Source organism: Desulforadius tongensis, assembly GCF_016907915.1.
Classification (GTDB): Bacteria; Bacillota; Desulfotomaculia; order Desulfotomaculales; family Desulfohalotomaculaceae; genus Desulforadius; species Desulforadius tongensis.
Genome location: NZ_JAFBCW010000025.1, coordinates 1 through 42,525 on the forward strand (window position 1 = coordinate 1; position 42,525 = coordinate 42,525).

The 42,525-nt window shown below is 45.3% G+C and carries 45 protein-coding genes and 3 tRNA genes; 22 read left to right on the forward strand and 26 right to left on the reverse strand.

Features of this window, described 5'->3' with window-relative positions; genetic code table 11:
- Positions 1-123: 123 nt before the first annotated feature.
- The 3 genes from JOC37_RS09835 to selD form a co-directional block, all read right to left on the reverse strand.
- Positions 124-201, reverse strand: a tRNA-Pro gene (locus JOC37_RS09835).
- A gap of 265 nt (positions 202-466) precedes the next feature.
- Entirely contained in the window at positions 467-1,069 is a 603-nt protein-coding gene (yedF, locus tag JOC37_RS09840; protein WP_204618476.1) for a sulfurtransferase-like selenium metabolism protein YedF, read from the reverse strand.
- A gap of 14 nt (positions 1,070-1,083) precedes the next feature.
- On the reverse strand, positions 1,084-2,094 hold the full coding sequence (selD, locus tag JOC37_RS09845) for a selenide, water dikinase SelD (protein ID WP_204618554.1): 1,011 nt from the start codon (positions 2,092-2,094) through the stop codon (positions 1,084-1,086).
- A 239-nt stretch (positions 2,095-2,333) separates the two neighbouring features.
- Here selD and JOC37_RS09850 point away from each other — a divergent pair, with 239 nt between their 5' ends.
- A complete protein-coding gene (locus JOC37_RS09850) occupies positions 2,334-2,624 on the forward strand; it encodes a hypothetical protein (RefSeq protein WP_204618478.1) in 291 nt (96 codons plus the stop codon).
- Between the two features lie 71 nt (positions 2,625-2,695).
- Here the strand turns inward: JOC37_RS09850 and JOC37_RS09855 are convergent, their stop codons facing one another.
- The 5 genes from JOC37_RS09855 to JOC37_RS09875 all read right to left on the reverse strand — a co-directional run bounded on the left by JOC37_RS09855 (position 2,696) and on the right by JOC37_RS09875 (position 8,506).
- A complete protein-coding gene (locus tag JOC37_RS09855; protein WP_204618480.1) occupies positions 2,696-4,741 on the reverse strand; it encodes a PBP1A family penicillin-binding protein in 2,046 nt (681 codons plus the stop codon).
- 128 nt (positions 4,742-4,869) lie between these two features.
- Positions 4,870-5,574: a cell wall hydrolase gene (locus JOC37_RS09860; RefSeq protein ID WP_204618482.1), complete on the reverse strand. Its 705-nt coding sequence runs from the start codon at positions 5,572-5,574 to the stop codon at positions 4,870-4,872.
- Between the two features lie 393 nt (positions 5,575-5,967).
- A complete protein-coding gene (locus JOC37_RS09865) occupies positions 5,968-6,693 on the reverse strand; it encodes an ATP-binding protein (RefSeq protein ID WP_204618484.1) in 726 nt (241 codons plus the stop codon).
- Positions 6,694-6,706: 13 nt separating this feature from the next.
- Complete coding sequence (locus JOC37_RS09870) at positions 6,707-7,573, reverse strand: DnaD domain-containing protein (RefSeq protein ID WP_204618486.1); 867 nt, start codon at positions 7,571-7,573, stop codon at positions 6,707-6,709.
- Between the two features lie 90 nt (positions 7,574-7,663).
- Positions 7,664-8,506: a histidinol-phosphatase gene (locus JOC37_RS09875; RefSeq protein WP_338017372.1), complete on the reverse strand. Its 843-nt coding sequence runs from the start codon at positions 8,504-8,506 to the stop codon at positions 7,664-7,666.
- 152 nt (positions 8,507-8,658) lie between these two features.
- Between JOC37_RS09875 and JOC37_RS09880 the strand changes: the two genes are divergently transcribed.
- Both JOC37_RS09880 and JOC37_RS09885 read left to right on the forward strand, forming a co-directional pair.
- Positions 8,659-9,546 (forward strand): Mrp/NBP35 family ATP-binding protein, encoded by an 888-nt coding sequence (locus JOC37_RS09880; protein WP_204618488.1) that lies wholly within the window; start codon positions 8,659-8,661, stop codon positions 9,544-9,546.
- A gap of 273 nt (positions 9,547-9,819) precedes the next feature.
- Positions 9,820-10,035, forward strand: coding sequence for a hypothetical protein (locus tag JOC37_RS09885; protein WP_204618490.1), 216 nt, complete (start codon positions 9,820-9,822; stop codon positions 10,033-10,035).
- Between the two features lie 71 nt (positions 10,036-10,106).
- Here JOC37_RS09885 and JOC37_RS09890 read toward each other — a convergent pair whose 3' ends face one another.
- From JOC37_RS09890 to JOC37_RS09915, 6 genes are all read right to left on the reverse strand, one after another.
- Positions 10,107-11,939: an NADH-dependent [FeFe] hydrogenase, group A6 gene (locus JOC37_RS09890; protein ID WP_204618492.1), complete on the reverse strand. Its 1,833-nt coding sequence runs from the start codon at positions 11,937-11,939 to the stop codon at positions 10,107-10,109.
- A 14-nt stretch (positions 11,940-11,953) separates the two neighbouring features.
- Positions 11,954-13,852, reverse strand: coding sequence for an NADH-ubiquinone oxidoreductase-F iron-sulfur binding region domain-containing protein (locus JOC37_RS09895; protein WP_238480863.1), 1,899 nt, complete (start codon positions 13,850-13,852; stop codon positions 11,954-11,956).
- A gap of 12 nt (positions 13,853-13,864) precedes the next feature.
- Entirely contained in the window at positions 13,865-14,377 is a 513-nt protein-coding gene (gene nuoE / locus JOC37_RS09900; RefSeq protein ID WP_204618497.1) for an NADH-quinone oxidoreductase subunit NuoE, read from the reverse strand.
- A gap of 433 nt (positions 14,378-14,810) precedes the next feature.
- Positions 14,811-15,662, reverse strand: coding sequence for a phosphate ABC transporter permease PstA (pstA, locus tag JOC37_RS09905; protein WP_204618499.1), 852 nt, complete (start codon positions 15,660-15,662; stop codon positions 14,811-14,813).
- The gene (gene pstC, locus JOC37_RS09910; protein WP_204618501.1) at positions 15,659-16,534 is read right to left on the reverse strand and encodes a phosphate ABC transporter permease subunit PstC; all 876 of its coding nucleotides are present in this window, start codon (positions 16,532-16,534) and stop codon (positions 15,659-15,661) included. The genes pstA and pstC overlap by 4 nt, the downstream gene beginning before the upstream one ends.
- An 80-nt stretch (positions 16,535-16,614) precedes the next feature.
- Positions 16,615-17,496, reverse strand: a complete 882-nt coding sequence (locus tag JOC37_RS09915; protein ID WP_204618503.1) for a phosphate ABC transporter substrate-binding protein — start codon at positions 17,494-17,496, stop codon at positions 16,615-16,617.
- Positions 17,497-17,813: 317 nt separating this feature from the next.
- Here JOC37_RS09915 and JOC37_RS09920 point away from each other — a divergent pair, with 317 nt between their 5' ends.
- From JOC37_RS09920 to JOC37_RS13620, 13 genes are all read left to right on the forward strand, one after another.
- Complete coding sequence (locus tag JOC37_RS09920; RefSeq protein ID WP_204618505.1) at positions 17,814-18,953, forward strand: sensor histidine kinase; 1,140 nt, start codon at positions 17,814-17,816, stop codon at positions 18,951-18,953.
- Positions 18,954-18,983: 30 nt separating this feature from the next.
- The gene (locus JOC37_RS09925) at positions 18,984-19,655 is read left to right on the forward strand and encodes a response regulator (RefSeq protein ID WP_204618507.1); all 672 of its coding nucleotides are present in this window, start codon (positions 18,984-18,986) and stop codon (positions 19,653-19,655) included.
- A 443-nt stretch (positions 19,656-20,098) separates the two neighbouring features.
- Positions 20,099-20,299 carry a Flp family type IVb pilin gene (locus JOC37_RS09935; protein WP_204618509.1) on the forward strand — a complete coding sequence of 67 codons (201 nt, stop codon included), beginning with the start codon at positions 20,099-20,101 and terminating at the stop codon, positions 20,297-20,299.
- An 87-nt stretch (positions 20,300-20,386) separates the two neighbouring features.
- Positions 20,387-20,896: an A24 family peptidase gene (locus JOC37_RS09940; protein WP_204618560.1), complete on the forward strand. Its 510-nt coding sequence runs from the start codon at positions 20,387-20,389 to the stop codon at positions 20,894-20,896.
- Between the two features lie 7 nt (positions 20,897-20,903).
- A complete protein-coding gene (locus JOC37_RS09945; protein ID WP_204618510.1) occupies positions 20,904-21,311 on the forward strand; it encodes a TadE family protein in 408 nt (135 codons plus the stop codon).
- A 5-nt stretch (positions 21,312-21,316) separates the two neighbouring features.
- Positions 21,317-22,264, forward strand: a complete 948-nt coding sequence (locus JOC37_RS09950; protein WP_204618512.1) for a pilus assembly protein TadG-related protein — start codon at positions 21,317-21,319, stop codon at positions 22,262-22,264.
- A 28-nt stretch (positions 22,265-22,292) separates the two neighbouring features.
- The gene (gene cpaB, locus JOC37_RS09955; RefSeq protein WP_204618514.1) at positions 22,293-22,994 is read left to right on the forward strand and encodes a Flp pilus assembly protein CpaB; all 702 of its coding nucleotides are present in this window, start codon (positions 22,293-22,295) and stop codon (positions 22,992-22,994) included.
- Between the two features lie 16 nt (positions 22,995-23,010).
- A complete protein-coding gene (locus tag JOC37_RS09960) occupies positions 23,011-24,234 on the forward strand; it encodes a CpaE/TadZ family protein (RefSeq protein ID WP_204618516.1) in 1,224 nt (407 codons plus the stop codon).
- A 27-nt stretch (positions 24,235-24,261) separates the two neighbouring features.
- Positions 24,262-25,626 carry a TadA family conjugal transfer-associated ATPase gene (locus JOC37_RS09965; protein ID WP_204618518.1) on the forward strand — a complete coding sequence of 455 codons (1,365 nt, stop codon included), beginning with the start codon at positions 24,262-24,264 and terminating at the stop codon, positions 25,624-25,626.
- 13 nt (positions 25,627-25,639) lie between these two features.
- Entirely contained in the window at positions 25,640-26,608 is a 969-nt protein-coding gene (locus JOC37_RS09970) for a type II secretion system F family protein (RefSeq protein WP_204618519.1), read from the forward strand.
- An 18-nt stretch (positions 26,609-26,626) separates the two neighbouring features.
- On the forward strand, positions 26,627-27,550 hold the full coding sequence (locus JOC37_RS09975; protein ID WP_420797294.1) for a type II secretion system F family protein: 924 nt from the start codon (positions 26,627-26,629) through the stop codon (positions 27,548-27,550).
- An 11-nt stretch (positions 27,551-27,561) separates the two neighbouring features.
- Positions 27,562-27,915, forward strand: a complete 354-nt coding sequence (locus JOC37_RS09980) for a DUF192 domain-containing protein (RefSeq protein ID WP_204618521.1) — start codon at positions 27,562-27,564, stop codon at positions 27,913-27,915.
- Between the two features lie 88 nt (positions 27,916-28,003).
- Positions 28,004-28,972, forward strand: coding sequence for a HAMP domain-containing protein (locus tag JOC37_RS13620; protein WP_204618523.1), 969 nt, complete (start codon positions 28,004-28,006; stop codon positions 28,970-28,972).
- Positions 28,973-29,018: 46 nt separating this feature from the next.
- Here the strand turns inward: JOC37_RS13620 and JOC37_RS09990 are convergent, their stop codons facing one another.
- A complete protein-coding gene (locus JOC37_RS09990; protein ID WP_204618525.1) occupies positions 29,019-29,381 on the reverse strand; it encodes a hypothetical protein in 363 nt (120 codons plus the stop codon).
- A 150-nt stretch (positions 29,382-29,531) separates the two neighbouring features.
- Here JOC37_RS09990 and JOC37_RS09995 point away from each other — a divergent pair, with 150 nt between their 5' ends.
- From JOC37_RS09995 to JOC37_RS10010, 4 genes are all read left to right on the forward strand, one after another.
- On the forward strand, positions 29,532-30,251 hold the full coding sequence (locus JOC37_RS09995) for a nitrite/sulfite reductase domain-containing protein (protein ID WP_204618527.1): 720 nt from the start codon (positions 29,532-29,534) through the stop codon (positions 30,249-30,251).
- 12 nt (positions 30,252-30,263) lie between these two features.
- Positions 30,264-30,722: a hypothetical protein gene (locus JOC37_RS10000; RefSeq protein ID WP_420797293.1), complete on the forward strand. Its 459-nt coding sequence runs from the start codon at positions 30,264-30,266 to the stop codon at positions 30,720-30,722.
- 37 nt (positions 30,723-30,759) lie between these two features.
- Complete coding sequence (locus JOC37_RS10005; RefSeq protein WP_204618529.1) at positions 30,760-31,206, forward strand: hypothetical protein; 447 nt, start codon at positions 30,760-30,762, stop codon at positions 31,204-31,206.
- A gap of 135 nt (positions 31,207-31,341) precedes the next feature.
- Positions 31,342-31,485: a hypothetical protein gene (locus tag JOC37_RS10010; protein ID WP_204618531.1), complete on the forward strand. Its 144-nt coding sequence runs from the start codon at positions 31,342-31,344 to the stop codon at positions 31,483-31,485.
- 55 nt (positions 31,486-31,540) lie between these two features.
- Here the strand turns inward: JOC37_RS10010 and JOC37_RS10015 are convergent, their stop codons facing one another.
- The 7 genes from JOC37_RS10015 to JOC37_RS10045 form a co-directional block, all read right to left on the reverse strand.
- Positions 31,541-32,470, reverse strand: a complete 930-nt coding sequence (locus tag JOC37_RS10015; protein WP_204618533.1) for a methylenetetrahydrofolate reductase — start codon at positions 32,468-32,470, stop codon at positions 31,541-31,543.
- On the reverse strand, positions 32,467-33,129 hold the full coding sequence (locus tag JOC37_RS10020; protein ID WP_338017374.1) for a methylenetetrahydrofolate reductase C-terminal domain-containing protein: 663 nt from the start codon (positions 33,127-33,129) through the stop codon (positions 32,467-32,469). The genes JOC37_RS10015 and JOC37_RS10020 overlap by 4 nt, the downstream gene beginning before the upstream one ends.
- 2 nt (positions 33,130-33,131) lie before the next feature.
- Entirely contained in the window at positions 33,132-33,554 is a 423-nt protein-coding gene (locus JOC37_RS10025; RefSeq protein ID WP_204618536.1) for a hydrogenase iron-sulfur subunit, read from the reverse strand.
- Complete coding sequence (locus tag JOC37_RS10030) at positions 33,547-36,588, reverse strand: FAD-dependent oxidoreductase (protein ID WP_204618539.1); 3,042 nt, start codon at positions 36,586-36,588, stop codon at positions 33,547-33,549. Before JOC37_RS10030 ends, JOC37_RS10025 begins: the two co-directional genes overlap by 8 nt.
- Positions 36,589-36,622: 34 nt before the next feature.
- Positions 36,623-37,486: a heterodisulfide reductase-related iron-sulfur binding cluster gene (locus JOC37_RS10035; RefSeq protein ID WP_204618541.1), complete on the reverse strand. Its 864-nt coding sequence runs from the start codon at positions 37,484-37,486 to the stop codon at positions 36,623-36,625.
- 4 nt (positions 37,487-37,490) lie between these two features.
- Positions 37,491-38,042, reverse strand: a complete 552-nt coding sequence (locus JOC37_RS10040; RefSeq protein ID WP_204618542.1) for a 4Fe-4S dicluster domain-containing protein — start codon at positions 38,040-38,042, stop codon at positions 37,491-37,493.
- A 66-nt stretch (positions 38,043-38,108) separates the two neighbouring features.
- On the reverse strand, positions 38,109-39,281 hold the full coding sequence (locus tag JOC37_RS10045; RefSeq protein ID WP_204618544.1) for an alkaline phosphatase family protein: 1,173 nt from the start codon (positions 39,279-39,281) through the stop codon (positions 38,109-38,111).
- A 193-nt stretch (positions 39,282-39,474) separates the two neighbouring features.
- On the opposite strand from JOC37_RS10045, the gene JOC37_RS10050 reads away from it, so the two are divergent.
- Positions 39,475-39,954: a hypothetical protein gene (locus tag JOC37_RS10050; protein WP_204618546.1), complete on the forward strand. Its 480-nt coding sequence runs from the start codon at positions 39,475-39,477 to the stop codon at positions 39,952-39,954.
- Here the strand turns inward: JOC37_RS10050 and JOC37_RS10055 are convergent.
- From JOC37_RS10055 to JOC37_RS10070, 4 genes are all read right to left on the reverse strand, one after another.
- On the reverse strand, positions 39,941-41,542 hold the full coding sequence (locus JOC37_RS10055) for a PAS domain-containing sensor histidine kinase (RefSeq protein WP_204618548.1): 1,602 nt from the start codon (positions 41,540-41,542) through the stop codon (positions 39,941-39,943). The genes JOC37_RS10050 and JOC37_RS10055 overlap by 14 nt on opposite strands.
- 141 nt (positions 41,543-41,683) lie before the next feature.
- Positions 41,684-41,771 (reverse strand) — tRNA-Leu (locus JOC37_RS10060).
- 22 nt (positions 41,772-41,793) lie between these two features.
- Positions 41,794-41,881: transfer RNA gene (locus JOC37_RS10065), tRNA-Leu, on the reverse strand.
- 95 nt (positions 41,882-41,976) lie between these two features.
- Positions 41,977-42,132 (reverse strand): hypothetical protein, encoded by a 156-nt coding sequence (locus JOC37_RS10070; RefSeq protein ID WP_204618550.1) that lies wholly within the window; start codon positions 42,130-42,132, stop codon positions 41,977-41,979.
- A 149-nt stretch (positions 42,133-42,281) separates the two neighbouring features.
- Between JOC37_RS10070 and JOC37_RS10075 the strand changes: the two genes are divergently transcribed.
- A complete protein-coding gene (locus tag JOC37_RS10075; RefSeq protein WP_204618552.1) occupies positions 42,282-42,422 on the forward strand; it encodes a hypothetical protein in 141 nt (46 codons plus the stop codon).
- Positions 42,423-42,525: the final 103 nt, after the last annotated feature.

Consider the following 42,525-nt stretch of genomic DNA (forward strand, 5'->3'; position numbering starts at 1 on the left):
GCGGACACCCTTGCCTTAAGCTAACGTTTACTGCTACCTTCAACGTTCGGGACTTTCACCCTATAGACATTGCCCATGCCGGGCACACATAAAAATCCTCACTGGGTTTCCAGTGAGGATTACTGGTCGGGATGACAGGACTTGAACCTGCGACCTCACGCTCCCGAAGCGTGCGCTCTAGCCAAACTGAGCTACATCCCGTCAAACTACAATTATTATTATGCTACAAAATTAGCCTAATGTCAATATATACTACCATTGGTAAAAAAGTGCCTTTTAGGTTAATATGCTCTGCCAAACTGAGCTACATCCCGTTGACGCATATAATATTATGCACCAATAATATCTAAAAGTCAACATTAAATTAATATATTTTTTATTAAGGGTACCTCTGCGGTACCCTTGCATTAATAACCCACCGTTTTTTCCACCATATCCTGATCCTCTGCTGTCTTTACACCTGCCGCTAGGCTATGGTTATTACTTTTCCCGTTCCCATTTTTTCTACTATCTCAAACATGTTGCTGACTTTTCCCACTGCCAGCTGTTCCTTAATTTTATAGTAATCCAAACACGTACCGCAGGCCAGTATTTCGGTGCCCTTTTGCTGCAGCGCCAGTAAATCTTCCACCATTTTGCAGCCTGAACAAGCCAGCTTCACCCCAGAGTTCATAAATATCAGCGCCGCCGGGGCTGGTTTAGTTTCTTTAATCGATGCGAAAAAACTTTTCATTAAAGTGTACCCCAGTTCCGGTGAGCCCTGGCCCAAGGAGTCGGTGGTGATTAAGTATATTGTACCGCCGGCAGGCACACAGGAAATCACCTCATCTGATTCTGCTTCCGTTTGAACACCTTCCCCCTTGGTAATGGTAATGATAAATTTATTGTCCTTTTCGGCAACGGAAACATCATACCCGGCATTTTGGGCAAACCTAGTTACATTTTCTTTGGCCACCTGGTTATCTACAATAGAAACCACCACGCCGGATTCTATTTCATCCAGTGCCCTTTTGGTATTAATCACCGGCTGCGGGCAGGCCAAACCGCAGTTGTTTACTTCTTTGTTCACAATTTAACCTCCCTCTATTTAACTTTAATCAACTGTCCCCCGCCGGAAGTAACCCGGCCTACGGTAACTGCATCAACCTGACTTTCCTTTAACAAGTTTAAAAGCCGGTCTGCTTTATGCTCCGGCACGCTAATTAACAATCCCCCGGATGTCTGCGGGTCAAACATTATGTCCTGCATTTCCCGGGGTACAGAATCAGCAAAGGTTACGCCATCTCCCAAATGCTGACGGTTGTTATATGCCCCAGCAGGTATCATGCCCATCTGGGCCAATTCAATTACACCGGGAATCACCGGGCATTCCGAGGACCAGAATTCCATTGCTGCATTACTGGCCCTGGCCATTTCCGCCGCATGCCCCAGCAGGCCAAAACCGGTTATATCCGTACAGGCATTTACTCCCACTTTATTCATCACTTGACCGGCTTTATTATTTAACATAGCCATATACTTGACAGCCAGTGATGAAGTTTCTTGTGATGCCAAGTTACCCTTCACAGCAGTGTTAACAATTCCCGTGCCCAGGGGTTTAGTCAGCACCAGTACATCGCCGGGCAAAGCCCCACCGTTAGACAGCATCCTATCCGGATGCACCAGGCCAGTAACAGCCAGGCCATATTTGGGTTCGTCATCTTCTACCGAATGCCCACCTGCTATTACCGCCCCGGCTTCGCTCACTTTATCTGCTCCGCCCCGCAGAATTTCCTCTAGTACAGCTGTATCCAAGCAGTTGGGAAAGCAGACTATATTTAACGCCATCACCGGGCGCCCGCCCATGGCATAAACATCGCTTAAAGCATTGGCAGCAGCAATTTGCCCAAAAATATACGGATCATCCACCATGGGAGGAAAAAAGTCCAAGGTTTGTATAATGGCTGTATCATCAGTTATGCGATATACCGCTGCATCATCGGAATTTTCAAGCCCCACCATCAGGTTGGGGTCGTCTATCTTCGGCAATTGTCGCAGCACCTGCGACAGGGTCTCCGGCCCTATTTTTGCCGCTCACCCAGAGGCTTTGGTCATCTGGGTTAATTTAGCTTCTTTTGCCGACACAGGCCACACCCCCTATCTTCTAAAAGTATTTTTATTTCTAGTTGAAATTATCCTTTATTTCTTATATTCTATTTGGTAATACTTTTTTACATTGTGCTTTTGTTAACTGTTGGTTATGAAGGTGTGTCATCTGCATATGGAAACGAGTTATTGGTTAAACTACTTTGAGAATGCCGGAGTATTATACAACTATAAGGTGGGTTGCAAACATGAAAAACGTTTCACCTAATTGGTTTAAGCACTTGACGGCAGAAGAGGCCATTGCCTATGTTGAAGATTCACCCTTTGGTAAGGATTGGGAAGGTAATTTTTTAGAGTTACAGGCATTGAGTTGGGACGCAAACAGCGGTATGCTGGAATTTTTTGACGGTCGTTATCGAAATATTGTACGTTTTCAAGCTAATGGAACTATTCGCCACATTGGTGATAACAACCCGTTAAACATGGTGGAGGCAGCATTGGCCGAGCAAAGGAGAAAAAAGAACCGTTCACCGGCTTAACCGCTTAAAAGGACTTGTTTCCAGTGGAAACAAGTCCTTTTAAGTTAATTTCCCTGCAAAATGCTGCGGTTCTAAAACCGGTGGTCTCTGTAACGCTTGTTTGTAAAATTCCTGTTTCTAAGTATGGGATTGGACCAGGGAATTTCCGCGGGAAAATCAATTTGATTTGACTGTTCATCAAAGAGCCGCGGATATTTCTGCCAGTTTACATCACCGGTACAGTACACCACCGGTTCTGTACCTTCTTCAAAGGCTGCCTTTATTACACCGGTGCTGGCCGGTGACGCCAGCAGGCCATCTCTGGTACACACTTCTTTAAACACAATACCCTTGGGCACTGTAAATTCTTTTTGGGGCTTATCACTTAATGCTTTGCTCATGAAAAGTTCCCAAATAGGCCCCGCTTTTTGCCCCCCGGTGCCAACGATCCTGACCTGTCCTTTTTCATCCTTATCATATCCCACATAAACTGCTGCCACCAGTTCCGGAGTATAACCCACAAACCAGGCATCGTGATAGTTATCAGTGGTGCCTGTTTTTCCCGCTGCCGGGCGGTTAATATTTAAGTTTGAAGCTGTTCCTCCCGGCTCAAATACACTTTTCAGCATGTCAGTAATGATATAGGCATGTTTTTCATCCATCACCCTGGACAGCTTACTGCGGCGGCTTACCAGCACCTGCCCCCTGCTGTCCTTTACCCGGGTAAAATATATCGGTTCGGCCAGTATCCCACCGCCGGCAAATACCGCATAGGCGTTGGCCAGCTCCATAGGGGTTACTTCCGATGTTCCCAAGGCCAGGGATGGGTAAGCCTTTAACTGGCTCTTTATACCCAGGCGCCTGGCTAAGTCCGCCACAACCCTGGGGCCAATTTGAACATTCAGCTGTACCGCCACCACATTATCCGATATTTTTAAGGCTTCTTTCAGCGTAAAGTACCGGTTATGGTAGCCGCCCCCGTAATCAGTGGGTTTGTAAGGTTTGTTATCAAACTGCGGGTATTCAACCGGCCCGCAAAAAAAAGTGCTGGCCGCCGTAAACCCGTGTTCCAGGGCTGCAGCATAAACAAAGGGTTTAAAGGCGGAACCGGGCTGCCGGGCGGCTAAGGCCCGGTTGTACTGGCTTTGGCTGTAATCTTTTCCCCCCACCATGGCCACCACATACCCGTTGGCAGGATTAATGGCCACCAGGGCAGCCTGCAGCTCATCATCTTCATTTTTTAACCGCATATCTACCGCTTCCTCTGCCGCCTTCTGCATATCCAAATCCAAAGTAGTTTCTATTTCCAATCCCCCGGTATACAAAATATCCTTCCCGCCGGGCAGTACTTCATCCAGCTGTTTCAGCAGTTGGGCGATAAAATACCCCGCTTCGCCGGCGTGAGGCGGTACCGGCACTATATTTACGGGTTCATTTTGGGCCTTCTTTAACGTCTTCTCATCTATGAAATTAAGCTCGTACATTCTTTTTAATACAGTTTTCTGCCTTTTACGAGCTGCTTCAATGTTACCGGGGTCGGAATAGATACTGGGTGCTTTTACAAAACCGGCCAGCATGGCACTTTCCGCCGCTGTCAAATCTTTAGCCCTTTTATTAAAAAATTTACCGGCTGCCGCTTCAACACCGTAGCACCCCCGGCCAAAATACACCGTATTTAAATATTTATTTAAAATTTCATCTTTTGTATAGTAACGTTCCAGCAGTATGGCATAGTACATTTCTTTAACTTTTCGAGACAAGGTGCGCTGGTGACTGAGGTATAAATTTTTGGCCAGCTGCTGGGTAATGGTACTGCCCCCTTCCACCAGTTTCCCGGCCCTGATATTGTGATACACAGCCCTTAATAAACCAACGGGATCTACACCCGGGTGTTTATAAAACCGGGCATCTTCCACCGCTACAATGGCCTGCCTCATATACGGCGATATCTCTTCCAGCTTGACGGGAATGCGGTTGTATTCACCAATGGTGGTAATTAACCGGCCGGATGAATCCAGCACCCGGGATGCCACCGGCACTTTAGGTTCAGGCAGCCCGGTTTGCAAACTGCAGCCCACCAGTGTTAACAAACAAAAAATTGTTATTAAAAAAACGGGCAATCTTCTGCTCTGTTCCACTGGCTCACCCCTCATCTACAACACCTAAAGGATAAAGGACGCAGTTACTGCGCCCTTTACTGTACAGGGTATCAATACCGCCGGTTCCTTTTTGCAACGCTGGCCGTTAACCGCCAGTGCTTACCTCACTAAGCCTTTATAGAAGCAAATACGTGATTACCTATCCTAGTTATAACAGGCAGAGTTCGAATCCACGTGTCTGAACTGGCATTGGGGTTATAAAAAAACAGCGCACCATTGGTGGGATCATCACCCTTTAATGCCTGTATTGCCGCCAGTTTAGAGCTTTTGTCCGGTTTTAGATTTATTGACCCGTCACCCACCGGGCTAAATTGATATACGCGATGGTTTTTTTGCATAATCACTTCTTTAATGGTATGAGGAAAATAAGGGCTTTTAAGGCGGTTTAATATCACCGCCCCCACTGCCACTTTACCCACAAAACTTTCACCGCGGGCTTCGGCATGAATCAACCGGGCCAATAAATCAACTTCTTCCAGTGAAATGTTAACTTTACTCCTGGATATCACCGCCACTGCCGGTGGATTTTCTAAAGGTAAATATAACTTCTGCCCCACCAAAATGGTAGTGTTATCCAAGCCATTATAACGCATCAGTGATGCAACAGTTAGATTAAACTTCCTGCTAATTCCGTAAAGGGTGTCTCCCTCCTGCACTATATATGACATGTCTGGATTAGATGGTTCTCCTTGGGCCACCTGGGTGGCAATAGTGTCCGAACCCTCACCGGCCATTGCTGCCCCGGTCAGCACCGCTGTGACCGTCATCATCACTGTCAATGAAACGGCGAGCATACGGATTTTTTTGTACATTTTTTCCTCCTTTTCCCGGCTACGAGTTATATTTTGTCAATATAAGCTTATCCATATACATGAAAATTTAACCATAAAAAAACCGCTTCCATTAGCGGATGCGGTTTTGTGTATCAACAGCGCCCCGATGCCTAACCCTATTCCACCATACAACGCTCCTTTTTGCAGGGTTTTAACATTTTTCAGGGGCAATGGCCTTTAAGTCAACGGGAGTGGTAACAAAGGTGGCGATGCTTATACCAGTTTTGTGTTTGTGCTCTCATAATGATTGTAGTATCTCTCTTGATAATCATTTTATTCGCCGGCTGCCGGTCTGCCCTGAAAAAGTCGTCCTGCTGATCCCGGCAGTATCTGCCACCGCTTAAAAAAAAGGAGCGGCTAAACAGCCACCCCTTACCTGCTTTCAATTCTTTTTAAATAGCGTATATTGTTGTCAACCAACAGCCGGTAAAACTTGCACATTTGAAACAGCCTTGACGCCGTGCGCTCGCCCAGGTGTTCCGAAAGTTCCGCCACAGATAAATTGGTGGTAATAACCGTTGGTAATTGATAATTAAGCCGGTAATTAATAATGGAATATAATTTATTGATTGTCCACTGGGTGTAATTGTGCACTCCCAGGTCATCCAGTATCAACAGGGGGATCTCCCTGGCAGCATCAATTATGCTTTGCTCAGTTAATTCTCTGTGCTGGATGTCATAGGTAGCCCGGATTTTATCCAGCAAATCGGGCACCACCACAAATAATACCTGCCCCCCTTTTTCCAGCACGGCATTGGCTATGGCACAGGCTAAAAAAGTTTTACCGCTTCCCACCGGGCCGGTAAACAGCAGTCCTTCGGTATGGCGGTTTTGTAAAAACTTATCCACAAATTCCCGGGCTGCTTTATAGGTTATCTGGGCTGTTTGGGCATAACTAACTCCTTTAACCTTATCAAACTTGTCCGGGGAATAATATTTAAAATCAAAGTTTTCAAAGGTAAAACCCCTCATTAAAGGCGTTAAACCGGATTGGGCATAGGCCGCTTCCTTTATTTTATCCCGCACGCAGGCACATCGCACTGCCTTATCACCCTTCATCACCAACCCGGTACCACCACAGTAACGGCACTCAGCCATTTTACCACCTCGGTTAACTCATCAAAAGCGCGTCATACAGCTTTTTGCGCTCTTTATCACTTTCCGCTGCCATTCTTTTCTCCTGGCTTTTTCTGCTGCCGGAATAACCGCGACCGATCCGGCGCTTTTTGAATTCCTCATCATACCGGTTAATATCATGCAGGGTACGCAAATTATTTTTCCGCCACTCCATTAAAATCGCATCTATATAACGGAAATTGCTTTTACCCAGCAGCACTGCCCGGCGCAGCGCTTCTATAATTAATACACTGTCTATTTCATCCATCCAGTGGCGGATGCGCTCCACCTCCATCGGTGATAACGGCCGGGCAAATTCCCGTTCAAAAAGGGCACATATATTCAAAACCTGTCCCTTCGGTTGGTCTTCCCTCAGCGGTGACTTGCTTTCCTTTACTGGCAGTTGATCAGCGGATCTGTATTGATGCAATCTGTCCAAAATGTTTTTGGTTTCTTCTATTTCCTTCACCTTATCACAAGCCCACAGCTCGGATAATTTCTCATACAGCGGCTCAAAATCAAGCCCATCCACCACCATATCCTTACCAAAATCATAATACTGGGTGATGGAAAGCAGTTCTTTATCCAACAAACTATCTATTAAATACTGCACCTGCTCGGCCCCACCGTTTACATATGGATCAAGTTCTTCCGCTGTGGGAAAAAGATTTTTTTCCTCGGTGCGCAGCCTGAGCAGCTGAATTAATAACATCATTTCACTGTCAGTAATATCCAGTTTAGTATAATATTTAAGCAGGAGGTTAGGCACACTGGTGGAGCCGGTCACCAGCAAATCTGCTCCAAAAGCGGCAGTAATATTACCTGCCCGGTATTTTTTGACAGCCTTATTTTTCAATGTCATAACTCAGTCACCTCCCTAAAAAGCAACATATATATTTTATGGTACAAAAGGTTAATTTGTCCATAGGATATATTTGCTATCAGGTGCCGTCTAGGAAACTGCTCTGGGCTTACGTCCACTATACACAGTTATATCCTGTCCCAGGCCCTTTAACATTGACCAAGCCTCGGAAATTCCCTCCCCCAGCTGGGATAAACCGTGGGCATCGGAACCCAGGGTGAATATTTTTACACCGCATTTTATGGCCAGATTCAACAATTGGGAACCGGGATGAAATTCCCGGTGGCCGCGGCGCCTGCTGGATGTATTTATTTCTAACCCCATGTTGAATTGGGAAATTTTTTTCAATATCGGTTCTACCACATCACGGCGAACCAATTCAATTTCCGGGCCCAGGTACTGCAAACCATAGCGGCGGTATAAATCAATATGCCCAACACAATCAAATAACTTTGTCTTTACCATTTGCTCTATTAAATAGTAATAATCTTGAATCACTTGTTCCACCGTTTTCCCAGCAAAATAACTACCACTCTCCACCCGGTTGGAAATAGCACAATGGTTCAAACAGTGTACAGAACCTAAAATATAATCAAAGGGATAGGAATTTACCAACCGCTCGATGGTGCTTTCCAACCCAAGGTCATAGCCAATTTCCACCCCCGCCTTTACCTTTAAACCAAGGGGAGTATATTTAACCCTGGCCCTTTCTATTTCTTCAAAATAGCAATCAATCCACTGCCAACATTCCATAGGATGTATGACACCATTTAACCTTACAAACCAGTCCTTTTGCCTGCGCACCGGGTCGCATTCAAAATGGGGGGTAAAACATATTTCCGCAAGGTTTAATTCTACCGCCCGGTTGCAAAACATATCAATGGAATGCTGCTGGGCATCAATAGAATAATTGGGATGCACGTGATAATCCACTAAAATTTTATATACCTCCTAATCCGGTAGTATATTTTTAAAAGAATCAAATATTAAATATATAATATATCCCAAATACGTATTGACTTATTTCTAAACCGGTAATATTATGATTATGAAACAATGTCCATATCAGATAGGGGGAACGTATGATGGATGAAAAATGCACAGGTTGCCAAGACAATCAAAACGGTTCTTGCAGCGCCAGCAGTTGCAGCAGCGGAAACAGCTGCAGTACCGGAAACAGTTGTGCAGGTCCCGAAAAACTAGCCGCCAATGACTCCACCATGGTCGAAAATATCATCGCTATCATGAGCGGTAAGGGTGGTGTCGGCAAATCCTCAGTTACATCTTTAATGGCGGTTAGTTTAGCCAAGCAGGGTTACAAGGTGGGCATACTGGACGCCGACATTACCGGTCCCAGCATTCCGAAAATGTTTGGTGTTATGGATAGACCGGGCAAAGGTACCGGCATAGGCTTTGAACCGCCTAAAAGTCCCATTTTAAACATTAAAATTATGTCCTTAAACCTGCTTTTGGAAAATGAAGATGACCCTGTAATTTGGCGCGGTCCCATTTTGTCCGGTGCTGTTAAACAATTTTGGACAGACGTTGAATGGGGTAAACTGGACTATCTGTTGTTAGACCTGCCTCCGGGCACTGGTGACGTTCCACTGACAGTAATGCAGCAAATCCCGCTTAACGCCCTGGTTATCGTTACATCACCGCAGGATCTGGCTTCCATGGTGGTACGTAAAGCAGTTAAAATGGTAAGCCTTATGGAGCCTCCCATTCCCATCTTAGGTATGGTTGAAAATATGAGCTACTATGTTTGCCCGCACTGCGGTAAAGAATCTCAAATCTTTGGCCAAGGTCACGGTGAAACAGCTGCTAAATTAGGCCTGCCCATGCTGGCTACACTGCCTATTGATCCTAAATTCTCCGAGCTGTGCGACAAGGGTAGAATTGAAGAATACGAAATCGATGCCTTTAAAAATATTCCTGAACTGGTAAAAAAATTGGTTAATAATGCTTCTTAAACCATATTCTATATAAATATTATAATTCCTGTTATATTACATTATCACAGCAAATCTGCCATTAAGTTATACATAAAAAGGGTACACCTGTTAGGTGCGCCCTTTTTCATTAAACCCTTCAGCAGGCAATATCAAGTTAATTTCCTGAATAGAAAAAATATAAATTATCAGCTTTTTTAATGTCTAATATTGAAAATCAATTATATCCCATAGTACTATACCACATATATAAAAAACACGTTTTAAATAATGCTATTTGCAGGAGGGCAAAAAATGCACTGCGAGTATTTGAAAGGATGTCCTTTTTACAACAACAAGATGGATATAGAAAGCGCTTTAGGCAAAATGTACAAAGAAAGATACTGTTTAGGAGATAAAAATAAGTGTGCAAGATACATGATAGCATCTAAACTGGGTAAGCAGTTTGTCCCGGCAGACTTATTTCCTAATATGCACGCAAGGGCAGAACAAATAATTAAAGAAAATTAACCCGGTTAGTGTTACCGTTAAATTAAAGAATAATACCGCAGAAGAATTACTGCGGCATTATTCCACCGGTTTTAATTTTCGCTAAACCCTTTATAGAATTGTTCTTTTTTCAAATACGGATGCACTCCGCGGGGAACATAAGTGGTGTGCAAATATTTTTTGGCCACTTCCGATAAAGGCTGGCCTAAAAATTCCTTATAAATCTGCTGTATCCTGGGGTTTTCATGGGAGTACCTTATTTCTTTGTCCCTGTCTATATTGTATAAAGCATCGGCACGATTATGGCGATAACTTAGAGAAATATATTTATAATCTCTGCCGCCTAAAATAGGCTGTCCTCCACCGCCTACGCATCCACCCGGGCAGGCCATAACTTCCATATAGTCAAAATGCTTTTCCCCGCTTTTAAACAGCTCTAAGGCCTTTTTGGCATTCCCGGTGCCGTGGGCAATTGCTACCGTAATAGTTTTATCGCCAAAAGTTATCGTTCCATATTTTAAACCGCTCTGTCCCCTGGCCTCTTCATAATCCGGAACCGGCATATCTTTGCCGGTTATCAACTTGTGGGCACTGCGCACAGCGGCTTCCAAAACTCCTCCTGTGGCTCCAAATATCATGGCTGCCCCGCTGTATTGGTCAAAGGGTTCATCATATTCTTCATCAGGCAGGTTGGGAAAATCCAAGCCCACCTGCCTGATCATCCGGGCCAATTCCCTTGTGGTCAGTACATAATCAACATTTCTGTACCCATCACACTCCAATTCAGGCCGGGCGGCCTCATATTTTTTGGCCGTGCAGGGCATTATGGCCACATTGACAATTTTTTTCGGATCAAAGCCGTATTTTTTTGCATACCACGATTTAGTTAAAGCACCGCACATGGCGTGGGGAGATTTGGTAGATGATAAATGAGGCAGGAACTCCGGGTAGAAATGCTCGGCAAATTTTACCCAGCCAGGGCAGCAGGAAGAAAGCAGAGGTAACTTATCCGGGTGATGCAGCAGCCTTTCCACCAACTCGCTGCCTTCTTCCATAATAGTTAAATCTGCTGTTACGTCGGTGGCAAAAACCTTATCAAAACCGATTCTTCTGAGGGCGGCCACTAATTTACCGGCCACAAAGGAACCTATGGGCATGCCGAAAACTTCACCGATGGTCACCTGAATAGAAGGCGCGGTTTGCGCAATTACATATTTATCCGGGTCTGAGATTGCTTCCCACACTTCGTTAATATGTTCCTTTTCAGTTAAAGAGCCGGTGGGACAGGCCAGTACACACTGCCCGCACATAATGCAGCTCACTTCAGACAAATCTTTTTGAAATGCGGGGGCAATAACGGTATCCAACCCGCGGTTAATGGGAGTATACACATAGCATTCCTGTATTTTATTGCAGATTGCCATACAGCGGCGGCAGTTAATACACTTATTATAATCCCTTTGAATTGCCGGGTTGTTATCGTGAAAACCATAGTCTTTCATTTCGCCGGTAAAGGGTATATTTCTAATGCCCAAGTCATCGGCTAAATTTTGCAGTTCGCAGTTCAGGTTTCTTATGCAAGTTGTACACTCCCGGTGATGATTAGACAGCAGCAGGCTTACGGCCGTTCTCCTGGCCCGGCGAACCCTTTCGGTGTTGGTTTTAACTTTCAACCCTTCCCTTACCGGGTACACGCAGGAAGCCTGCAGATTGCGGGCCCCCTCGATTTCTACCACACAAACTCTACAAGCACCGATTTCATTAATATCTTTCAAATAACACAAACTGGGAATTTCTATATTCACCATCCGGGCAGCTTCTAAAACACTAATTCCCACCGGTACTTTATAATCTATTCCGTCTATGTTTACTGTCACTGTTTTTTCGGCCAGCTTTTGTTCTTCATTTTCTCTGATGTTTTCCATCTTTTTCACCACCTTTAATGTTTATAAATGGCATTGACAGGACAGCGGGCAATACATGCACCGCACTTAATGCAGACATCCTGATGAATGCGGAAGGGGGGTTTTTTATGTTCCCCTGTAATGGCATTAACGGGACAAATCCGGGCACAAATACCGCAGGCAATGCATTTATCGTCTGAAATTACAACTTTCAACAGGCCGTTACAAACCCCGGCCGGGCAGTACTTATCTTTAATGTGGGCAATATATTCATCCCGGAAAAACTTTAACGTGCTTAATACGGGGTTTGGTGCCGTCTGACCCAAACCGCACAGCGAAGAATCTTTAATTTCATAGCACAGGTTTTCCAGTCTTTCCAGGTCTTCCATTTCTCCCTGGCCGCTGCTTATTTTTTCCAGTATTTCTAATAACCTCTTTGTTCCAATGCTGCAGGGAACACACTTCCCGCAGGACTCATCCTGGGCAAACTCCAGGTAAAAGCGGGCTATATCAACCATACAGTCCGTTTCATCCATCACAATCATGCCGCCGGAGCCCATAATCAATCCTATATCGGTTAAAGATTTAAAATCTATTTCTTTATCCAGCATTTCCGCCGGTAAACATCCTCCCGAAGGGCCGCCGCATTGAACTGCTTTAACATTTTTATCGTTGCTGATGCCGCCGCCGATATCGTATATAATTGTTCTTACTGTAGTACCCATGGGCACTTCAATCAGCCCTGTATTTTTAATCTGCCCGGCCAGGGCGAAAACTTTAGTCCCTTTGCTGTCTTTTGTTCCGATACCGGCAAACCAGCGGGCACCTTTTCTAAGAATAACGGGAATATTGGCATAGGTTTCTACATTGTTATTTAAAGTTGGTTTTTCCCACAGCCCCACTTCTGCCGGGTAAGGCGGCCTTGGCCTCGGTTCCCCCCTAAATCCCATCACCGATTGAATAAGGGCCGTTTCTTCCCCACATACAAAGGCTCCGGCACCAATTCTGATGTCTAGATCAAAATCAAAAGACGAACCCAGTATGTTGGAACCCAAAAGACCAATTCTTCTGGCTTGGTCTATGGCAATTTCCAACCGTTCCACCGCAATGGGATATTCCGCCCTGATATAAACATATCCCTGTTTGGCCCCAATACAGTACCCGGCAATAATCATTGCTTCCAAAATGCTGTGAGGGTCACCTTCCAGAATAGAGCGATCCATAAAGGCCCCCGGGTCACCCTCATCTGCATTACACAGTACAAACTTTTCATCCCCTTCATAAGAAGCGGTATATTCCCATTTCAGTCCGGTGGGGAAACCGGCACCACCGCGCCCGCGCAGCCCCGACTGCTTAATTTCTTCAATTATTTCTTGGGCCGGAATCTTTTTAGTTAAAATATCGGCCAGAGCCATATAACCGTCCAAAGCTATGTATTCCCGTATATCTTCCGGGTTAATAACGCCACAATTTCTAAGGGCTATACGCATTTGATGGTTGAAGAAATCTATTTCATCTATCGTTTTCTGCAGTTCACCTGTTTTTACAGATTTATACAGCAGTTTTTCAACTATTTGACCATTTTCAATATGCTGGTCCAGAATCTCATCCACATCTTCCAATTCAACTTTGGTATAAAAAGTTCTATCGGGGTGAATAACAATTATGGGTCCTAATTTGCAAAAACCAAAACAACCGGTTTTTATTACCTTAACCTTATCTTCCAATTTTCTTTTTCTTATTTCATCTTCCAACTTTTGGTGTATTAACTTGCTTTTGGAAGAAGCACATCCCGTACCGGTGCAGACCAGTATGTGATATTTGGCAATTTCCCTTTCCACAGCGCTATCTTTCAAACGCAGCTTTATACCCGTATAAGTTTCTTCTTTGATTTTTCTTAAATCCTCAATGGACCTGACAGGTGTTAAAGACAACATTATCACCTCCTAGTGAGTTACCCGGGCTTTTTTATCGGCGCTTGTATACTTGTATAGAATGGATGGAATATCGGCCGGTGTAAGCCTGCCGTATATATCGTCATTTATGGTAATAACAGGGGCCAAACCGCAGGCTCCGATACATCTGGTGGCTTTTAAAGTAAACAAATTATCCATGGTGGTTTCCCCTACATCTATTTGCAGTTCTTTTTTAATGGCCTCTAAAATTTCCTGTGCCCCTTTAACATAACAGGCGGTTCCCAGACAGACACTTACTGTGTATTTTCCCTGCGGCTCTTGGGAAAACAAAGAGTAAAAACTTACCACACCGTTTACGGTGGAAATGGGAATATCAAGTTTCTCTGCAATATAAGCCTGTACTTTTAAGGGCAGATATCCAAAAACCTCTTGAGATTTTTGTAAAATACGAATAAGCATGCCCCGCTGTTCTTTATATTGAGCAATAATTTTATCTAACTTTCTAAAGTTTTCTGCTTCGTATTTTTCAATATCAACCTCCATCAGCAGTATGCCACCTCACTTTTCGTTAATATTGGGAATTCCACACTAGTATTTTCCTGCTCGGTGAACATTATTCACCGGGAATTATCTACCCTTTTGGTTTTTTGTAAGTTAAATGTGAGGGGAAAGATATTCTAAGTGAGTATTCGAAAAGGGGTACGAAAAACACGAGAAGTTCAAGGCGGCGAAGGATTTGATACGAAAATACGTGAGGAACGCAGAAGCATGAAGGTGGAGAATATAGTGAAGAATATAAGATATTAAAGGCGTTTAATTTTAATTTAAAGAGCGGCAGCAAAATGATGAACAGTCCCAGCGGTTTACCGGTAAGGTTACCGTGAAGGCTGACACCCTTTACCCAGGCCCAAAATATTATCTTACTAAACCCGGCAGTATTTGCATACCGCTCACCAAGTTCTTGCCGCCGGCCGAACTAGCACTCAGCCCCCCGGCGTCTTTTAATCATTAAATTCATCAATTTATTGGCCATAAAATTGATAACAAATATCAACATTATCAGCACTGCGGCAGTGGCATAGGCTTTTTCAAAGGATATACCCTCCGAAGCTAAAACAAACAGGTGTACAGAAAGGGTGCGGGCCGGGTCCCATACGGATGAAGGAATTATAAATCCCGACGTTCCTGCGGTAAGGTAAACCGCCGCCGTTTCCCCCACCACCCTGCCAATACCGAGAATAATTCCGGTAACTATTCCGGGCAGCGCACTGGGCAGTACGATTTTATAAACAGTCTGCCAGCGGGTGGCTCCCAAAGCCAAACTGCCCTCCCGGTAAGACTGGGGAACGGATTTAATTGCTTCCTCGGTGGTTCTTACAATGGTAGGCAGTATCATAAAAGCCACCGTTAACCCACCGGAAATTATACTCCAACCCCATTCCAGGAAAATTACAAAAAACAGGAAGCCAAACAAACCAAACACGATGGAAGGAATTCCGGCCAAAGTTTCCGTGAAAAAACGGATGGTACTCACCAGTTTCCCCTTACGGGTGTACTCAGTGAGATAAATTCCCGCCATCACACCTATGGGAGTGGCCACCGCCAGCGCCACCGCCACCAGATAAACGGTACCTACAATGGCCGGTAAAACCCCCCCCTCTTTACCCATCTTTTTGGGGGCTTGGGTTAAAAACTCCCAGTTGATTCCAAATATTCCCTGGCTGATAATATGAAATAGAATGAGAAACAAAATGCCCAGTGTTAAAATTACTGCCAACCACAGGGAGGCCCGGGCCAACTTTTCTTCGATTAATACTGATTTTCTCACCGGTCATCACCTACCCGTTTAGGAATCAACAGTACCATTGAATTTAATATCATAATTACTACAAAGAGAACCATACCGGCGGCAAATAAAGCCTGGGAATGCTCACCGGCGGCATAGCCCATTTCAATGGCAATATGGGCGGTTAAAGTCCTTACCATGTCTAACATTGAGCCGGGTATCACGGTGGCATTGCCGGCCACCAGTATTACCGCCATGGTTTCACCGACGGCCCTCCCCATCCCCAAAACCACTGCTGTAAGAATACCGGACCGGGCCGCCGGCAGGATTACCTTTTTAATGGTTTGCCAATGGGTAGCCCCCAAAGCAAAGGAACCCTCTTTGTACTCCCGGGGCACCGCCCGGATAGAATCCTCCGATATATTTATTACTGTGGGTAATATCATTATTGCCAGTACAATAGAAGCAGCCAGCACCGACATACCCCGGCCGCCCAGGTGTTGTTGAATCAGAGGGACCAGCACCATCAAGCCCCAAAACCCGTAAACCACTGAGGGAATTCCGGCCAAAAGTTCGATACCCGGTCGTACAATTTTGATTACCCACTTGGGAGCAAACTCAGCCAAAAACACAGCACATCCTACACCCAGCGGTACACCTAAAATAATTGCCCCAAAGGTAACCAAGAAGGAACCCACAATCATTGGCAAAATTCCAAACTGCACCGGGTAGGCCAGCGGCTTCCATTCTAGATTGAACAAAAAATGACCCAGCCCGTATTTTTGAATTACCGGCCACCCCTGGGCAAAGATAAAAACAGAAATAAGCAGGACCACCAAAACGGCAGCTGCTGCACTGGCCAATAAAGCCTTTTCAATTATTTTTTCCCACCAGTTTCTTAACTTATTATTCATGGCTATCCCTTCCCAAGTATAATGCACGGTAGAAAGGCGGCCTGTATGACCACCTTTCCCTTGCGTTGGTTTATTTTATTTTACTTATCCACCCGGACATAATTTTCCGCCACAATGTCCTGGGCCTCGGGGGTGAATACCCAATCAATATATTCTTTAATAATGCCCTTCGGTTCCCCTTTGGTCAGATACAGGAAGGGGCGGGCAATTTTGTATCTGCCCTGCAAAATATTTTCCGCGGTTGGCTCCACCCCATCAATTTTAACCGGGCGAACGCTGTCATCCAAGTAACCCAAAGACAGGTAACCAATGGCATATTCATCATTGGCAACGGTGGTACGCACTGCACCGTTGGAAGACTGAATAGCGGCACCGGCAGTCAGTTCTGCTTCTTTTTCCTGGCCGTTCTCTTTGTACTTCATTACCAAGTGGGTAAATGCACTGCGGGTACCGGATCCCTCTTCACGGGAAACCACGTTAATGCCGGCATCGGGGCCGCCAACTTCGCTCCAGTTGGTAATTTCACCGCACATAATTTTTCGCACCTGTTCTACAGTCAAACTTTCAACAGCGGTATTTTTAGCATTAACCACCACTGCAATACCGTCAACGGCAATCTTATGTTCAACCAAACCTTGATCCTGCTCGGATTCTTTTAGATTACGGGATGCAGCACCAATTTCAGCAGCCCCCGTTATCGCCGCCTTAATGCCGGCAGAAGAACCGCCGCCCTGCACGTGGATGATAACGCCGGGATGTTTCTCCATAAATGCATCCTTCAATTCTTCAGACAGGGGCTGTACTGATGTGGAGCCGGCAATGGTAATCGTGCCGGTTAACTCATTACTGCCGCCCTCTTTTTGGGTATTTCCAACCTTTTCTCCACCGCAGCCCACCAAAACCAATGATACGGCCAACACCAGCACCAGTACCGATACTACACTTAAATTCCTTTTGAACATTAAAAATCCTCCTCTTTATTAAATTTAATTTTAGGTGATTGTTTTATTTAAGTTAATTTATTTTTTCCGCCCATCGCCTTTCATTATTATCACCAACAATGTTACCTCTAACCTGTTAAGAAGCAGTTACCCATTGGTAAACCTATGGTTAAACATTTATAAAATATTTGTTAATAGTAAAATTTTCACTGCACCCCCTTAATTTCAAACTATGGTACGTATAACCAGTGGGTAAGTGGCAGGAGTTTATGGTTAGCAAGAGAATATTTATAAATAGGTATTAGTTAATTATGTAAACTGCAAAAGGATGAATGGCTTTGCTGGACATCAGTGTTTTGGATAAAGTGATCAACAAAACAGTCAATACCTTGGAAAAAAGCAAAGAAGAAATTTACCAGATCAGTGAAAGTGCCAGGACGGAATACGAGCGGGTTAAGCGTGAACTGGCTCGTACCAAAGAAAAAACCGCTGCCATCATTTTAAAGGTGGATAAAACGCAGCGGGAATTTTATAAGGCCCGGCTGCAGTTAATGAAAGTAGACCGGGACTTTAAGCAGTATAATGAAGAAGAGATTAAAGAAGCCTACAACCAGGCCCATAAAAAACAGCTGCAGTTACTGGAATTACAAGAGCAGGAAAAAATGCTGCGCTTACACCGGGATTATCTAGAGCGCCATTTAATAACAATTAAAAAAACAATCCAGCGCTCGGAAGAATTAATTTCTAACATGACCATGGCCATGAGGTTTTTAACCAACGACCTGGAAACTTTAAGCTCACAGATTGGTGAAATACAGCAAATGCACGCCATGGGTTTATCCATTATTAAAGCTCAAGAAGAAGAACGCAAACGGGTGGCCAGGGAAATTCACGACGGGCCGGCTCAAAGCATGGCCAATATTGTAATGAGAACAGAGTTTTGTTTAAAACTGCTGGAAAAAGATCCCACTAAAGTACAGCATGAACTGCACTGCTTAATGGACCTGGTGCGCAAAAGTTTAAAGGATGTACGTAAAATAATATTTGATTTGCGGCCTATGGTGCTGGATGATTTGGGTCTGGTGCCGGCAATTAAACGATATATCGAGCAGTACAGCAAGGATTATGACATTTATGTGGAAACAAAAGTGATCGGTAGGGAACGTCGATTGGACAGCGCGGTGGAGGTGGCGCTGTTTAGAGTAATTCAAGAATCATTGGCCAACATAAAAAAACATGCTCAAGCCAACCAAGTGATGATAAAAATAGAGTTTTTGCCTGAAAAAATAAACATAGCCGTTAGAGATAACGGCCGCGGGTTTGACAAAAACAAAATACTGTCAGAAAAAAACCGGAAAGGATTTGGCTTGCTGGGCATGAGAGAACGTATACAATTATTAAAGGGATCATTTAAAATAAAAACAGCCCCGGGCCGGGGTACAGAAATATTATTAAGTGTAGCGGCAAAAAATGACTAATAAAGGGCCGTGTTATTTGGAGGGAGTATCATGACGGAAAATAAACAACCGAAAAAAATTAAAGTAATTATTGCCGATGACCATGCTCTACTGCGGGAAGGCCTGGTTAAAATACTGTCCATCGAACCAAACATAACAGTGGTGGGTGAAGCGGAAGATGGAAACCAGGCCATAGAACTTACACGGTCTAAGGATGTTGATATTGTATTAATGGATATCAATATGCCCAATTTAAACGGCATCGAGGCCACCAAAATTATAAAATCAGAGAAACCCCATGTTGGAGTAATTGCCCTAACCATTCATGACCAGGAGGATTATTTATTCGAAATGATTCGCAGCGGTGTTTCCGGCTACGTGCTTAAAGACGTAAGTCCCGATGAGTTAATAAAAACCATCCGCGATGTAGCTGCCGGGCAATCATTTATCCCCCCTTCCCTAATTACCAAAGTGTTCCAAGAGTTTAATCGTATGACCGCTCAAAATGAACAACCCCACCGCCGGTACGGATTAACCGGGCGGGAATTAGATGTATTAACGGAAATAGCCCGGGGGTTATCTAACAAGGCCATTGCCAAAAAATTATATATTAGCGAAAAAACAGTAAAGAACCATCTCACCAATATATTTCAAAAACTGGGGGTAAGCGACCGCACCCAGGCAGCACTTCTGGCCATTAAAAAGAATATTGTAGATATATAAATCCTGCGTTAATCCTTAACGCAGGATTTATTTTACCTGGATTTGTATTAATATTTTTAATTATCTGTTAATTATAAGTCTTAAGTCCCATTTATTTGGGCCACCAATTATTAGACACTTAAGACGATAATTTCATTCCAACTCCGGACTGTTGCTTCATGTTAAATATAACAAAAAATGTTAGTATATCACCAAGATAAATACCAGCAGCAAAATGTTTAAGGAGGTGGAACCTGGCTGGGCAAGACAGCAGCTTTTTGGAAAGACGAAAGTGGACAAGCGCTGGCCGAGTATGCACTTATTTTAGGTTTTATACTTCTTGCTTGTATAACGGTATTGACAAGCCTGGGGCACAGCATTAGGGACGTATTTGATCCAAGCAAAAGTGATCTGGGTAAAGTATTGGGAAATTAATTTTAATAACAATTCAGGAGGCGGTTTTAATGTTCAATACGGTAAAAAAACTGTGGACTGAAGAAGAGGGGCAGGGAATGGCTGAGTATGGTTTAATCCTGGCACTGGTGGCTGTGGTGGCAATTGGGGCTCTTATTACCCTTGGTGATTCAATCAGTCAAAAATTCACCGATGTAAATACAGGATTAAGCGGTTCCGACCCGACAGCATCAGGTTCTTCCGGCTCCTAAGGTTTAGTAATTCTAAACAATGGCCCTACTTGACTGTAAGTAGGGCCACTTTAACAAGTAAAGTATTAGAAAGGACCGGTCACTGTGATGCTGGACTATTTTTTAACGGCTGTACTGGTTATCTGCCTTTACACCGACATTCGATACAAAAAAATTTATAATATTGTACTGCTGCCGGCCTTGGTACTGGCACTTGCCGGTAACCTGTATCTAGGTGGTTTTGACGGTGGATTTACCAGTATTAAAGGTTTTTTGCTGGGTATGGGTTTGCTTTTTATTCCCTTTATTTTGGGTGGAATGGGTGCCGGGGATGTGAAATTACTGGGAGTTATCGGTGCCTTCAAAGGCCCAGCATTCGTTTGGTTGACCTTTTTAGCCGCCGCCATAACAGGCGGTATACTAGCATTAATAGTAATGGTTAAAAGCGGTCAATTTAAACCAAGATTACAGTCGGTATGGTACACTATTCTTTCCGTTACGGGCATAATGCCCAGGGTAAATATGCTGGGCACCATTCATAGCGGCGGTACCGGGCAGACTTTCCCCTACGGCATCGCTATAACCGCCGGCACGGCAGCAGCTTATCTACTGGGGTGAAGTACAAATGATGTGGCTGTATAAGTTACAAAAAAATCAAAAGGGTCAGTCAATGGTGGAACTTGCTTTAATTCTGCCCATTATAATTGTCATTCTGTTTGGTATCTTGGAGTTTGGGCGGGTTTTCCACTGCTATATTATCATCACCCATGCCGCCCGGGAGGGTGCCCGAATTGGCGCGGTAGGCAAAACAGACAGTGAAATTATAGCCCGCATCCGGGAATCAGCACCACTGCCCCAGGCCGATACCAAGCTGCAGGTGACCAAGCTGGAGCCAACCCAAAGTGCAAGAACTTCCGGGATACCTTTAACAGTAGAAGTTACCTACGATGTTGATTTAGTTACTCCCCTGTTCTCTGATATACTGCCCAACCCCGTTACTTTAAGGGCAGAGTCTACCATGAGATTGGAATGATGTAAGTGATTAAAAAATTCTTTTCTGTTTTAGTAAACCTAAAAAACAAAGAAGACGGTGCAGTAATAGCATTGGCTTCGGCCGCACTGGTGGTAATTTTAGGCTTAACAGCCCTGGTGGTGGATGTGGGAGCATTGGTACTGGAAAAAACCAGGTTGTCCAATGCCTGTGATGCCGCCGCCCTGGCAGCAGCCAGGGAGCTTCCCTCCTCCACCGCCGCTGAGTTAAAAGCATTACGCTATCTGGAGTATAACGGTGTTTCACCGCAAGAAGCCGCTGTAACCATTAATGAAGATCATAACAGCATAACGGTAGAAGCAACCCGCACTGTAAACTATACCTTTGCCCGAGTACTGGGTCTAAGCTCCGGTACCGTCAGTGCCCGTTCCACCGCAGTCTTTGGTGCTGTCAGCAGTGTAACCGGCATTGTTCCCTTTGGTATACCAGAGCAGCCCCTAGTATTCGGGCAAGAGTATCAACTGAAAGCCGGTTCACACGATGATTACGGTCCCGGCAATTACGGTGCCCTGGCTTTGGAAATGCCCGGAGCAAAAAGTTACCGCAACAATCTTATGTACGGGTACGATGGTGTGATCAGTGTTGGCGACTGGGTTGAAACGGAACCGGGCAACATGTCAGGCCCCACTGAAGAGGGCGTAAAATACCGCATCAGCCAGTGTCCCCACACACCCCGCTGTACCATTGACAATTACCACAGGGACTGTCCCATGGTTATGATTGTACCCATTTATGACCCCACCGTGTTAAACGGTAGAGATAAAGTACATATAGTTGGTTTTGGTGCTTTTTTACTAAAAGGTGTTGAGGGCCAGGGCAAAAAAAGTTGTGTTACCGGCTACTTTTTAGAGATGAATCCCCCGGAGGGATTGAATTATACCATTGACCCCAACCAAACCGATTACGGGTTACACGGCACAAAGTTGATAGAGTAATAGATATTAAAGTAAAGGAGATATTAACATGAGAAACAAGCTCATTTTTTTACTGGCAATTGTATTTGCACTGGTAACAGCCTTTAGTGCTTACAAGTACCTGGAAAACCTGAAAGAAACCTACCGTACATCGGGTAACTTTTCCCAGGTGGCCGTTGCCAAGCAAAGAATTGCGGCTAAAACCCCAATTAACGAGCAAATGCTGGAGTTCAAAGAAATGCCGGTAGAATACATTATGCCCGGTGCCATAGTGGATGCTAAAGATGCGGTGGGTAAACTGGCCCGCAGTGATATTTATCCTGGGGAACAAATATTAAGCAACAAATTAATTGGTAAAAATGATCCCGCCGGTGGTTTAGCTGCTAAGGTGGAAAAGGGCAAAAGAGCAATAACCGTTCCGGTAACCAACGTCACCGCACTGCACGGGTTGATAGGCATAGGCGATCACGTGGACGTAATGGTCACCTTTGATACCCCCAGCGAGCCCAGTTTTGCGGCCACCAGTACCATCATTCAAAATGTTCCGGTACTGGCAGTGAACAGGAAAACTGAAGGAACAAAAGGTGTTCAGGAAGATCCAACCACTGCTACTTTAATGGTTTCTCCGGTTCAAGCCCAGCAAATTGCCCTGGCCATTCAACAGGGCAGCATTCAGTTAATGCTGCGTTCACCGGACGATAAAGCTGCGCCGGCTCTGCCCATGAGCAAAATAGAACATCTATTGAGATAAAAAGGAGGGCTGCCCCATGTCAGTGATTAGGGTGTTAATTGCAGATGATATAGCCAATACCAGGGATGACATTAAACGCCTGCTTTATTTTGAAGAGGACATCGATGTAGTGGGTGAAGCATCCGACGGTCAAGAGGCCGTTACACTGGCCGGAGAACTTAAGCCGGACGTTATCTTAATGGATATAAACATGCCCCAGTTGGACGGCATCGGGGCCACAGAACAAATCACCATGGAAAATCCTCACTGCGCCATTATTATTGTCTCGATACAAGGGGAAAATGAATACCTGCGCAAAGCCATGACTGCCGGTGCCAGCGAATACCTGGTAAAACCCTTTTCGGCCAGCGAGCTGGCTGACAGTATTCGCCGGGTAAATGAAATACATAAAAAACGGAATGTATTCCGGCTGCCCAATCAACCGCGGAAAAGTGAATCAACAATCCCCTCTCAACGGGGTAAAATTATTACCCTTTTCTGCACCAAAGGCGGTGTGGGCAAAACCATGCTGGCCAGCAACATGGCAGCAGCACTGGCCCAGGAAACACAAAAAAAGGTGGTTTTACTGGATTTGGACCTCACCGCCGGTGATGCTTCGGTAATGCTAAATATAAACGTTAAGGGAACCATATCCGACCTGGTACAAGAAGATGATAATTTTGACTTTTCCCTGGTGGATACTTTTCTTGTTCCTCACCTGTCCGGCACCCGTATTCTCCCCGCCCCTTCCAGTCCGGAACAGGCAGAACTGGTGCACCCGCAGCATATAGAACAAATACTGAAGACGTTAAAAAGCAATTTTGATTATGTCATCATAGATACCGCTCCCGTTTACAGTGACATCAACCTGGGGGTGCTGGAAGCCAGCGACCAGATACTGCTGGTATTAAACCAAGATTTGACCACACTTAAGCATGTTAAAACAGCCCAGGAAATCCTGCGTACCCTTAACTACTCATCTAAGATCCGGGTGATTTTAAACCAGCACACCCCGGACGGCATCAAAATAAAAGATTTAGAGAAAACATTGGGCATCACTTTAACAGCTGCCATACCGGAAGATCAGAAAACAGTACGCAATGCCATTAACAAAGGATTACCCTTTGTAATGAATCAAAGCAGCAGCAGAATTTCCACCAGTGTTAAGGAATTGATCAGTGTGCTTAATTTGTCCAAACCGGGAGAAGTAAAAGAAACCTCTCCTAAAAAATCACTGGTAAGTAAGATATTTAGTTTTTAAATGTAACATTATTAGGAGCTGATGGTCATGTCTTTATTGGAAAAACTGGAAAGCAAAAAAGCAGCAGGTAACAGCCCGGGGGAGCAGACAAAACACCAATCCCTCTCTCCCACCGGCCGTGACCCTTATGCCGATTTAAAAGCCCATTGGCATAAAAAAGTGATTGCTGAATTAAAAGAAATACCGGCCGAAGATAAGGAAAATAATGAAGTGCTGTCCAAACGCATTGAACAACTGGTGGAGCAGTTTATTATCGAAGAAGGCAATTCCCACATTCCCCGGCTAGACCGGCTGCGCATTGCCGGGGAAATTGTGGATGAAATTACCGGCTACGGCCCCATCACCCCTCTTTTAAGGGATCCGGATATCAGCGAGGTAATGGTTAACGGGCCGAATCAAGTATACGTGGAAAAAAACGGCCGGTTAACTTTAACGGAGGTATTTTTTCGGGATGATGACCATGTACTGCAGATTATCGAGCGCATCGTTGCTCCCATTGGGCGGCGCATTGATGAAAGCATGCCCATGGTAGACGCACGGCTGCCGGATGGTTCAAGGGTTAATGCCATTATACCGCCGCTGGCTTTAAACGGACCCACCATCACCATCCGGAAGTTTTCCCGCGACCCATTTACTGTTGACGACCTGGTTGGTTTTGGCACCATGACAGCGGAAATGGCCCAGTTTTTAGAAGCCTGTGTAAAGGCCAGGTTAAACATCGTGGTTTCCGGCGGTACCGGCAGCGGTAAAACCACCACACTAAACGTGCTGTCCTCCTTTATCCCCAGCACCGAAAGAATTATTACCATAGAAGATGCGGCAGAATTACAATTACGCCAACCCCACGTACTGACACTGGAAAGCCGTCCCCCTAATATCGAGGGTAAAGGGGCCATCACCATCAGGGATTTGGTTCGCAACTCACTGCGGATGCGCCCCGACCGTATTGTGGTGGGTGAGGTGCGCAGCGGTGAGGCTTTAGATATGCTGCAGGCCATGAATACCGGTCATGACGGTTCACTGACCACCGGCCACGCCAACTCCCCCCGGGATATGCTTTCCCGTTTGGAAACCATGGTAATGATGGCGGGAATGGATTTGCCGGTGCGGGCCATTAGAGAACAAATTGCCTCGGCCATTGATTTAATTATTCAGCAATCCCGCTTGCGAGACGGTTCCCGCCGCATTACTCACCTTACCGAAGTACAGGGCATGGAAGGTGACGTTATTGTACTGCAGGATTTGTATAACTTTCACCAAACCGGCGTAGAACCGGACGGAACGGTTAAAGGTCACTTCCAATCCACCGGCATCCGTCCCAAATTTATAGACCGGCTGGAAGCAAGTGGTATCAAATTACCGCCGGAATTATTCCAACCATCAATTTTTTAAGGGGGAGAGCGGTATGGATGCCAAAAGTACTAGTATTCTAATTTTTATCACCCTTATTTTGCTGATGCTGGGAATACAACAGCTTAAAACCGCCGACTCCAAGTTGGTGGCCAGCAGGGTCAAAAAATTAACCGCCAGGGATATTAAAAAAAAATTAAGCCCCAGTAATCAAAAGGAGCATAAAGAGTTCTGGCGTAAAATACTGACGGCAGCCGGTGAACTTTTCATCGCCAGGCGTTTGGGACGCCTGATGGATAAAAAATTAGAAGAAGCGGATGTTTTATTAAAAGGTCAAGAATTCGTGGTAATTGTACTCTGCTCTTCACTGGGAGCAGCATTCATTGTAACGGCCATAACTTTAAACCCCGCCGGCGGTCTGCTTGCTGGAATTGTGGGCGGTCTAATTCCCTTTTTACTTTTAAGCAAAGCCAGAGCTAAACGATTGAATAATTTTAACGCTCAAATCAGCGATGCATTGACTATCATGTCCAACTCATTACGGTCAGGATTTAGTTTTTTGCAGAGCATGGATATGGTGCGTAAGGAATTACCTGACCCCATCAGAAAAGAGTTTAGCCGTACCTTTAGAGAAATCAACCTGGGTACTACCACCGAAGAAGCACTGCAGAACATGGCTAGACGGATAAAAAGTGAGGATTTGGACCTGGTTATAACGGCGGTTTTAATCCAGCGGCAGGTAGGCGGTAACCTGGCCGAAGTGCTGGATAATATTGCCGAAACTATCAGAGAACGCATTCGCATTAAAAGAGAGGTTAAAACCCTTACCGCCCAGGGGCGCATTTCCGGAGTGGTGATCGCAGTGCTGCCGGTACTGTTAGCCGCCTTTATGTTTATAGCCAACCCGTCATATATCATGGAACTATTCACCAATCAAATTGGGTTAATAATGCTGGCTGCAGCAATCACCGGAGAAATAATTGGGATGCTGCTGATTAAAAAAATTGTAAACATCAAGGTTTAAGGAGGTGCTACCTTGGCAATTTATCTCACGGTCATCGGTATTTTTGGATTGATGTTAACGGGTACCCTGCTTATTCAACAACTGGTTTTCGGTGAACGGATTAGAATGCGCCAGCGTGTAAACGATGTGGTGGGTTCTTCCCCTGCCCCGGCACCCATTCGCCAGCAGGAGTTATCCGCTCCCCTTTATCAAAGGGCCATTAAACCTGCTCTTAACCGCTTGGGCAGGCTAATGTCCAAGTACATTCCCGTGGCCAGGGAAGCATCACTGGCCAAAAAGTTAATTGAAGCCGGTAATCCCGGAAACCTGGCTCCAAGGGAATTAATGGTTATTAAATACCTGCTGGCCGGCAGCGGTGCACTGGCTTTATGGTTTCTCGCCGGAACCCTGGGAAAAAATTTCGCCCAGGGCACAATGATGGCGCTGGTGGGTGTTATCACGGGCTGGCTGCTGCCGGACGTTATTTTAAATTCTAAAATCCGGCAGCGGAAAGAAGAGGTGGAAAAAAAGCTGCCGGACGTTTTAGATTTACTGACGGTCAGTGTAGAAGCAGGCCTGGGCTTTGACGGGGCACTGGTGAAAGTGGTAGAAAAATCCAAGGGCGTGCTGGCTGATGAGTTTGTACAGGTACTGCAGGAATCTAAAATGGGCAAGCCCCGCCGGGAAGCCCTGCGGGATATGGCCGGCAGAATAGGGGTTAACGATTTATCAAATTTTGTTGGTTCGGTCATCTTGGCCGATCAGCTGGGTATTAGCATTGGTAAAGTGCTGCGCCTGCAATCAAAGGAAATGCGCCAAAAACGACGCCAGCGGGCGGAAGAAAAGGCCATGAAGGCACCGGTAAAAATGCTTATTCCAATGGTACTATTTATCTTTCCGGCCATATTTATTATTCTGCTGGGCCCGGCGATAATTCAAATCATGCGGGCATTCGGCAGCTAGGAGGAAATAAATTGCCGTTAATAAATGTCACCAGAAGTATGATACTGGCTAAACAAGTTGAAGTGGCAGAAACCTTTAAGGCCAGGTTAAAGGGATTAATAGGTACCTCTATACTGCCCAGTGACCGGGCGCTGTTAATTAGACCGTGCTCATCGGTACATACATTCTTTATGAAATACCCCATTGATGTAATTTTCTTGGATAAAGAAAACAGAATTTTAAAGATCCTACACTCTCTCCCCCCCTATCGTTTTAGCCCGCTGGTTTGGAATGCCAAAATGGTTTTAGAACTGCCGGCAGGTCGCTGCCGCTGTACCGGCACCAGGGTTGGCGACCTGCTAAAAGTTACTTACTTTAAAAAATGAAAATCCCGGCAGCCGTTTGCAGGAGCGGACATTATAAAAACCACCGGCTCAGCAGGATACCATTTTTCAGGATAGCGAGGTGCTTAAAGTGAAAAAAATTAAAAACAAATTCATATTCAGCGGTTTCTCCCTTACCTTTCGTCTCAGTTTCGGCTTTATACTATTAATCACCTTCTTAATGGCCGCAGTTGGTATATCCACCTACCTGCGGGATAAAAATGCATTTATGGAAGAAGCCATCAGCCGCGGCTGGACCACAGTACGCACAGTTAATACCTTTGCCGCCGACAATTTAAAAAAGCAAAATTATCAATTGCTAAACGAAATGGTTAAAAATTTAGAGCAGGACAGTTTTATCTATCAAGCCACTGTAATTGATAACAGCGGCAAAATTGTGGCCCACCGGGATGAACAGCGCATCGGCCAAGTAATTAATTCCGGTGTTGTGGCTGAGGTAATGAAAAGTAAACAGAAAAAAATAACTCCTATAAATAACGAGCAGGGAAAATTAACCGGTATCACCTTTACTTCTCCAATCACAGACGCGGCAGGAAAAAATTGCGGTTACTTTAACATGACTATTGATTTTAGTTATGTACAAGCCCACCTGCAAAAAACAGCGCACAATATATTACTAAATTTTGTACTGACCTCACTGGCAGGATTAATACTTACCCGCTTAATCATTTTACGAAATGTTCACCGGCCGGTGCAGACACTACTAAGCGTTACTGAAAAGATTTCCAGCGGTGATTTTTCCCAGCAGCTGCCGGTAACTACCAGAGATGAACTGGGGCGCTTGGCCCAGGGATTTAACACCATGAGCAGCACCTTGGGAGTGCTTTTTGATTCAATAAAAAGTACAGTTAATGATATGAGCCGTACTTCAATGTTAATTGCCAAACGCACCGAGCTGGTAGAAGAAAATGAAGCACAAAAAATTGATGCCCGGCAACAGCAAGAAATTATGAAACAAATTAACAGCAGCGCCAAGCGATTATCCCGCATGAGTGATAAACTAAATTCCCTGGTTCTGCAGTTTAAAACAGAACCTTAATCCCATCAATACTGGTGCACCACTAACCCTGGTGCACCAGTATTTTTTAGCAGTTTTTCCTACCTTGACAGGTTAAATAGGATAACAGATTCATAATACATTGATAGTTATGACGGCAGGAATTTTTGTCAACCTTCTTACCATGGTCATACCTGCCGCCATCAGCTTTGTCTTCGAAAGACTGGTACTTATGCTTGTATTTTAAATACTTTTCTTTATAATGCTTCCGGCATTTTTCAGCATCTTTCCCCTGGCAGTTATGGTATTTTTCCTTACAGTACTCCATTTTTTTCTTAAAATAATCCCGGTCATATTTTTTGCTGGCTTCCATCAATTTTTTGCCCCGCAGCTTCTTATTTTCCTCTTTTAATTTGTTCAACCATTTTTCATCGCTCTTGTCATATACCACCGGTACTATACCTCCCTTCCATTTTTTACATATTATTAAAGAAAATTTAATTTGGTCACTTCATACAGCAATTTTTTTGTTTTATTTAAAGGAATTTAACATATCTTGGAGTAAGTTTTACTTAATTATAATTTTTGTGAGGTGATAAACATGGGGCAAGGAATTTTCCAACAACAGAGAAATGGCCTGTTTGCAGTTAATATCTCCTCGCCCGGTGGTATTTTTACCGTTGACCAATTAGCTGGGTTGGCTAAAACCGCAGCAGAATTAAACGTTTGGAGAATTAAATGCGGAACCAGGCAAACATTGATTGTACTTTTAGAAGAGGAGAAAATAGATGCCTTAATTAACTCCATTAAGAAGTTAGGCTTAAAGGTTTCTCCCTTTGGCAGTACAGTGCGCAGCGTAAAATCCTGTGCCGGCGGCGAAGGTTTATGCCCCCGAATGCTGGGTGATGCACTGGAGCTGGGTATGGAAATAGAGAAAAAATACCTGGGTCAGCCCACCCCCAAGGATTTTAAAATTTCCACCTCCGGCTGCTCGCGGGGGTGCACAGAACCTTATTGTGCTGATTTCGGTGTTGTGGCCACCGGTAAAAATATGTATAGTATTATCATCGGCGGGCGCGGTTCCACCAAACAGCCTATACACGGCAGTATAATCGCTAAAGATGTGCCCAAGGATAAGGTTTTTGCCGTGTTGGACTTCGTGCTGAATAAATACCGCCAATGGGGAGAAGAGCACGAGCGGTTGTGTAAAACCATTGAACGGGTTGGCTTAAAGGAGTTCACACCGCCGGAGGATATGTATGCCGCTGATGGTGCAGCAGTAGATGAAGATTTTGCCAAGTTTTTATTAGGTGAGGATTAGGAGGGTCTTTGTATGAGCATGCCAGCAAAGGGAAAAGTAAATGATGTTGATCTAGGTGTCATACTATCCTGCCTGGAAAAGTTTTGTAACGAATGTGACGATAAGGATACAGCAAATTGTAAAGAAGCCAATTGTTTGGTGGGATTTGGCAAAAAAACATTGCGTTTTGCCATTCAAAAAGGTGTACTGGACATTCCCGGCGCGCATAATTTAATACCAAAAAATGATTTCAAACCATATTATCCCGAATCTGTAGCCGCTGCACTGGCTGAAACCTGCAACCAGTGCCGTGAGTGCCGGGATAACCACAGCGCTGACTGCGTCATTTCACTGGTGCGCAATGCCTTGGAAAGTGCAGTTTTACAGGAAGAAATAGATTATCCCGGCAGCGTCTTTATGTACATGGCTAAAATTAAAGAACAAAACCCCGAGTTATCCAACGCTCTTGCTAAAGCATTAAGGGCAAAATAACAGTTAAACTCTCTCACTGAAAGAAGGGTTTACTGCCGTGTCTTATTATCACGTGCCCATAGAAGTGCGGCAAAAAGTACTCAAATTTGCAGAGCAATGCCTGGGTATTAACTTAATATTAACAACAAATGTACTATTTCCCAAAAGTGTTTACATTACAGATACCCTGTTTAGTGATGCTCACCCGGAAAAATTTATTTTAATATTTGATGTTAAGAAAAATTATTCCGGAATAAAAACAGGTAATATCAGATATTTTCAAATTCCTTTACACCTGCGCCATAACGGTCTGGCTAAAAAGGTTTATCGCATGTTAGAAAAGGAATTTATAAATTTAGGCTGCCAAATGGTATCGGTGGAGGCCACAGTGGATCGCAGCGATCAAAGCCACACAACAGTGAGCTTTTGGGAAGGCCTAGGCTTTAAAAAATCAGCATACTGTTCCCCGGATGACGATGTATATCCCATGTACAAATATCTTTAGGTCTTAAAACAACGCCCGGTTTAACACCGGGTGTTGTTTTATTTATACATTCTTCTATTCCATAATTACTGTTTATTGCCTGTTTACTTTCAAACCGGTTATCAAAAAATAAATTTTAAAAAGGGGTTGATAAACATGTTTCGGCACAGGGAGGAAGACTATCCATTGGAAGGCACCACCTGGGCATATCCCAGATCTGGTTTTTGGTTTTCCCACGCCATAGGTATTCTGGCAGTTGGTTACCTGGGATATATAATCGGCAAAAACGTAAGTGATTAAATTGTGCCGCACTTCTGTGCGGCACAATTTATCTGCATCCACCGGTTTGAAAACACTAACTTATTACCGGAACATGCTGCCCTACCAGCCCGGCCTTTTCCACTATTTCGGGCACAACGTCTTCCCAGTTGATGGCCATTATGTGTATCCCGGCCACACCCTCAATAGTCTTTAGATGCTGTACCTGTTCAATGCAAATTTTTATCCCCTCTGCCTTTTGGTCTTCTGCTTTTTCCATTCGCTCTATAATCTCGTCGGGAACGAGCATACCTGCCACACGCTGCTGAATAAATTTTGCCGCCCGGGCTGATTTTAACGGAGTAACTCCGGCTATTATATGCACCTTTTTGTGCAGCCCGCGCCGGCGCACCATATCCATAAATTTTTCAAAGCGCTGCATATCAAAAATAGACTGGGTTTGAATAAAGTCTGCCCCGGCGTTAATTTTTTTCTCCAGGCGCATCACCCTGTACTCAAAGGGGTCGGCAAAGGGGTTGGCCACTGCACCAATAAAATACCTGGGTTCATGCTGTTTAATCTCTTCCCCGCACTGGAATTTTTTGTCATCTCTCATGCCCCGTACCATATTAATCAGTTGAATGGAATCTATGTCATAAACATTTTTGGCCTGGGGATGATTGCCAAATTTTTGATGATCACCGGATAAACACAACACATTGCGCATTCCCAAACTGTAGGCACCCAGCAAATCACTCTGCATGGCTATCCGGTTGCGGTCCCGGCAGGTAACCTGTATCACCGGCTCAACCCCGGCATTGTACAAATGCACCCCCGCGGCAATGCTGGATAAACGTACAATGGCGGTTTGGTTATCAGTGATGTTTACTGCATCCACATAACCTTTCAGTATTTTAGCGGTGTTAATAATTCCCTCGGCAGAGGCGTGTTTGGGAGGTCCGATTTCAGCGGTAACGGCAAACCGGCCCTGGGAAAGAACTTTTTCTAAATTACTGCCACTCTTCACAGCTCTGCATCCTTTCTTTGTACCAACCTGGGACCGCCGGAACGTTCTTTAGACCAGTCTTTGGCCGGCCGGTATTCCAGCATTAAATCCAAACGGCCCAAAGCTGACAGTTTTTCATATATCAGGTGCCAGGCACAGGGGGTATCGGGGTTAATCTCGCATTTCCCGTTTTGTGAACCGCCGCAGGGCCCGTTTTGAATGCTCTTGGCACAACGGGTTATCGGGCATATCCCACCGGTGAGGTGCAGTACGCAGTCTCCGCATAAGCCGCATCTTTCTTCCCACAGCCCGGCCTGCACCGTACCGCCGGCAAAAACGGTGTTCAGCGCCGGCAGTACCCATTTATCGGGGTAATGTTCAGCTAAAAACTGCACCCCCACGCCGCAGCCCAATGATACCACGGCGTCAACTTGGCTTACTTTTTCAGCAATGCCGGCAACGAATTCCGGGTCACACTGCCTGGTAATGGTAGTAACCAATGTTTCCAGGGGGCGCCCCTGCTTTTTGCGTAAAATACGCAGTGCGGTGGCCAGTATTTCCGCCTCTGTTTCACCACCGGCCAGGCAAACGCTGGTGCAGCCGCTGCAACCCACCACCAACACTTTAGCACATTCCTTTATATAATCAGCCACTTCTTTTACCGGCTTCGGCTGTGCCACAATCAAAGCGAATCACCTACCTTAACCGGGCTGGGACCCAGTTTTTTTATCCTAGCAGTAAATTCATCGGCTATTTCGGCAAAGCGGTCGCCCTGGGCCCCGCTCAAATTATACATGGCCAGTCTTTCCGGTTCTATTCCCAGTTCACTTAATATCTTTTGTATATATTCCACCCGCTTGCGGGCCCGGATATTGCCTTTTAAAAAGTGGCAGTCACCTTCCAAACAGCCGGCCACATATACACCGTCCGCCCCTTCTTCAAAGGCTTTCAAAATTACCACCGGATCCACCCGGCCGGAACAGGGTATTTCAATTACCCTAACCTCCGGGGCATACTGCAGCCGCAGTGAACCGGCCACGTCAGCCGCGGCATAAGCACAGTAGTAACAGCAAAAAGCGATAATTTGGGGTTTAAAATCACCCACTTGATGCCACCTCCCCGTTAAACAAAGCCCGCACTTTCTCCGTTAACTGTTCACTGCGGTAATGTTCCAACGTAATGGCCCTGTTGGGACAGGCACCGGCACAGGTGCCGCAGCCCTGGCACTGTACGGCACTGATCTCCGCCACGTTATCCGTGCCAATGCGGGGAACACCATAGGGGCATACCCGAACACAGGTCAGGCAGGCGGCGCATTTTTCCGGTAATACCCTGGCCACTGCCCCGCCGGCCAATAAATGAGCCTTAGAAAGTATAGTGGCCGCCCTGGCCGCCGCCCCCCTTCCCTGGGCCATTGCTTCACCGATACTTTGGGGAGAGTGGGCTGCTCCACAAATAAATACCCCGGGAGCCGGAACATCCAGCGGTGCCAGCTTGGCATGTGTTTCCACCAAGAAACCGTCCTCGTTGACGGGAATTTTAAGCAGCCCGGCCAGCTTCTCCACCCCCTCAGACGGCACAGCGGCAGTGGCCAGCACCACTAATTCTGCAGCCAGCTGCAGTTCCTCCCGGCAGGCCGGGTCGTACACGTCTACATCCACCGCTTCAGAACCACTGCGCAGTACCGGCGGCTTGTCCAGATCATAGTTAATGAAAATTACTCCCTTCTCCCTGGCCAGGCGATAATCCCGTTCCATAAAACCGTAGGTACGCACATCGCGATACAGCACATATACATTTACACCGGGGTTTAATTCTTTCAATGCCAACGCCTGGCGGACGGTTTGAACACAGCAGGTACGGCTGCAGTACTCCCTGCCCTGCTGCCGGGATTCAACACACTGAATAAAAACAACTGTATTTAACCGATCAATATTTTTATTTTCCCCAAGGTACTTTTCCATTTCCAACCGGGTAATCACCCGGTTATCTTTGCCGTACAAATAACCCCGTACCGGCGCTTCGCAGTTACCGGTGGCCGTAATAACCACCCCGTGATGCAGGTGCACCGTTTTTTCCCCCACCTGCAGTGTGGAGTGAAAACTTCCAATGCGACCGCTTAAATGAGTTAATTCCGCTTCCTTGTACACCGTTATATTAGGATGATTGATCACCGCTTCAATTTTTTGCCTTAATAAATCCCTGGGATTTTCACCCCGCTGGGGCAGATACAACCGGTTCAGCAGGCCCCCCAGGTAAGGCCGGCGTTCCACCAGATATACCCCGTACCCCTGGTCAGCCAGCGAAAGCGAAGCCGTCATTCCGGCTATACCGGCTCCCACAACCAGAGCCTTTTGTTCCACCGGCACCGGTTCCAGGTGTAGGGGTTGGTTCCGGCACACTTTTCCCACCGCCATGGCCACCAAGTCCTTGGCCTTGGCGGTGGCCCGGCGGGGATAATCGCGATGTACCCAGGAGCACTGGTCCCGTATGTTGGCCATTTCCAGGTAATACTGGTTTAATCCCGCCTGTTTTAAAGTCTCCCGGAATAAAGGCAGGTGAGTACGCACCGAACAGGCCGCCACCACCACACGGTTTAACTGATACTGCTCTATGATTTCTTTTACCCGCTGCAGGGATTCCTGGGCACAGCTGTAGGTAAACTGCCAGGCATTAACCACCGCCGGTAAAGAAGAGGCATATTTTACCACAGCAGGTACATCCACCACCCCGGCAATGTTACTGCCGCAGCAGCAGACAAAAACCCCCACCCGCGGCTGCCGGTTCTGAAGATCTTTTTCTCGGGGATACCGCACCACCTGCTCCATTGAACCCCTGGCAGCTGACAGCAGCTCGGCGGCAGCTGCTGCCGCGGCGCTGCCGTTCACCACCGTTTCCGGTATATCCCGGGGGCCAATAAATCCGCCGGCAGCAAATACCCCGGGACGGGTGGTTTCCACCGGGTTAAATTCACCGGTGCGAGCAAAACCGTAACGGTTTAATTCTATACCGGCACTACGGGCCAACTGGCCGGCGCTGCCCGGCGGGCGAACCCCCGCTCCCAACACCACCATGTCAAAATCGGCAGTATATACCTCCCCCTGTTCACAATAACTTACATTCAAATTACCCGTTGCCGGATCTTCTTTTACCGAAGATATTAAACAGCGCTGCAGCTTTATCCCCTGGGCCAGTGCCCGGTTAACATAACGATCAAAATTCTTACCGTGGGCACGCATATCAAGATAAAATATGGTAACTTCCATCTCCGGGTGATGCTCCTTTGCTATCACCGCTTCCTTGACAGAAGCCATACAGCAAACCGCAGAACAGTATTCCGCACCGTACTTGTTTCTATAATCCCGGGAACCAACGCATTGAATAAATGCCACCCGCCGGGGTATTTTTCTGTCGGAGGGGCGATATATACGCCCACCGGTGGGACCGGTGGAGGACAGCATCCGTTCAAATTGAATGTTGCTCACCACGTTGGGATAATAACCCATCCCGTACTCCCCCAAAAGCGAAGCATCAAAGGAATCAAAGCCCGGGGCCAAAATCACCGCGCCCACGGACAGCTCCAATATCTCCGGCTGCTGCCGGTGATCTATGGCTTTGGCAGTACATACCTTTACACATTTCATACAGCCGATACAGTTTTCTTTGTCAATGGCAAATTTATTGGGTACCGCCTGGGGAAATTGTTTGTAAATGGCCCTGCGCTGAGAAAGACCGCCGTTAAATTCATCCGCCACTTTAACGGGACAAACTTCAGCACACTGGCCACAGCCGGTGCAGCGTGATTCATCCACATACCGGGGATAACGTTCAACAACGGCGGTAAAACGGCCGGGTTGTCCCAACAAGTTAGACAACTTGGCTCTGGTCAAAAGTTTTATGTTAACCTGATTTAAACTGCCGGTCATCTTGGGGCCCAGCAGACACATGGAACACTCGTTGGTGGGAAAAGTTTTATCTAATTTAGCCATTCGCCCGCCCAGCGAATCATCAAAAGTTATCATGTATACCAAAAAACCCGATTCTGCCAAATCAGAAGCAGCCTGCATCCCCGCAATGCCGCCGCCAACTACCAGAACGGCTCCCACCGCTTTGGTTTTAACACCAGCATGTTCACTCATAACAATCAACCCTTCAATAATTAGGTATCTTAAATTACAATAAGCCCAGCTCTTCAAGCAAAGGCACGGGATCAACAATGTGCTTTCTAAACCACCGTCTCGCTTCCGGCATTCCCAGCGCCACACCCACCAGCTCGGTGATATAAAAAACCGGCATTTGAACCTCATTTTCCTTTTGCCTGGTATCCAGGTTAGCTTGACACAGGGGACACGCCGTTACTATGGCTGCAGCCCCGCCCCGCCGGGCAGCGGATACAATGTCCGCGGTCAATTTGCCAACCACACCGGACTCCGCCAGGGTAAAACTGCCCCCGCAGCAGTCCACTTTGGCCGACCAGCGCACCGTTTCCGCTCCCAGCGCTTTGGCAAGGTTATCTATGGATTGAGGCTGTTCAGGATCATCAAAAGCCACCACTTCCGCCGGCCTCAACATTAAACAGCCATAGTAGGCCGCTAATTTTAAGCCTGCCAACGGAGTAACGACCTTTTCAGGCAGCAGATCCAGCACCTGCTGCTGCAAAATCACTTCCATGATGTGCTTAATCTGCAGCGTCCCCTTATATCCCCGCCCCATCACTTCAGTTAATTCTTCATTTGCTTTTCTGCCCACCGGTGTTCCTTCAACAACCTCGCGGTGGGCCACCCGCTGCCAGTGATAACACGCAGCACAGGGTACAACCATATCCAAACCCATGGACTCAGCCAGTATCAAATTTCTAAGGGGCAGGGCCACCGACAGGTAAGCGCTGGCCGAGTGGGCAGAAGTGGCTCCACAGCAGTTCCAATCCGGTATTTCCTGCAGCTCTATTCCCAACCGGGCACAAATAGCTTCGGAAGACAGGTTGTACTCCGATGCCGTGGAGCATAACGAACACCCGGGATAATAACTGTACTTCACACCATCACAACCCCTTCCGGATATTGTCATTCTTACGAGCACAGGCAAATATTTTCCTTATTTCCTGATAATTTCTTATTCGCCCGGGCAGCAGTTTAATTTTACGTCTCTTAATCATCTTGAGCCCCAGCTTAATATCCTGGGTAAAGGTTTTGGTTTTAATCTTATAAGTACCTATCCAACCGGCCTCATACACCCGGCCCAGCTTCTCCACCGACTGCAAAAAAGATTGGTACATAACAGGAATATTGGGCAGGGCGGGAGCAATACCATCTGCTAAGGCTTTCGACTTTAACCAGTCCATAACTACAGAAGCATCTATATCATTGGGACAACGCTGCTTGCATGTTTTACAAAAGGCACACAGCCAAATAGTTTTACTTTTTAACAACTTGTCCAACCGGTTTAAGTTTACCAGTCTGATAACTTCATGGGTCTTTAAATCCGCGGCAAAGGAAACCGGGCACCCGCTGCTGCACTTCATACAGTTATAACAACCGGTGGTTACCTGCCCGGTTTCTGCAAACAATAAACTCGCCAAACCAACAGCTGCCACCCAAATACCTCCATTTATTAACTAATTAATTTATTATAACAAATAGGAAACCGGAATGCATTCCGGCTAAAACATCAGAAACCTTTTACGCAGAATTTTATACTCCACAATATAGCCCAAGCCTAAAATTATCAGCAATAACAGGCCCGTCATCTTCATGAAATTTATTTTGCTTGATAAAAGAGCGATTTTGTTATCCCGCTGCTCAATTGCCTGCTGAATAATCTGCTTTTCTTCAGTCATTTTATCCTGCAGCTGTTTAACCTCTAATTTCTCTTTTTCCAAGCGATGCATTCCTTCCAGCGCATCAGCATAAGCCCTGCTTAAATCTTCTACTCTTTGGGATAACAAATAGGTTTCACTGCGGTTGGTTCTGGGCTTAATGGCGTTGTACAGCACCATCCCTTCCGCCTGTTTCATTTTCAACCCGCTTAAGTAAGCAATGGTGGGAGCAATATCCGTTAAGTTTACCGGAGGCAGGCTGGTCCCAACCTTTAACTGCGGCCCCTTCATCACCAGCGGCGGTTCACCACAGGTACCGGTGACAATCACCAAGCTTTCTTCGTACAATCCCTTGTTATGAAGATAATGCAGCAGCCTCCCTATCTGATTGTCGGTACTGGTTACCTGCCGGCGATACTCCGCACTGTTAATCCCGTACTTTTCCAAAACAGGCCTCAATTCAGGCAGCACCAGTACATTAAAATAAGTATTGCTGGCATCTAACTCATTAATGGCATTTTCTATTACTAAACTATCTTTGCCATTAAACGGTCCTTTACAAACATGACTTACCCCTCCCCCCAGCACCTTTAAATTCCCGGTGCCATCAAACATTGCTGTTTTTATCCCCTTTTCTTCCATTACCTTTAACAGCGTGGGTTTGTGTAAAATATTCGATTTTTCACCGCCTTGATTCTGCAGCGGGGTGCTCCCCGTAAGTATACTGGCAATACTGGACAAAACGTCTTCGGGATAAACGGGAATAACCCGCTCCGCCTTTAACCCCGCCGACCCCAGTCCTTTTATATTTGGCACCTGGGAATTATTTAAAGCCTTAGCCTGCAGCCCATCGGCTATAATCAAAAAAGCCACCTTGGTATCCTTTTCTTCCTCTATAGATTTTTTCTTGCCCGACAGGTCCACATTTGAGCTGCTGCCGGGTTCCGCACAAATTGGCTCAACCATTAACAACAGCAATATTATCGTTATTAACACCTGTACAGCACGCACCTTCATATTAAGATATCCCCCCATCACAAGGTATCTGTATTAATAATATGGGGAGTTGTCCTTAATATGATAATTTCCCGCCGCATTTTTCCGACACTAAAGAAAAACAAAAAACTTATCCCTATACACGACAAAATTAGACACAAAGACTAAAGGAAAAATTATCCATAAAAAGAATTGTTATAATGGAGGTGTAAATATGCATTTATCCCTGGATGAGCTGTTAAAAAAAGCAAAAGAAATGCGCAAATTACTATTAAATATAAAGAACCAGCTGTTAAATGAAAGCACCTTCGACCGGCTTTTGGTGCTTGTATGTATGGGTAAAGGAGGTTTTTTACCCATTGAAGCCCTGCCCAACCATACCACCATGAGCTTAATTTGTGAAAGCAGTGAATTATTTGAACAAATACTTCCCTACCTCGACCAGCAGTTTTTGTATCAATGCATGGATAAAGCCACCAAGGCAGAAATGATGCAGTGCGTAAACACCGTCCGCCAGAATAACATTGCCAAAACAGTACGGGATGAACATTACTTCAAAGCGTTAACCATTTTATACCAGGTATTATTTGAAACAATTGTCCCCAATAACGATCTTTGGGATGAGTTTACCTATCGTTTAGTAGCCAGATGGAATAAATTTAACAAAGAATTTATCCAAGCTATGCACCATTAACCGGCAGAAAAACCTTAAAACATGTTCCCACATCAACCTCACTGGCAACTTCAATCCGGCCATGATGGCGCCTAATAATTTCATATGAAATGGCCAGCCCCAAGCCGGTACCATTACTTTTAGTGGTAAAAAACGGCGTTCCCAATTTTGCCAGTTTATTTTTAGCAATGCCATTGCCGGTATCACAAATTTCAATGCAGATATCATTGCTGGCGGCAGAATAAAATGTGCTAATAGTAAGCTTACCCTTACCTTTCTCCTGCATCGCTTCAATGGCGTTATGGGTTATATTTAAAAGCACCTGGGTTATTTGATCCTCATCAACCCAGACCAGCGGCAAATCACCTGCTAAATTTTTGCATACCGTAATATTGTTATACACGCACTCGCTGTTTACAATGGCACAGTTTTTTTCTATCAACTGATTAATATCTGTTTCCTTATATTCAGGATCTTTCGGCCGCGCCAGCCGCAAAAAGTCACTGATAATCTTTTCTGTCCGATCCAGTTCTGAAATCATTATATTCACTATTTCCCTGTTGCTGTCTTTATGCCTTTCAGCCAACAGCTGGGCAAACCCCCGTACCGCAGTTAGGGGATTGCGAACTTCATGGGCCATTCCCGCCGCCAGCTGTCCCACCACAGCCAATTTTTCCTGCTTAATCATCACATCATGGCGATTTTTAAACTCCGTAATATCCTGAAATACACAAATAGCGCCCAAAAAATTATCATGCTCGTCCATCAGCACTTCGGCAGTGTTTAGAGTGCAAAATTCCTTGCCGTTTATGTTATACCAAATTTCTTCACCCTTAATTTTTTGATTATTATGTACCGCTTCACAAAGCAGACAATCACGGTTGCTTTTGTTCACCAGCACTTCATGAAATGACCGGCCGATAACCTCTTCCGCCCTGAGCCCGGTTATTTCTTCCGCCGCCTGGTTAAACATAATGATCTCTTTTTGATTGTTGACCGCCACCACACCGCTGGCCATATCCCGCAAAATAATATCTGATATTCTTTTCAGATCATTATAATTTAATTCTGCTGTAATATCACAGATTATACATATCGCACCGCTGTATTCACCATGATCCACCAGTGGATAAACGTCCACCCGGCATGCCAGCTCCTTATCTTTACCGGTTTTTAAAGAAATTCTCTGGTCATGCACACTTTTGCCGGTGTCCAGCACAAATCTGACAATACTGGCACAAATATTAGCTTTAAAGCACCGGGCAACTTCTTCCACGCTTTGCCCCACAACATCAGTATGAGATATACCAAGCAGGTTCTGACAGGCTTTATTAATAAACACCAGTTTGCCCTGCCAATTATAAGCCATAACTCCCACCGGCAGGTTGTCCATAATATTAAATATAAAATGCTTTACATTGCGCTGCCGGTTATTTTCCTCACGCAGCTTATTGATGTACAGCACAATAACTAAGGCAGACAAAAGTATATAAATTAATTTCAATGAATCACTTATAGAATGGTGATGATACAAAATAAAATCAATTGTGGCAATAATTAACCCGGTTACAATAATTAAAATAATATACTTGTCTTTTAAATTATTCATCATTCACCACCAAATTATATTTTTAATATTTGCAATACATTTTCTATTATAATTTTGTTATTCCTTCTCTTATATTGTGAAAAATTTGAAATTTCGACACACATAAAAAATAAAAAGACCCGTGCGTCTGCACAGGCCCTTTGGTGCGGTGGAGAGGACTTGAACCTCCACGGGCTTAATGCCCACTAGAACCTGAATCTAGCGCGTCTGCCAATTCCGCCACCACCGCATGTTTAAACATATTTAATTATTGGTGCGGTGGAGAGGACTTGAACCTCCACGGGCTTAACACCCACTAGAACCTGAATCTAGCGCGTCTGCCAATTCCGCCACCACCGCACTATCTTTTCGTGACAGGAAATATAGTAACATAACAACAGCTTGTTGTCAATAACTTTTTTACAGACCTACCAGGTCTGTTTAAATATTTATCTTCAGCAGCCACCGCCGCCCATCATTGCCCCAATTAAAGCCATCAACCCAAAGCCAAACAAAACTGTGTTCAAGGTTGGATTTAAGCTCAATGTGGAAGCAGCCAAGGCTGCCGTAATGCCTGTCAACAATAATACAACTCTCATCTTCGGTGTCATAAAAAACCTCCGCATGTATATTCTTGTAAATTATATCAAACTACAAATTATTTACCAACAGTTACTTAAGTTATAATGCAATATTATTTAATTTTACCAGCCAAACTATCTGTAAAATCACCAATTTTTTATAAGGAGGTTTTTTCACCATGCCTAAACGCATAATAAAAGGAATTCTTAAAAACGATTCACCCGAACCAAGCGGTTACCGGGAGCCATGGAATACCGGCCGGGCCGCACTTGCAAAACGGGTACAAAAAATTAAAGGAATTAATCGACCCAGCACTTAAAATAAATCATCGAGTAGGAGGGAGTGATTAACTCCCGTCCTCTCACACCACCGTACGTACCGTTCGGTATACGGCGGTTCATGTTGTGGAACGAAGTTCATCG

Coding starts and splice junctions, on each gene's coding strand:
- JOC37_RS09850 (WP_204618478.1), top strand. CDS start 2,334: ATGAAAAACGTTTCACCTAATTGGTTTAAGCACTTGACGGCAGAAGAG.
- JOC37_RS09860 (WP_204618482.1), bottom strand. CDS start 5,574: ATGTACAAAAAAATCCGTATGCTCGCCGTTTCATTGACAGTGATGATG.
- JOC37_RS09865 (WP_204618484.1), bottom strand. CDS start 6,693: ATGGCTGAGTGCCGTTACTGTGGTGGTACCGGGTTGGTGATGAAGGGT.
- JOC37_RS09870 (WP_204618486.1), bottom strand. CDS start 7,573: ATGACATTGAAAAATAAGGCTGTCAAAAAATACCGGGCAGGTAATATT.
- JOC37_RS09880 (WP_204618488.1), top strand. CDS start 8,659: ATGGATGAAAAATGCACAGGTTGCCAAGACAATCAAAACGGTTCTTGC.
- JOC37_RS09885 (WP_204618490.1), top strand. CDS start 9,820: ATGCACTGCGAGTATTTGAAAGGATGTCCTTTTTACAACAACAAGATG.
- JOC37_RS09890 (WP_204618492.1), bottom strand. CDS start 11,939: ATGGAAAACATCAGAGAAAATGAAGAACAAAAGCTGGCCGAAAAAACA.
- nuoE (WP_204618497.1), bottom strand. CDS start 14,377: ATGGAGGTTGATATTGAAAAATACGAAGCAGAAAACTTTAGAAAGTTA.
- pstC (WP_204618501.1), bottom strand. CDS start 16,534: ATGAATAATAAGTTAAGAAACTGGTGGGAAAAAATAATTGAAAAGGCT.
- JOC37_RS09915 (WP_204618503.1), bottom strand. CDS start 17,496: ATGTTCAAAAGGAATTTAAGTGTAGTATCGGTACTGGTGCTGGTGTTG.
- JOC37_RS09925 (WP_204618507.1), top strand. CDS start 18,984: ATGACGGAAAATAAACAACCGAAAAAAATTAAAGTAATTATTGCCGAT.
- JOC37_RS09935 (WP_204618509.1), top strand. CDS start 20,099: ATGTTCAATACGGTAAAAAAACTGTGGACTGAAGAAGAGGGGCAGGGA.
- JOC37_RS09940 (WP_204618560.1), top strand. CDS start 20,387: ATGCTGGACTATTTTTTAACGGCTGTACTGGTTATCTGCCTTTACACC.
- JOC37_RS09945 (WP_204618510.1), top strand. CDS start 20,904: ATGATGTGGCTGTATAAGTTACAAAAAAATCAAAAGGGTCAGTCAATG.
- cpaB (WP_204618514.1), top strand. CDS start 22,293: ATGAGAAACAAGCTCATTTTTTTACTGGCAATTGTATTTGCACTGGTA.
- JOC37_RS09960 (WP_204618516.1), top strand. CDS start 23,011: ATGTCAGTGATTAGGGTGTTAATTGCAGATGATATAGCCAATACCAGG.
- JOC37_RS09965 (WP_204618518.1), top strand. CDS start 24,262: ATGTCTTTATTGGAAAAACTGGAAAGCAAAAAAGCAGCAGGTAACAGC.
- JOC37_RS09970 (WP_204618519.1), top strand. CDS start 25,640: ATGGATGCCAAAAGTACTAGTATTCTAATTTTTATCACCCTTATTTTG.
- JOC37_RS09995 (WP_204618527.1), top strand. CDS start 29,532: ATGGGGCAAGGAATTTTCCAACAACAGAGAAATGGCCTGTTTGCAGTT.
- JOC37_RS10000 (WP_420797293.1), top strand. CDS start 30,264: ATGAGCATGCCAGCAAAGGGAAAAGTAAATGATGTTGATCTAGGTGTC.
- JOC37_RS10010 (WP_204618531.1), top strand. CDS start 31,342: ATGTTTCGGCACAGGGAGGAAGACTATCCATTGGAAGGCACCACCTGG.
- JOC37_RS10030 (WP_204618539.1), bottom strand. CDS start 36,588: ATGAGTGAACATGCTGGTGTTAAAACCAAAGCGGTGGGAGCCGTTCTG.
- JOC37_RS10045 (WP_204618544.1), bottom strand. CDS start 39,281: ATGAAGGTGCGTGCTGTACAGGTGTTAATAACGATAATATTGCTGTTG.
- JOC37_RS10050 (WP_204618546.1), top strand. CDS start 39,475: ATGCATTTATCCCTGGATGAGCTGTTAAAAAAAGCAAAAGAAATGCGC.
- JOC37_RS10055 (WP_204618548.1), bottom strand. CDS start 41,542: ATGAATAATTTAAAAGACAAGTATATTATTTTAATTATTGTAACCGGG.
- JOC37_RS10070 (WP_204618550.1), bottom strand. CDS start 42,132: ATGACACCGAAGATGAGAGTTGTATTATTGTTGACAGGCATTACGGCA.
- JOC37_RS10075 (WP_204618552.1), top strand. CDS start 42,282: ATGCCTAAACGCATAATAAAAGGAATTCTTAAAAACGATTCACCCGAA.